At 45.1% G+C, this 57,671-nt stretch carries 52 protein-coding genes and 1 tRNA gene (1 of these 53 running past the window's edge); 18 read left to right on the forward strand and 35 right to left on the reverse strand.

Translation table 11 applies throughout. From position 1 onward, the window contains the following. Positions 1–125: 125 nt before the first annotated feature. The 4 genes from ACTRXH_RS08540 to cshA form a co-directional block, all read right to left on the reverse strand. Positions 126–680 carry a 3-dehydroquinate synthase II gene (locus ACTRXH_RS08540; protein ID WP_474281665.1) on the reverse strand — a complete coding sequence of 185 codons (555 nt, stop codon included), beginning with the start codon at positions 678–680 and terminating at the stop codon, positions 126–128. Further along, positions 680–1,033 carry a winged helix-turn-helix transcriptional regulator gene (locus ACTRXH_RS08545; RefSeq protein WP_022794628.1) on the reverse strand — a complete coding sequence of 118 codons (354 nt, stop codon included), beginning with the start codon at positions 1,031–1,033 and terminating at the stop codon, positions 680–682. The genes ACTRXH_RS08540 and ACTRXH_RS08545 overlap by 1 nt, the downstream gene beginning before the upstream one ends. A 163-nt stretch (positions 1,034–1,196) precedes the next feature. Then, positions 1,197–3,086 carry an ABC-F family ATP-binding cassette domain-containing protein gene (locus ACTRXH_RS08550; RefSeq protein ID WP_474281667.1) on the reverse strand — a complete coding sequence of 630 codons (1,890 nt, stop codon included), beginning with the start codon at positions 3,084–3,086 and terminating at the stop codon, positions 1,197–1,199. A gap of 142 nt (positions 3,087–3,228) precedes the next feature. Then, a complete protein-coding gene (gene cshA, locus ACTRXH_RS08555; RefSeq protein WP_474263666.1) occupies positions 3,229–4,674 on the reverse strand; it encodes a degradosome RNA helicase CshA in 1,446 nt (481 codons plus the stop codon). Positions 4,675–4,920: 246 nt separating this feature from the next. On the opposite strand from cshA, the gene ACTRXH_RS08560 reads away from it, so the two are divergent. Then, the gene (locus tag ACTRXH_RS08560; protein WP_322526021.1) at positions 4,921–5,145 is read left to right on the forward strand and encodes a hypothetical protein; all 225 of its coding nucleotides are present in this window, start codon (positions 4,921–4,923) and stop codon (positions 5,143–5,145) included. Between the two features lie 76 nt (positions 5,146–5,221). On the opposite strand, the gene ACTRXH_RS08565 is transcribed toward ACTRXH_RS08560, so the two are convergent. Next, complete coding sequence (locus ACTRXH_RS08565) at positions 5,222–5,641, reverse strand: organic hydroperoxide resistance protein (RefSeq protein WP_474263670.1); 420 nt, start codon at positions 5,639–5,641, stop codon at positions 5,222–5,224. A gap of 252 nt (positions 5,642–5,893) precedes the next feature. Here ACTRXH_RS08565 and ytvA point away from each other — a divergent pair, with 252 nt between their 5' ends. From ytvA to ACTRXH_RS08580, 3 genes are all read left to right on the forward strand, one after another. Next, positions 5,894–6,685 (forward strand): YtvA family blue-light photoreceptor, encoded by a 792-nt coding sequence (gene ytvA / locus ACTRXH_RS08570; RefSeq protein WP_474263672.1) that lies wholly within the window; start codon positions 5,894–5,896, stop codon positions 6,683–6,685. Between the two features lie 185 nt (positions 6,686–6,870). After that, the gene (locus tag ACTRXH_RS08575; protein ID WP_027847408.1) at positions 6,871–7,071 is read left to right on the forward strand and encodes a cold-shock protein; all 201 of its coding nucleotides are present in this window, start codon (positions 6,871–6,873) and stop codon (positions 7,069–7,071) included. A 241-nt stretch (positions 7,072–7,312) separates the two neighbouring features. After that, positions 7,313–7,513, forward strand: a complete 201-nt coding sequence (locus ACTRXH_RS08580; protein ID WP_027847408.1) for a cold-shock protein — start codon at positions 7,313–7,315, stop codon at positions 7,511–7,513. A gap of 389 nt (positions 7,514–7,902) precedes the next feature. Here the strand turns inward: ACTRXH_RS08580 and ACTRXH_RS08585 are convergent, their stop codons facing one another. After that, entirely contained in the window at positions 7,903–8,541 is a 639-nt protein-coding gene (locus tag ACTRXH_RS08585; protein WP_474263674.1) for a hypothetical protein, read from the reverse strand. 124 nt (positions 8,542–8,665) lie between these two features. Between ACTRXH_RS08585 and ACTRXH_RS08590 the strand changes: the two genes are divergently transcribed. From ACTRXH_RS08590 to ACTRXH_RS08600, 3 genes are all read left to right on the forward strand, one after another. Beyond that, positions 8,666–8,752: transfer RNA gene (locus ACTRXH_RS08590), tRNA-Leu, on the forward strand. A gap of 178 nt (positions 8,753–8,930) precedes the next feature. Continuing rightward, positions 8,931–9,650, forward strand: a complete 720-nt coding sequence (locus ACTRXH_RS08595) for an NAD-dependent deacylase (protein ID WP_474281669.1) — start codon at positions 8,931–8,933, stop codon at positions 9,648–9,650. A 325-nt stretch (positions 9,651–9,975) separates the two neighbouring features. After that, positions 9,976–10,536, forward strand: a complete 561-nt coding sequence (locus tag ACTRXH_RS08600) for a nitroreductase family protein (protein ID WP_474281671.1) — start codon at positions 9,976–9,978, stop codon at positions 10,534–10,536. A gap of 54 nt (positions 10,537–10,590) precedes the next feature. On the opposite strand, the gene ACTRXH_RS08605 is transcribed toward ACTRXH_RS08600, so the two are convergent. After that, a complete protein-coding gene (locus tag ACTRXH_RS08605) occupies positions 10,591–11,841 on the reverse strand; it encodes a YeeE/YedE family protein (protein ID WP_474281673.1) in 1,251 nt (416 codons plus the stop codon). 166 nt (positions 11,842–12,007) lie between these two features. On the opposite strand from ACTRXH_RS08605, the gene ACTRXH_RS08610 reads away from it, so the two are divergent. The 4 genes from ACTRXH_RS08610 to ACTRXH_RS08625 all read left to right on the forward strand — a co-directional run bounded on the left by ACTRXH_RS08610 (position 12,008) and on the right by ACTRXH_RS08625 (position 17,556). Continuing rightward, entirely contained in the window at positions 12,008–12,883 is an 876-nt protein-coding gene (locus tag ACTRXH_RS08610; RefSeq protein ID WP_474281675.1) for a TetR/AcrR family transcriptional regulator, read from the forward strand. 247 nt (positions 12,884–13,130) lie between these two features. Next, positions 13,131–14,603, forward strand: coding sequence for an MDR family MFS transporter (locus tag ACTRXH_RS08615; RefSeq protein ID WP_474263685.1), 1,473 nt, complete (start codon positions 13,131–13,133; stop codon positions 14,601–14,603). A 190-nt stretch (positions 14,604–14,793) separates the two neighbouring features. Further along, positions 14,794–17,070 carry a 5-methyltetrahydropteroyltriglutamate--homocysteine S-methyltransferase gene (gene metE / locus ACTRXH_RS08620; protein WP_474281677.1) on the forward strand — a complete coding sequence of 759 codons (2,277 nt, stop codon included), beginning with the start codon at positions 14,794–14,796 and terminating at the stop codon, positions 17,068–17,070. A 66-nt stretch (positions 17,071–17,136) separates the two neighbouring features. Next, positions 17,137–17,556, forward strand: coding sequence for a GNAT family N-acetyltransferase (locus tag ACTRXH_RS08625; protein WP_474263689.1), 420 nt, complete (start codon positions 17,137–17,139; stop codon positions 17,554–17,556). A 42-nt stretch (positions 17,557–17,598) separates the two neighbouring features. Here ACTRXH_RS08625 and ACTRXH_RS08630 read toward each other — a convergent pair whose 3' ends face one another. The 3 genes from ACTRXH_RS08630 to ACTRXH_RS08640 form a co-directional block, all read right to left on the reverse strand. Continuing rightward, entirely contained in the window at positions 17,599–20,262 is a 2,664-nt protein-coding gene (locus ACTRXH_RS08630) for an MMPL family transporter (protein ID WP_474281679.1), read from the reverse strand. Beyond that, entirely contained in the window at positions 20,259–20,711 is a 453-nt protein-coding gene (locus ACTRXH_RS08635; protein WP_474281681.1) for a MarR family winged helix-turn-helix transcriptional regulator, read from the reverse strand. Before ACTRXH_RS08635 ends, ACTRXH_RS08630 begins: the two co-directional genes overlap by 4 nt. 110 nt (positions 20,712–20,821) lie before the next feature. Further along, entirely contained in the window at positions 20,822–21,547 is a 726-nt protein-coding gene (locus tag ACTRXH_RS08640) for a FadR/GntR family transcriptional regulator (protein ID WP_474281683.1), read from the reverse strand. 244 nt (positions 21,548–21,791) lie between these two features. On the opposite strand from ACTRXH_RS08640, the gene ACTRXH_RS08645 reads away from it, so the two are divergent. Next, a complete protein-coding gene (locus ACTRXH_RS08645) occupies positions 21,792–23,228 on the forward strand; it encodes a carbon starvation CstA family protein (RefSeq protein ID WP_474281685.1) in 1,437 nt (478 codons plus the stop codon). A gap of 123 nt (positions 23,229–23,351) precedes the next feature. Then, positions 23,352–24,425: an FUSC family protein gene (locus ACTRXH_RS08650; protein WP_474281687.1), complete on the forward strand. Its 1,074-nt coding sequence runs from the start codon at positions 23,352–23,354 to the stop codon at positions 24,423–24,425. Between the two features lie 33 nt (positions 24,426–24,458). Here the strand turns inward: ACTRXH_RS08650 and ACTRXH_RS08655 are convergent, their stop codons facing one another. The 17 genes from ACTRXH_RS08655 to ACTRXH_RS08735 all read right to left on the reverse strand — a co-directional run bounded on the left by ACTRXH_RS08655 (position 24,459) and on the right by ACTRXH_RS08735 (position 44,601). Next, positions 24,459–26,099 (reverse strand): thiamine pyrophosphate-binding protein, encoded by a 1,641-nt coding sequence (locus ACTRXH_RS08655; RefSeq protein WP_474281689.1) that lies wholly within the window; start codon positions 26,097–26,099, stop codon positions 24,459–24,461. Between the two features lie 26 nt (positions 26,100–26,125). Further along, a complete protein-coding gene (locus ACTRXH_RS08660) occupies positions 26,126–28,930 on the reverse strand; it encodes a bifunctional diguanylate cyclase/phosphodiesterase (RefSeq protein ID WP_474281691.1) in 2,805 nt (934 codons plus the stop codon). Between the two features lie 173 nt (positions 28,931–29,103). Further along, positions 29,104–30,039 carry an NADP-dependent oxidoreductase gene (locus ACTRXH_RS08665; protein WP_474263705.1) on the reverse strand — a complete coding sequence of 312 codons (936 nt, stop codon included), beginning with the start codon at positions 30,037–30,039 and terminating at the stop codon, positions 29,104–29,106. A 117-nt stretch (positions 30,040–30,156) separates the two neighbouring features. Then, a complete protein-coding gene (locus tag ACTRXH_RS08670; RefSeq protein WP_474281693.1) occupies positions 30,157–30,666 on the reverse strand; it encodes an excalibur calcium-binding domain-containing protein in 510 nt (169 codons plus the stop codon). Between the two features lie 170 nt (positions 30,667–30,836). Next, positions 30,837–31,772, reverse strand: coding sequence for an alpha/beta hydrolase (locus ACTRXH_RS08675; RefSeq protein ID WP_474263709.1), 936 nt, complete (start codon positions 31,770–31,772; stop codon positions 30,837–30,839). A gap of 14 nt (positions 31,773–31,786) precedes the next feature. Continuing rightward, positions 31,787–32,218: a UPF0158 family protein gene (locus ACTRXH_RS08680; RefSeq protein WP_022793658.1), complete on the reverse strand. Its 432-nt coding sequence runs from the start codon at positions 32,216–32,218 to the stop codon at positions 31,787–31,789. A gap of 1 nt (position 32,219) precedes the next feature. Further along, complete coding sequence (locus tag ACTRXH_RS08685) at positions 32,220–32,807, reverse strand: GNAT family N-acetyltransferase (RefSeq protein WP_474281695.1); 588 nt, start codon at positions 32,805–32,807, stop codon at positions 32,220–32,222. 93 nt (positions 32,808–32,900) lie between these two features. Further along, the gene (tagH, locus tag ACTRXH_RS08690; protein WP_474281697.1) at positions 32,901–33,707 is read right to left on the reverse strand and encodes a teichoic acids export ABC transporter ATP-binding subunit TagH; all 807 of its coding nucleotides are present in this window, start codon (positions 33,705–33,707) and stop codon (positions 32,901–32,903) included. 59 nt (positions 33,708–33,766) lie between these two features. Next, the gene (locus ACTRXH_RS08695) at positions 33,767–34,576 is read right to left on the reverse strand and encodes an ABC transporter permease (RefSeq protein ID WP_462864959.1); all 810 of its coding nucleotides are present in this window, start codon (positions 34,574–34,576) and stop codon (positions 33,767–33,769) included. Between the two features lie 33 nt (positions 34,577–34,609). Beyond that, positions 34,610–35,872 (reverse strand): CDP-glycerol glycerophosphotransferase family protein, encoded by a 1,263-nt coding sequence (locus ACTRXH_RS08700; protein ID WP_474281699.1) that lies wholly within the window; start codon positions 35,870–35,872, stop codon positions 34,610–34,612. Positions 35,873–36,100: 228 nt separating this feature from the next. Continuing rightward, positions 36,101–36,496, reverse strand: coding sequence for a glycerol-3-phosphate cytidylyltransferase (tagD, locus tag ACTRXH_RS08705; protein WP_022793663.1), 396 nt, complete (start codon positions 36,494–36,496; stop codon positions 36,101–36,103). Positions 36,497–36,789: 293 nt separating this feature from the next. Further along, positions 36,790–39,744 carry a CDP-glycerol glycerophosphotransferase family protein gene (locus tag ACTRXH_RS08710; RefSeq protein WP_474281701.1) on the reverse strand — a complete coding sequence of 985 codons (2,955 nt, stop codon included), beginning with the start codon at positions 39,742–39,744 and terminating at the stop codon, positions 36,790–36,792. A gap of 99 nt (positions 39,745–39,843) precedes the next feature. Next, on the reverse strand, positions 39,844–41,391 hold the full coding sequence (locus ACTRXH_RS08715) for a carboxylesterase/lipase family protein (protein ID WP_474281703.1): 1,548 nt from the start codon (positions 41,389–41,391) through the stop codon (positions 39,844–39,846). 236 nt (positions 41,392–41,627) lie between these two features. Next, positions 41,628–42,449: an MIP/aquaporin family protein gene (locus tag ACTRXH_RS08720; protein ID WP_474281705.1), complete on the reverse strand. Its 822-nt coding sequence runs from the start codon at positions 42,447–42,449 to the stop codon at positions 41,628–41,630. Positions 42,450–42,741: 292 nt separating this feature from the next. Continuing rightward, a complete protein-coding gene (locus ACTRXH_RS08725) occupies positions 42,742–43,452 on the reverse strand; it encodes a TraR/DksA C4-type zinc finger protein (RefSeq protein ID WP_474281707.1) in 711 nt (236 codons plus the stop codon). A 158-nt stretch (positions 43,453–43,610) separates the two neighbouring features. After that, complete coding sequence (locus ACTRXH_RS08730; protein ID WP_474281709.1) at positions 43,611–44,156, reverse strand: GNAT family N-acetyltransferase; 546 nt, start codon at positions 44,154–44,156, stop codon at positions 43,611–43,613. Between the two features lie 13 nt (positions 44,157–44,169). Then, on the reverse strand, positions 44,170–44,601 hold the full coding sequence (locus tag ACTRXH_RS08735) for a VOC family protein (protein ID WP_474278741.1): 432 nt from the start codon (positions 44,599–44,601) through the stop codon (positions 44,170–44,172). Positions 44,602–44,795: 194 nt separating this feature from the next. On the opposite strand from ACTRXH_RS08735, the gene ACTRXH_RS08740 reads away from it, so the two are divergent. Then, positions 44,796–45,581 carry an SDR family oxidoreductase gene (locus ACTRXH_RS08740; protein WP_474281711.1) on the forward strand — a complete coding sequence of 262 codons (786 nt, stop codon included), beginning with the start codon at positions 44,796–44,798 and terminating at the stop codon, positions 45,579–45,581. A 24-nt stretch (positions 45,582–45,605) separates the two neighbouring features. Here the strand turns inward: ACTRXH_RS08740 and ACTRXH_RS08745 are convergent, their stop codons facing one another. The 3 genes from ACTRXH_RS08745 to ACTRXH_RS08755 all read right to left on the reverse strand — a co-directional run bounded on the left by ACTRXH_RS08745 (position 45,606) and on the right by ACTRXH_RS08755 (position 48,762). Then, positions 45,606–46,658 (reverse strand): C45 family autoproteolytic acyltransferase/hydolase, encoded by a 1,053-nt coding sequence (locus tag ACTRXH_RS08745; protein ID WP_474281713.1) that lies wholly within the window; start codon positions 46,656–46,658, stop codon positions 45,606–45,608. A 69-nt stretch (positions 46,659–46,727) separates the two neighbouring features. Continuing rightward, the gene (locus ACTRXH_RS08750) at positions 46,728–47,513 is read right to left on the reverse strand and encodes a carbon-nitrogen hydrolase family protein (protein WP_474281715.1); all 786 of its coding nucleotides are present in this window, start codon (positions 47,511–47,513) and stop codon (positions 46,728–46,730) included. 22 nt (positions 47,514–47,535) lie between these two features. Beyond that, complete coding sequence (locus ACTRXH_RS08755) at positions 47,536–48,762, reverse strand: sigma-54 interaction domain-containing protein (RefSeq protein ID WP_474281717.1); 1,227 nt, start codon at positions 48,760–48,762, stop codon at positions 47,536–47,538. Between the two features lie 179 nt (positions 48,763–48,941). On the opposite strand from ACTRXH_RS08755, the gene ACTRXH_RS08760 reads away from it, so the two are divergent. Together ACTRXH_RS08760 and ACTRXH_RS08765 are read left to right on the forward strand one after the other, a co-directional pair. Beyond that, entirely contained in the window at positions 48,942–49,733 is a 792-nt protein-coding gene (locus ACTRXH_RS08760; protein ID WP_474281719.1) for a carbon-nitrogen hydrolase family protein, read from the forward strand. Positions 49,734–49,748: 15 nt separating this feature from the next. Further along, positions 49,749–51,077, forward strand: coding sequence for an APC family permease (locus ACTRXH_RS08765; protein WP_474281721.1), 1,329 nt, complete (start codon positions 49,749–49,751; stop codon positions 51,075–51,077). Between the two features lie 56 nt (positions 51,078–51,133). Here the strand turns inward: ACTRXH_RS08765 and ACTRXH_RS08770 are convergent, their stop codons facing one another. Then, a complete protein-coding gene (locus ACTRXH_RS08770) occupies positions 51,134–51,685 on the reverse strand; it encodes a GNAT family N-acetyltransferase (RefSeq protein WP_474263739.1) in 552 nt (183 codons plus the stop codon). Between the two features lie 13 nt (positions 51,686–51,698). Then, positions 51,699–51,857 carry a hypothetical protein gene (locus tag ACTRXH_RS08775; protein ID WP_474263741.1) on the reverse strand — a complete coding sequence of 53 codons (159 nt, stop codon included), beginning with the start codon at positions 51,855–51,857 and terminating at the stop codon, positions 51,699–51,701. A gap of 77 nt (positions 51,858–51,934) precedes the next feature. On the opposite strand from ACTRXH_RS08775, the gene ACTRXH_RS08780 reads away from it, so the two are divergent. Next, the gene (locus ACTRXH_RS08780) at positions 51,935–52,732 is read left to right on the forward strand and encodes an alpha/beta hydrolase family protein (protein WP_474263743.1); all 798 of its coding nucleotides are present in this window, start codon (positions 51,935–51,937) and stop codon (positions 52,730–52,732) included. Positions 52,733–52,883: 151 nt separating this feature from the next. Then, the gene (locus ACTRXH_RS08785; RefSeq protein WP_474281723.1) at positions 52,884–54,404 is read left to right on the forward strand and encodes an SAP domain-containing protein; all 1,521 of its coding nucleotides are present in this window, start codon (positions 52,884–52,886) and stop codon (positions 54,402–54,404) included. 60 nt (positions 54,405–54,464) lie between these two features. Here the strand turns inward: ACTRXH_RS08785 and ACTRXH_RS08790 are convergent, their stop codons facing one another. The 3 genes from ACTRXH_RS08790 to ACTRXH_RS08800 all read right to left on the reverse strand — a co-directional run. Continuing rightward, positions 54,465–54,890, reverse strand: a complete 426-nt coding sequence (locus tag ACTRXH_RS08790) for an SRPBCC family protein (RefSeq protein WP_474262431.1) — start codon at positions 54,888–54,890, stop codon at positions 54,465–54,467. A gap of 53 nt (positions 54,891–54,943) precedes the next feature. Further along, complete coding sequence (locus tag ACTRXH_RS08795) at positions 54,944–55,798, reverse strand: STAS domain-containing protein (protein WP_474262432.1); 855 nt, start codon at positions 55,796–55,798, stop codon at positions 54,944–54,946. Between the two features lie 178 nt (positions 55,799–55,976). Then, a protein-coding gene (locus tag ACTRXH_RS08800; protein WP_474281725.1) for an IucA/IucC family protein crosses the window boundary here: on the reverse strand, positions 55,977–57,671 show its 3' portion. 105 nt of this gene lie beyond the right edge of the window; the window shows 1,695 of its 1,800 coding nt (coding positions 106–1,800); its start codon lies beyond the right edge, outside the window; it ends in the stop codon at positions 55,977–55,979.

The following is a 57,671-nucleotide window of genomic DNA, read 5'->3' on the forward strand; positions in this document are numbered from 1 at the left end:
ATGCGCCATAACCCCTTTCCAGGCTATTTCTTTTTATCATAGCACAAAAAAACTGCCGACAAACTCTAAAATTAGAGCCATTGTCGACAGTCTGAAGCACGCTTTTACACAAAGCATGCTTTTCGTTACCGCTCCTCTATTTCTTCTTGAATGGACTGACCGAGATGGCGTCCCGGCTCATCGATTCTGCAGTAGATCCGATCTCCCGGCCGGCAGTCTTTTAAAGCCATCGGCTCATATTGATCCGTCATTAAATAAACGCTGTCTGCCCAATGCAGAGTAGCTGATAAATTTACGTCCCCTGCGCGGACCTTTATTCTCACGAGTTCGCGTTTTTCAATTTTCACCCTGCCTACCGGCACCTGGCGTGAAGCTGTACCTTCGTACACAGTTACCGGCTCATCATGTTCTATTTCTGCGAGATACCTTGTCTTCTCTTCTTCGAAAATATACTGATGTACAGCGCCGGCGTTGATACGAAACACGCGGGCTGGATACGTACTCGTTGTACGGTTTTCCGAAAGCGTATAAACGTACCCGTGCCCTGTGTCTCCGACAAGCAGACCTTCAGCTGGAGATAAGATATCTGCTGCGTCTATGCATACCCGCGATCCTTCTCCCATCGGCTCTATGGCTTCCACGATACCAAGTTTCCATACATCATTTTCCATCATACTCATCAGCACCCACTGCTTCCGGAGGAGCTTTTGCCTTCTTCCTCCATTTTCATTTTGTGTTCTCTTCCCCATTTTTCCAGTTCCCGAAGGAGAGATTCGAGTGACTCCCCGTAGCTTGTCAGGGAGTATTCCACTTTTGGCGGTACTACCGCGTAAGCGTGGCGCAATACTAAGCCGTCATGCTCAAGCTCTTTGAGCTGCTTGATTAATGTCTGATGATTAATCTGCTGCAGCTGCTGTTTAATCTCACTGAAACGGAGCGTTTTCCCGACGAGCTCCATTAGAATGACTGCTTTCCATTTCCCGCATACTTTGTCGAGCGTTATTTTTATATTTTCTCTTTCTTCTATGGTCATTCTTTCACTCCTTTAATCTAAAAAAAGACACTACTATATATTCCAATATAAGTATGTGCAAATATATTATATGTAGGTATTATAGCCTTAAAGTCAAGTGAATAAACGTTTAGAACCTGTTTCGTCAAAAAAGCAGCAGCCTCATTTAAGAGACTGCTGGCTTTTACTGTTCCTCTGCTATTTCTGAGAGCTCGGCCCAGCGTGTCATCGCCTGGTCCAGCTTTTCATTGGTTTCTTTCTGGATGCTGGACCACTTTTCGATGGCCGCGAGGTCACTGCCGCTCTGCTCCATCTGCTGCTCTGCTTCCGCCAGTTCATCTTCAAGGCGGGCAATACGCTCTTCGATCTGATCCCATTCCTGCTTTTCTTTATAGGACATTTTTTTCTTCTCCCCAACTGCGCTCCTAACAGCTGATGGCTCCGGCTTCTTCTCTTTACTTAGCGCCGGCCGGGAAGCATCCTTTTCTGAACTCATAAATTCTGAGTAATTTCCCTCGAATAAGGTAACCTGGGATGATTCATTAAAAACAAACAGCTTTTCAGCTACCCGGTCAAGAAAATAGCGGTCGTGGGAAACGGTGACGACTACGCCGGGGAACTGCTGCAGGTATTCTTCGAGTACGCTGAGTGTCTGCACGTCCAGATCATTTGTCGGCTCATCCATAAACAATACGTTCGGCTCGGTCATTAAAATACTGAGCAGGTACACCCTCTTTTTTTCTCCGCCGGACAACCGGGAAATATACGTCCACTGGTCCTCCCGTTCGAATAGAAAGCGTTCAAGCATCTGTTCGGCCGAAATACTTTCACCGTTAACAGTATAAATAACTTCAGCAATATTACGAATGTATTCGAGCACACGCTTTGATTCATCCAATTCTTCCTGCTGCTGCGAGTAGTAGCCAAGCTTTACAGTTGGGCCGTACACTACATTCCCCGCATCGGGGTCGATACGGTTGGCAAGAATGTTTAAAAGCGTCGTTTTCCCAGTTCCGTTTGGACCGACAATCCCTATTTTTTCTCCAGGGGTAAACATATAGTTAAACTGCGAAAACATATTCTTGTCTCCGTAGGACTTTTCCAGGTCCTCCGCCTCTATTACTTTCTTTCCAAGTCTCGTAGAACCTACCGGAACCTGCAGCTCTTCTTTTTTCGGCGGTCCCTCCTGCTGTTTCAAAGACTCCGCCCGCTCTTTCCGGGCTTTTTGTTTTGTACCGCGAGCTTTCGGCTGCTTCTGAAGCCAGGCCAGCTCCCGCTTTAATGTGTTCTGCCGTTTTGCTTCGGCGTGCGCTTCATTTGCTTCGCGCTCGGCCCGCTTTTCCAGAAACAGTTCATAGTTGCCGTCATATTCATACAGACGGCCGCGTTCCAATTCAAAGATTTTATTCGTTACTCTGTTTAAGAAATAACGGTCGTGTGTAACTAATATTAAAGCTCCATTATAGTTGGATAAATATTTTTCAAGCCAGTTAATGGACTCGTCGTCGAGATGGTTCGTCGGTTCGTCAAGAATAAGAATGTCACAGTCCTGAATGAGAGCCCGGGCAATAGAAGCTCTTTTACGCTGGCCACCGGAGAGTTCATTAATTTTCTGGTTATAGACCGTCAGCCCCAGTCTGTTTAACACCTGCTGGGCTACAGTACCTGCTTCCCATGCTCCGAGCTGGTCCATTTTCTGCTGGGCCTTCATCCACTGTTCCTGTGCAGCTTCACTTTCAGGCTCCTGCTCCAGACGGGCCTGAGCTTTTTCGTAATCTTTCACTGCTTTCATGATATCGGAAGAGCCTTCATACAAATAATCAATCAAATTTTCTTCCTCCGGCAGCTCAGGATCCTGTGGAAGGTATTCAATTCTCAGCTGTTTGGAGTGCTGAAGCTTTCCTTTTTCCGAAGAATCAATTTCAGAAATCACGCGGAGAAGCGAAGATTTCCCTGTGCCGTTAACGCCGATAAGTCCGATACGGTCTCCGGGCTCGATCGTAAATGAAATATGGTCAAACAGCACCTTGGTGCCGGTTGTCTGGTATAGATTTTCTGCTACAAGCAGACTCATGTTCTCACCGTTCCTTTCTCGTCCTTTCCTATCTTAGCATACTTGCTCGTGCTCCTGAAAAACACAGGGCTGTTTAAAGTCCAAAAAACAAAAAAGCACTTCCCATCAGGCTGGGAAAGTGCTCTTATACGAAAAATTAGATTTAGGAAAGATCCATTTTTTTCTTTTTGTTTCTTGGCGGACGGCTGTTTTTATTGGAGCCGTGGCCCTGCGGGCGCTTTTGCTTATATTTCGAGGAAGGCTTGCCCTGGCCTTTGGAACCCTTATTACGAAGCGGTGCTTCCGAAGTAAGTTTTACCGGCTCTTCTTTCAGCTCGCGTGAGTTCATTTTCAGCGCTGCTGCTACGATTTCTTTTGCCTCGTATTCGTTAAGCAGTTCTTCTGCTGTACGCTCCCAGTACTCATTATCATCGTCCTGCATTGATCCGACCAGTTTCTGTACAGCCTGTTGGGCACGCCCTTCAACTGCATCATTTCTCGTCGGCTTAGGCGCTTTTTTCAACTTAGCCTGTACGGTTTTTTCAATAAGACGCAGGTGCGTCATTTCTCTCGACGGTACGAAGCTGTAAGCTACGCCTTCGTTTCCTGCTCTTCCTGTACGTCCGATCCGGTGCACATAGCTTTCCGGGTCCTGTGGAAGATCAAAGTTGTAGACGTGTGTAACGCCGCTCACATCAATGCCGCGGGCAGCTACGTCTGTCGCGATCAACAGCTCAATCGTGCCTTTTTTAAATTTCTGAAGCACTTTGTCTCTTTGAGCCTGCTTCATGTCGCCATGAATGCCTTCTGCTGCATAACCGCGTCTTGATAAAGCTTCAGCGAGTTCATCCACGCGGCGCTTCGTACGTCCGAAGACAATCGCAAGCTCCGGCGGGGTATAATCGAGCATATTACAAAGAGTTTCGAACTTTTCCTGTTCGTTCACTTCAATATAATACTGATCGATTTTCGCCACTGTCATGCTTTTGTTTTTCACTTGAACCTGTTCAGGGTTAGTCATGAATTTATCTGCTACGCGCTTCAGCTTTGGAGGCATTGTAGCCGAGAATAAAAGCATCTGTCTAGGCTCTGGGATATCCTTTAGGATTTCTTCAATGTCATCCACAAATCCCATACTGAGCATTTCATCAGCTTCATCAAGCACAACCGTATTCATTTTTCCGAGATCAATCGTTTTTCTGCGCACATGATCCATTAAACGGCCCGGTGTTGCTACAATAATTTGCGGTTTTCTTTTCAGCGCTTTGATCTGACGCTGAATATCCTGGCCGCCGTAAACGGCTACTGCTGTAACACGTTTGTGCTTTCCGAGGCGGTTTAATTCTTCGGATACCTGCACAGCAAGCTCTCTTGTAGGTGCAAGTACAATTCCCTGCGGAGCATTAGCTGTTTGATCGGCTGCTTCAAGAAGCGGGATGCCGAAAGCCGCAGTTTTTCCTGTGCCAGTCTGTGCCTGACCAATAATATCCGTTCCGTTCTTCGCTTTTGGAATAACTTCCGATTGTATGGGTGTTGCTTCTTCAAATCCCATCTCTTCAATAGCTTGAAGAATAGGTGATTCCAATCTTAGTTCTGAAAATAAAGTCAAGTATATATTCCCCTTTTATGCTTATTCGATCATTTCGTATGAACTAATTAACATTACCATATTCATGAAAAAAAATCTATCTAATTTTCATTTTTCACAGCAATTAACTATAAATTCACACTGGTTGTTTAATTGTAATGAAAATGTAACATAAACTACATTGAACAGTTTATGTAAATGACGATATAATTAAATTACAAAATTTTCATTTAATTACGCGTATAATTATGTAAGGAGGACGGGCAAATGGCTGTGGGGAACAAATTTGCATATTTTGTTGACCGTTCCGGAAGACAAGTCACGGTGGGCACACTTAAAGATATCGAACAAATGGACTTAGGCCGTGGGCAGATTTATTATTGCGATTCTGAACAGGAGCTCCTCCAGGGCGTTAAAGAGTACTACCATAAAGAGTGTATCATCACCCTCCGTTCTCCAATGAATGATTTTAAAGAAAACCTTTCACGTTAATCTCTGCCCTGCTTTCTCTGAAAGCAGCGGTATACATATAAAGAGGGCCCGTTTTTTGCGGGCCCTCTTTACGTCTTTACTTAACTTCGGATTGAACTTTTACTTCAATGTTGTTTCGTGTAGCTTTGGAATAAGGGCAGTACTGGTGGGCAAGATCCACTAATTCGTCTGCTTCCTCTTTTGATACACCGCTGATTTCTACTGTAAGTTCAGCTGCCAACTGGAACATACCATCGGAGTCGTCCTTCTGCAGACTTACAGCTGCAGTTGTCTTAGAAGAAACGTCTTTATTTTTCTTGCTTGCCTGAAGGTTCAGCATGCCGTCAAAGCAGGCTGCATAACCCGATGCAAAGAGCTGTTCCGGATTGGATCCTGATTTGGAAGAACCTGAGCCCGGCTGTTCCAGATTCACATCAATCATTCCATCTTCAGAACGGACATGTCCTTCACGGCCACCTTCTACAGTAGCTTTCGAAGTAAATATTGTTTCTGCCATACATAACTCCTCCATTCAACTTAATAACGATTGATTCCAATAGTACCTATACACTTTTAATCTATTTTTTAAACATCCAGCGTTACAAAGTTATTTATTCGAACGCTTTTCACATAAGCTGAAGAAATAGTAAATACGGCAGTTGCCCATGGCAGGAAGCTGTTATAGAATCATTGAAGATTAATTAAAAATAACTGTCAGAAGGCTTTCCATTTCGAATAACAAATCCACAATAAAGGAGTCGGCGAAATCATGAATCAGGACTTCCCATTAAAAACCCCTACTAATTCTTTACTGCTCACAGCAGTTGACCATACCCGTGTTGGAGTTATCATTACTGATCCAGCTATAGAAGACAACCCTATTATCTATACAAACAGTGGTTTCTGCAATTTAACCGGTTATTCCGCCGGAGAAATTCTTGGAAGCAACTGCCGTTTTCTTCAGGGGCCGGAAAGCGACATTCATACTATTGAGCGTATGAGACAAGCCCTGAAAACATACGAACCCATTTCCATCGAAATTATTAACTACCGGAAAGATGGCACTAAATTTTGGAACGAACTCCACATTGACCCTGTTTATGAACCGGAAGAGGATAAATATTACTTTATCGGAGTACAAAAAGATATTACGAAACAAAAAAATGCAGAAAAAGATGCTTCAGAGTATTTCAATGAAATTAACCTTCTTTCTACCCCCATAGTTCCAATCATTAACAGCGTTTACGCCATGCCACTAATCGGCAACGTCGACGAGCAGCGACTGAAGATTATTTTCACCAACATTACTGACGTGATTCACAACTCAAAAGTAGAAACACTCATCGTCGACCTTTCCGGCCTTTCTACATTAAATGATGATATTATGAAAGGGATCTTCACTTTAAATGATCTTCTAAAATTGCTTGGCACTGAACTGATTGTCACCGGTATTTCACCAAGTCTTGCGGTACGATCCAAAGATATGGACTTCGATTTCTCCACTTTCCAGACCTTCGGCACAGTAAAGGATGCTATTCGTTTCAAACAGCGGAACAGCTGATATTAATATCATTAAAATTGATTCGCAAAATGTATTGCTATTGTTTGGAGGGCATGATACGATGAATATACTATTTTGATCCGTTAGTCAGAACAAGGTTAGGGTTTTAGCTTCTGAACTTGGTACTATGCGGTTTGCAAGATAAGTAACATTTGTGCCATGAGGCACGCAGGAGGATTATTTTTATGGAACAAGGTACAGTTAAGTGGTTTAACGCAGAAAAAGGTTTTGGCTTCATCGAACGCGAAGGTGCAGACGATGTTTTCGTTCACTTCTCCGCTATCCAGGAAGAAGGCTTTAAAACCTTAGAAGAAGGACAAACGGTAGAATTCGAAATAGTAGAAGGCGACCGCGGCCCACAAGCTGCAAACGTCACTAAAAACTAATTAAACCATACAAAGCCGCTCTCTCTCGGGAGAATGGCTTTTTCTTTTCAAAAAATTACCCATTCTTTAATATTTAAATATTAAAGTCTGTTGCTATAATTTGGGTGACATGATACAATGAAATTACTATTTTGATCCGTTAGTTTGAACAAGGTTAGGGTTTTAGCTTCTGAACTTGGAACTATGCGGTTTGCAAGATAAGTATTATTTGTGCCACAGGGCACGCAGGAGGATTATTTTTATGGAACAAGGTACAGTTAAGTGGTTTAACGCAGAAAAAGGTTTTGGCTTCATCGAACGCGAAGGTGCAGACGATGTTTTCGTTCACTTCTCCGCTATCCAGGAAGAAGGCTTTAAAACCTTAGAAGAAGGACAAACGGTAGAATTCGAAATAGTAGAAGGCGACCGCGGCCCACAAGCTGCGAACGTTACTAAAAACTAATTAAGCCATATATGAACCTCTCTCCTTTTTGGAGGGAGGTTTTTTCTTGTTGATTCCAACATGCGGATACATAAAAAGGAATACCCGAAAGCCGGGTATTCCTGCATGGTGCTCTTTTTAAGCGTTAGCGGCGTCTAAACGTTTCAAGAAATGCATGTACAATCTCTACTGATTGAAAAGCAAAAATACTGAGTGCCGAAAGGGATAAGAGCCCCATTATGACAAAGCGCATATTCTGAACCAGATGCAAAGCCCACATGATTATCCCTCCTTTGATATATATCTATCATACTCCCCTGTCACATGTTTGCAACAATTTTATGTTATTTTCTAACATATCTTCTGCCTTACTGTGGTTCAATGAATCTCCATTGTTTTAATGGCTGGTTTTAATTAAAAGGAAACCATTTTTTCACTTTATTCTTCCAATACCTTACGGAAATATATTCAAACACATAGGTTAAAATTAAGCCATATAAAATGACCCCAAATAAACTCAGCACTACCATTGTCCCCTGACCGACTGCAGTAACCGGCTCAATGTTAGAGCGCCCAAACATAACCAGTGCCATAAGCACGCTCAAAGCAGAGGTCCACAATGAATCTGCAGGAGGTTCAATGCCCCAAACCCAGAGCACAAAACAAACGTACAATATTAAAATACCGCCCCAAACGTAATATTGCCGCTGACGGCTTAAATAACGAATAAGCGGCATCGTATAAAATTTGGTGATCGTCTTGAGGCGAAAAAGGTGAATAATTCGTGCCAGGCGTGCGAATTGAAAAATCGCATCTGCCGGTATAATTGCTATTAATAAAAAAGGGTGGGATTTTACAAATTCCCATTTCTTTTCTGCACGAAAAAAACGGAAAGCATAATCAAGCGTAAATAACGCCCAGGTAGTCCAAATAATATAACCGGATACTTCTGTCTCGTACCAGATCGTCCCTACAGAGAGAATGGCAAGTATAACCATAATCGCCTCGTATAATCGCTGTCCGAACCCCTGGTCTTTTTTTTCGCTCATTATCGACGACTCACTTTCCTGCCCGTTATCTTCTCAGCTTTATTTAATCGTACTATTCTATGAAAAAAACAGCAAATTTTCTATTGCACAATTCGCTGTTACTGGTTATAATAGAATTTGTCTTGCGGATGTGGCGGAACTGGCAGACGCGCACGGTTCAGGTCCGTGTGAGCTTACGCTCTTGGAGGTTCGAATCCTCTCATCCGCACCATTTCTTATATAACGAACACACCAGGCTTTCCAGGCTGGTGTTTTTTTATGCTCTTTTTCACTTTATTTTAGCACGTCGCCCCCCTCAGAGCATCTTTTTGTTATTAGTGTAAGCAGTGGGCGAAGACGGGTATTGGAAATACAGCACTAATCAATAACTATATGTCAGGAGGATCAAGGTGAGCAGACAATTGGCAGAATGGCTTAAAGCCTCCAATTACAGTATTGTAATGACCGGTGCCGGAATGTCTACGGATAGTGGGCTCCCTGATTTCCGGTCTGCGTCAGGCCTTTGGAACAATTATGACCCAAAACAGCTTGCCACAGTTGAAGCACTCGAGCATCAAAACGAAGCATTCACAAAATTTTATCAATGGCGACTGCAGTCTCTGCTCGATGCATCACCTAATAAAGGGCATGAGATCTTAGCTCAATGGGAACAACAAGACCTCCTCCAGCACGTAATCACCCAAAACGTAGACGGCTTTCATCAAGCCGCCGGCCAGCAGCACGTTTCTGCTTTGCATGGCAGTCTGCGGGAAATTAATTGCCATATTTGCGGTCGGCAGGCATCGCAGGAGGATTTTTTAAACGGGTCTTCCCATTGCCCAAATTGTGGTGGCAAACTCAGACCGGGTATTGTCCTATTTGGTGAAATGCTTCCGGAGCAGGCTATCCAGCAGGCTCAGGAGGCAACCGCAGCCTGTGATTTATTTATCGTTCTCGGCTCAAGCCTGCAGGTAGCCCCTGCTTCCCTGTTTCCAATGGAAGCAAAAGAAAGCGGAGCCAGGCTTGTTATTGTAAACCAGGAAGAAACAGAACTCGATTCATGGGCGGATTTAACATTTCCCGGAGCTTCTATTCAAAACGTGCTCACCAACACAAACAGTCATTTATAGCTAAAAGGAGCTTCCAGAATCGACTGGAAGCTCCTTTTTACGAAACAGTATTCGTTTTTACTTCTAAATACTGTATTAATATATGCGCCAGTTTTTAAGCCGCCCGGGCATCTTGTGCTTCCGGATCAGGCTCTACTTTAAGCGGCACACCACTATCTCCACCCCTTGCTTGCGACACGGATCTCTCATTATGTCGAGCGCCTCCCCGTATTTCGGGTACATGGAAGCGCACGATCCAAACACCCCTGTCTGTAAACCTTCCAATAAGCTGTCTATATGTTAAAATAGTAAATGATAATCATTTTCAATATAGGAGGCATTTCTTATGACTGATATAGCCAGCACTCCACTCGCCCAGACAATCCAATCCCGTCGAAGTATTAAGAAATTTACAGACCAGCCGGTAGATAAACAAACCATCCTTGAACTGCTCGAAATATCCAAATGGGCGCCCGATCATGGCGTGCGTGAGCCGTGGCGCTTTCTGCTGTTTCTTGGCAGCGGGACGGAAAAACTAGCAGAAGCTCTCGCCGATTATCAGGAGCACGAAGGCTCGAAAAAACCCGAAAAAGTACGGGCCCAAATTTCTGAGCTTCCCGGCGCCCTGCTTGTCGTTAATCAGGCCGAGCCAAAAGTGAAAAAATGGGAAGAAGATTTTGGCGCAGCCTCTACCCTTATCCAAAACTTTCAGCTGTTAAGCTGGGAACAAAATATCGGCATGATTTGGAAAACTGGTGATTATATCTATTCAGACCGCTTCAAGCAATCGCTCGGCATCGATCCGGATGAAACTATTGTCGGCATGCTGCAGCTCGGCTATTTTGAAAAAACACCAAAAGCCAAACCGAGAACGCCCATTGAAGAAAAGATTAATATTTTTGAGTAAAACACTCATTTTTCATCAAAAAACCTCCCTGAACGCAGGAAGGTTTTTTTCGTATTAACAGAACGTATCCTTTGGCTTTGGTACAGAAAGACCAAACAACGGCCGTAAAAACAGAGCCAGAAATGTGCCGGCTAAGGCAAATACTGCCCATACATAGCCATGTACACTAAAGGAAGCAATGCCGCCAAAGTAAGCACCAATGTTACACCCGAAAGCGAGCCTCGCTCCGTACCCCATCAAAAGACCGCCGATAATGGAAGCAGAAGCATTACCAATCGTCACTTTCGTAAACTTAAACAGTCCACCTGCGGCTGAAGCAATAAATGCGCCTAAAATAACACCAAAATTCAGTACAGTAGTGGAATCAGCAAAAATTGTAGTCTGCAGTGCCTGCGCGCTTTCCCCGCTCCAGTAATCCCAGCTCGAAGCGTTGATACCTACAGCCTCGGCAGCTTTGGAGCCCCAAAGTGCAAACGCCGAAGTAATGCCCCACGGCTCGCCGCGCGTAAGCAGGGTTAAAGCGTTTAATACAGCAAGTACTACTGCTGCAATCATCATAGGCCAGGAACCGCGGAAAATCCGTTTCCAGCCGCTAGCCGTCGGCAACGTAGCCATTGCCGGAGGATTTTTCTTTTTATCGATAATTAATGTTACTGCGATGACAGCAGTGAAAATGAGTAAAGATACTATCCAGGCCCCTGTGTATCCGAGACCGGTCGACGTAGCCAGCGAAATTGAGCCAAAGGAAGGCGTATCATCTGTCCAGAACGAAAGATGATATGCCCCAACGGTGGAGCCAACGATGAAAAAGAGCAGCGTAATAAACATGTTCGTCCGGCCGCCTCCTACTGCATACAGCGTTCCGGAAGCGCAGCCCCCTCCAAGCTGCATCCCAATACCGAACATAAACGAGCCAACGACTACGCTCACGCCGACAGGACTGACGTACCCGGACACGTCACCGCCAAAAAAGGTGGAGCCAAGAGCAAGAATCGGGGCAAACAAGGTTACCGCTGCTGCAAGCATCACCATATGGGCCCGCAGCGCCTGGCCATTACCTACAGACATTAAGCGGCGAAACGCCGAGGTAAATCCAAATCTGGCGTGAAAAAGTGTATATCCCAGAAGAAGGCCGATCGTAAGCAGAAGCGGCTGTACGATTGACTGGGTTAATGCAAGATATAACGTTAAAATAGCAAATACGATTAACCCCCCGGTAACCAGCTTGTTCTGCGGTGCTCCTAGTTTCTTGGAAGCTTTTTCGGCAGTCTCCTGCTGGGACACGGGCTGTACTGTTACTGCCATTATAATCCCCCATTCCTATCTTTTTAGTCAGTTTTACGTTCTTTATCTTAAATATTTTTTTAAAGATAGTCAAAGATGTTGCTTTTCTCAATAAAAGCTAATATTATTAATAAGTCGAAACTTAAAGGTACTTAAAAAACTTGATCGTTTTAAGGTGGTGAGAATAATGGATGAGAAGAAAATATACATTCAGCAAACCGCGATGCAGCTTTTTTCCAGCCAGGGCTTCTTTCACACTTCAGTACAGGATATTGCTGAAGCATGCCGGATGTCTAAAGCTTCAATTTATAAAATATTTCATTCCAAAGAAGATATTCTCGCCCAAATTGTAAGAGATAATTTAAACCACATTATTCACCGTGCCAATTACGCCCGCAATGAGGAGTCCAAGCAGCCAAGGGATCAGCTTATTGCTAAGCTGTCGAGAGAAATCGAAGGCCTCGTTGAGCACCGCGAATACGTCTGGATGCTTTATCAGTCTGCTTCCATTAACAAACAATCTGATAAAATTAAGGCCCTTTTAAAACAGGGGCAGCTCATTATGGTGAACTGGCATAAAGATACACTTCTTGAGACGTTTGGATCCGATATAGAGCCTTTCGTATGGGACCTTGCGATATGCATGCAGGGTATGAGCAAAGAAATGATCGCCTTTGCTGAAAAAGTTGACCGGTACCATTTTGATTTCGGACAGCTCGCTGAAGTATTAGTTACCAGTATTGAAAGTATTATCAAACACAAAACCTCCTCTACTTCTATGTTTTCGAGAGAAAATATGGAGCCATTTAACCTTCAGGGGCATTACGGAGAGATTGACCAGGTGGAGCTCTGGGACCGGACCATCCAGCAGGTACGGGCCTTTATCAATTACCGCTTCCCTTCCTATGAAAAAAAGCAATGGGTCGAAGCAGTAGACCGTTTAAATCAGGAGTTCTACGAGTCTGAGCCTGAAACGATTGTTATGGAGTCCCTGTTTTGTTTTCTCGAGAAAAAGGAAGATCTACAAGTTAATATTAATATTCTGCGGGAGATTATTCAGTAACTTCAAGGCCCGGTATCGTTCATTTGTTTCGGTTTTCTTGCTATACCGGCTCTCAAAATCGCACAGTCAAGCTTCAAACCGTCAGCACAAAAAATCAGATGTTTGTTTTCTTTAAAACAAGTTTCTTGATTTTTCCTGTAGCTGGCGTTATTATATGCTGATGAAAACTAATAAGTACTTTAAAAACTAACTCGTTTTATAAATGATTGATAATCGTGAAATGCATTACATCGAAGGAGGGCTTTTCATGCCTGAAGAAGCAGCTACACAAATACCTGCGAAAACAAGAAATTTAATCATCGCGGTATTTCTTACCGGAGCGTTTATCGCTATTTTAAACCAGACCCTGCTTGCTGTGGCCATTCCGAGCATTATGGCTGATTTGAACGTGAGCGCCAATACAGCCCAGTGGGTAACGACCGTTTTTATGCTCGTTAACGGGATTATGATTCCGATTACCGCCTTTCTTATTGAAAAATTCACCACACGGGGACTGTTTTTATTTGCTATGTGTTCCTTTGCACTTGGGACACTGTTTGCAGCCTTGTCTCCAACTTTTGGACTGCTCATGGCCGGCCGGGTTATTCAGGGCGTTGGCGCCGGTATAATGATTCCATTAATGCAGACGTCCATTATGACCATGTTTCCTATTTCCCAACGCGGTCAGGCCATGGGCCTCGCCGGACTAGCTATCGCTTTTGCTCCAGCATTCGGTCCTACCCTTTCCGGCTGGGTTGTGGATTCGTATTCCTGGAATACGTTATTTTACATTATTCTCCCGATCGCTATTGTAGACATTATTTTAGCTTACTTTTTGCTGAAAAATGTAACCGAGCTTAAACATCCAAAGCTCGACTTATTATCTATTATGCTGTCAACAGCCGGATTCGGAGGCTTATTGTATGGATTCAGCGCTGCCGGAAACAGCGGCTGGGGAAGCTCCACTGTATTAACTACCCTTGCCGTAGGCGCTGTTGCCCTGTTCCTGTTTATATGGAGACAGCTTCATGTGGAAAGACCAATACTCGAGTTCCGGGTCTTAAAAAATCCTATCTTTACGTTGACTGTCGTTGTTGCCATGGCCTGTTTTGTTTCTATGGTTGGCTCCCAGACCCTTATTCCGCTTTATGTTCAAAACGCACGCGGCTTTTCCGCCCTGGACTCCGGGCTGATGCTTTTACCGGGCGCTCTTTTAATGGGAATGATGAGCCCTATTACCGGAAGAATTTTCGACAAAGTCGGTGGAAGGGGTCTCGCGATTACCGGGCTTTCTCTGTTAACGGTCGGCACCATTCCTTATATGTTTTTAACAGAAAACTCCTCTATCGCCTTTTTAACAGCTATGTTTGCGCTTCGTATGTTAGGTGTCGCCATGGTTATGATGCCAATGACGACTGCCGGACTGAACCAGCTTCCTAATTCATTAATTGCTCACGGAACGGCGATGACGAATACGCTTCGTCAGGTAGCAGGCTCGATTGGCACAGCTGTTCTGATTACCGTCATGTCGCAGAGCGCTTCGGGAGCGGCACAGGCAGGCGAGGTGTCAAGTCAGACCGAAGCCTTGATCCACGGTATCAATGTGGCTTTCTTTGTAGCTTTAATCGCTGCTATTGTAGGTCTGGTGCTTTCATTCTTTCTTAAAAACACCAGACCGGATACAATGGAAAAACGTGATATACGCGGAAGCAAAAGCAGCACGAGGGAAAGCAAAGCGTAAGATCGTTATTTTCAGCAAAAGCACTCTCAGCCTTGCCTGGGGGTGCTTTTTACTGTATTAACCGTGAAAATATTCTGTAAAATGCCTTGACACTTTAACGCAGAAAAAGATATAGTTTGGCTACATGAATACCTCTAACGAAAAGATTAAGAGGTCATTCGATAGCTACTGGAAGGGAGTAAATAATTTAATGACGACATGGACCAGCAGCAACCTGGGCTACCCACGGTTAGGTGAAAAACGCGAATGGAAAAAAGCATTGGAATCCTACTGGAAAGGAAAGCTTGACGAGGGTTCTTTTCAACAACAAATCCGAGAACTCCGATTGGAATTCTTGAAAAAGCAAAAGAAACGCGGCGTGGACTCCATCCCTGTCGGCGATTTCTCTTTGTACGATCACGTGCTCGATACGTCCGTGATGTTTGGGCTTGTGCCAGAGCGCTTTGACGCTTCCGAAGGCTACTCCTCCCTATCTACATATTTCGCTGTAGCCCGGGGCACGAAGGCATCGCCGGCGAGCGAAATGACAAAATGGTTTAATACCAACTATCACTACATCGTGCCAGAGCTTCAAAACGCAAAGCCGCGCCTTGTAGATAACTATCCACTAAAAGCCTATCAGGAAGCGGTAGCTGAATTAGGTATTGAAGGGCGTCCATACCTAATCGGCCCATATACTTTCCTGAAGCTTTCCAAAGGCTACGAAGAGCATCAGTTTGAACAGCTGTTCAACGATCTTCTGCCATTGTATCAAAAGGTGCTCCAACAGCTGCAGGATGCAGGAGCAAAAAGTGTTCAAATTGATGAACCGGCTTTTGTACAGTCTTTTCCGGAAACAGATATTCCGTTAATCCGGAAGGCGTATGAATTATTCAACCGCGAAGTACCTGAACTGGATCTGTTTGTGCAAACGTATTTCGACAGCGTTTCTCATTATAAAGACATTATCTCTCTTCCAATTGCAGGGCTCGGTCTTGACTTTGTTCATGGCGGGGATGGCAACTGGGCGAATGTGCAAAACCACGGCTTCCCTTCAGACAAAATACTGGGTGCGGGTGTTATTGACGGACGCAACATCTGGAAAGCAGACGTTGATGCCACTGTCGCTTTTGCCAAAGATATTCAGGCAGAAACAGGTAGTGAAAATATTGAAATTCAGCCGTCCTGCAGCCTTCTGCATACACCGGTTACAACCAAACACGAAACGCAGCTTGATCCGCTTTTGCTTGATGCACTTTCTTTTGCTGACCAAAAGCTTGAAGAAATCGACCTCATAACACGCACACTAAACGGAGAGGACACGAAGGCAGAGCTCGAGCAAAACTCTGCCCAGCTTGATCGTGTTAAAAACGCTCCGTGGCGACAGGAAGCGGCCGGTAACGCTGCAGCAGACATTCCTTCCTCCCGCCCGCTTTCGTTCGAGGAAAGAAGTCCGCTTCAGCAGGAAAAGTTTCAGCTGCCAAAGCTTCCGACCACGACAATCGGAAGCTTCCCGCAGACACGTGAAGTCCGCGTGGAACGCCGGCGGGTGAGGAAAGGTGAAATTTCCGCAGAAGAATATGAAACGTACATTCAAAATAAAATGCAGGAATGGGTCGACATCCAGGAAGAAATAGGACTCGATGTTCTCGTGCACGGAGAGTTTGAACGTACCGATATGGTAGAATTCTTCGGAGAAAAACTGGGCGGATTTGCATTCACCTCCAACGGCTGGGTGCAGTCCTATGGTTCCCGCTGCGTCAAACCACCGGTTATTTACGGAAATGTGGAGTTCAAAGAGCCGATGACCGTAAAGGAAACCAAATATGCACAGACGCTAACCGAAAAACCGATGAAAGGAATGCTTACCGGGCCGGTAACAATTTTGAACTGGAGCTTTGAACGTAATGACATTCCGAAAAAAGAAGTAGCCTTCCAGATCGCCCGGGCACTTAACGATGAAGTACTTGCGCTCGAAAACGAAGGTATTGAGATGATCCAGGTCGACGAGCCCGCAATTCGTGAAGGCCTGCCTCTAAAGAGAGCAGAATGGGATGAATACCTGGAATGGACCGTCCACGCCTTCCGCCTTTCCACTTCTTCTGTTAAAGATACTACCCAGATTCACACGCACATGTGCTACAGTGAATTTCAGGATATGATTGAATCGATTCGCGCGCTGGACGCCGACGTTATTTCAATTGAGACCTCCCGAAGCCATGGGGAGCTTATTGAAACGTTTGAAACAGCTGTTTATGACAAAGGCATCGGACTTGGCGTCTATGATATTCACAGCCCGCGTGTCCCAGATGTTCAAGAAATGACTCAAATGATCGACCGGGCCCTGCGCGTGCTTCCGAGCAACCTGTTCTGGGTTAACCCAGACTGCGGACTCAAAACACGTGACGTGCCGGAAACGATTGAAGCCCTTAAAAATATGGTCCGGGCTGCGGAAGAAGCCAGAAAAAACTTAGAGCAGCACGCATAATTAACACTACGAAAATAAGGCCCGGCCTTCCGGGCCTTATTTTCGTACGGAAAGGATATCTCATTTATGACTGTTACTACTGCATTTTTAAATAAACGATCCGATTACAAAAAAGCATATGAAGTTATCAAATCCCTGCGCCCTTCTCTCAGCTGGGAAGCCTTCAACGATTACCTCTCCCGTCACCCCTCCTACCAGCTGATTGCTTTAAAAGAAGAAGGGGTGGTTGTCTCAGTAGCCGGAATTGAGCTTTTGGAAAGCCTCGCCTGGGGTAAACACGCATGGGTTCATGAGCTTGTGACTTCAGAGAGTGCGAGATCCAAAGGTCATGGCGAAACTCTGCTCCGTGCCGTTCACCAGCATGCAGAAAAACACGGATGCACAGAAGTGATTCTAGCCTCCGGCCTGCAGCGCACTGACGCCCATCGTTTTTATGAACGGCTTGATTATCAAGCATCGAGCTACGTTTTCCGTCACACTTTATAGCGCAAAAGAGAAACTCTGCCCCGTAAAAGGCAGAGTTTCTTTTTATCGCTGCTGCTTTTGTTTTTTCTTTGGATTCTTTTCTTCCGAATTGAAGCTGATCAATGCTGGTATTAACAACGGCAGTACAATCAGTCCAAAAAGCAGAAGTCCGGTAATGACGACCGTAGCTACTTCCAGAAGCGTAAGCACTCCTGACGGAAGCATTGCTGCAAACGTTCCTGACAAAATGATCGCTGCTGTAATAATTACCGTCCCCATTTTAATCATCGCCGTCTGCATGCCTGTACGCACGCCGGCTTTTGCTTCTTCATTATACCTGCTTAACAGGAAGATGGAATAATCCACCCCGAGTGCTACAAGCATAACAAATCCGAAGAATGGTACCGGCCAGGCGATACCCGGATATCCAAGCCCGTTTACAAAAATCAATTCTGTCACAGCCATTGCTGTAAAATACGCGAGTACAAGCCCGCCGATAATGTACAACGGCTGGATAATATTACGGAGCAGAATAATCAGTATCGCAAAAATGCCGATAAGAACGATTAATACGGTCCGGTCAAAATCACTGGAGCTGACCGACTGCAGATCGCTGTTCACGCTCGGTACGCCTCCGTATTCGATCGTCGTGTCTTCAAGCGGCGTGCCCTGCGTGTTCATTTCTACAACCTCTTTAACTTCTTCTGCACTTTGGATTGCTTTTTTGGAATAAGGGTCTGCGTTCAATCCAACTTCAATGGTCATGCCATTTTCATTGTCGAATACATAATTGGATGCGCCGTCCTGGAAATCTTCATTCTCAATGGTATCCTCAGGAAGGTAGACGCCGGTGCCTTCAACATAATTTGCTTCAGACACGTCTCCGGTAAAGGTTTCCGCGCTTTCGAGGCCGTCACTGATTTCAGTCAGCCCATCGCGGGAATCGGCCACTCCGTTTTCAAGTTCACCGAGCGTTTCAGAGAGCTGTGCCAGCTCTTCTGTCTGCTGATCAAGCTCCTGCTGCCCTTCTTCGAGACCGCTTTGAATTTCTGTAATCTGCTGACTGATCCCGGTCAGCTGTTCCGAAGCTGCTGCTGCTTCCTGCGGGGAAGAAGCATTTTCCAGCTGAGAGCTTACCTGCTCGAGCGCCGTGTTAACCTCTCCGAGACCGTCAGCGGCTTCCTGCAGAGAGGAGTTTTCCGTGTCACTGTTTCCAAGCTGATCCTGAATGGAGCCCAGACCATCTTCGACCTCCTGCAGTCCGCTTTCGGTTTCTTCAATCCCGTCACGGGCATCACTAATACCCGTGCTTACATCTTCGAGCTGATTGTTTATATAAAAATCGTCAATAACGTCTCCGGCAGGCCGCGTAGCGCTGCGTACCGCCTCTACTTCATCTAAATTGGCAACAGAGCGGCTCAAGTCCTCTACATGCGCCAGTGTACCCGGCTCCATAACCGATTCATCTGATTCAATGACAATCTGCATTGGAAGTGCCTGCCCGGAGCCGAGACCTTCCTCAATTAGGTTAAGACCGGTAACTTCTTCCGTGTCCTGGTCTATTTCATCAATCGTATCGTAAGACCGCGAGTTATCGAATGTTAATAATAGCGGTACTGTGACGACAGCGACCAGGAGAATGGCAAGCAGCGGACGGAATACCGAAACACGGCTCAGCCATTTCCATATTTTACTGTCAGCATGGCCGTTATGAAGCTTCGATGGCCAAAACAAAGCCCTTTTTAATGTCAGCATAAAGAACGGCAGAATTGTCCAAAGAATGCCCGTTAATACGACAATGCCGACCGCCACCCCGACGCCGGACTGAAAGACGGAGAAGTTGGCGAAGCCTATCGCCGTAAAGCCGACAAGCACGGCGAGGGCACTGTAAACCATCGTTTTACCGGCTGTTTTGTACGTCCGTATGATCGCTTTTTTGTAATCAAGGCCTGCAGCCAGCTCCTCACGGTATCTGCTCAAAAGAAGTATACAATAATCTGTACCGATCCCAAACAGCACTGCGACAAGGAAAATCTGAGTATAGTTTGACACCGGAAAATTAAACCAGTCTACTAAATAAGCGATAATCGACTGGCTGATCAGATACGTAAGGCCGACCGCCACAAGCGGCACGAAGGGAGTAATAACCGCACGGAAAACGACAAACAACAGTGCAAGAATTAACACTACGGTAATCACTTCTGTACGTTCCAGTCCTTCCTGGCTCGCTTCATTTACCTGCTGGTTTAAAAGCGATTCTCCAGTGACATACATTTCCAGGTCCGAAGCTTCGTTGAGGTCCCGAATCTCTTCAGCGGCATTAACCGCCGTATCATTGTCTCCTTCTATGGAGACCGGAATGACGACGACATTTTCGTCAGAGGCAACAAGCTGTTCCTCTGTTTCTTCACTCTCAAATGGATTTGTAATCCCGGAAATCCCTTCAATGTTTTCATCTTCGATGGAAGTAATCAGCGATTGAATATTGTCCTGTTCCTCTTCATCCACCTGATCTTCTGTTTGAATTACCGCACTGATGGTGTTACCGCCCTCACCGTTGTCATCGAGTATTTCCTGAGCCTGGGAGGACGTTTCTTCCTCCGGTATTTGCAGCGTCTCTTTGTCGGCTGCCAAATTGGATAGACTAGGAGAGACGACCGTAAGCACTACGGTAAAAATAAGTATTAATGAAGCTATCCACCAGCGAAACTGTAGTATTGTTTTCATCTTTGCTGTCCACCTTTTTGTAGTATGCTCCGTATTTTATGAAAAGTCTGGATAAACTGCTCCACTTCCTCTTCGTTTATGTCCTGAAGCAGATCGGACACATATTCATTTACAAGACGCGTATGCCGCTCATGAGATTTTTTTCCTTCATCGGTAATTTCTACGTACTTCACCCGCTGGTCCTCACTGCTGGGTACAAATTTCACATAGCCGTTGTTTTCCATTTTTTTCAGACGGTTGGACAATGCGCTCTTTCCGACAAGCATTCTGTTTTGTATTTCTGTCGACGTCATCGCTCCGTATTTCATTAAAAAATCAAGCAGTTCCACCTGCTCCGGAGAAATTTGATTTAATAAATTATCAGGTATTTCATTAGTTATACGATTTCTGCCGAGAATCATCACTTCGGCAAACAGCTCCACCGCTTTTTCCATTTTTTGATCCTTCATTAGTACACCCCCTGAACTATATAGTAGTTTACCCCCTGAACTTTTATTCGTCAAGTATTAAAGGTTTAAACTATCCCTTTTGAAGCAAAAAACGCCCGGAGCCGGACGTTTCAGTCGTTCATATGTTCAATACCTTTGGAAAGGACCTTTTCTACGTTCGTTAAATGAGCGCTCATTGCTTCTGCAGCTGCTTCTGGATCCTGCTCGTTTATCGCGGTATAAATCCGCTGGTGTTCGTCAAGGAGTCGCCGGAAGGAACGTTTTTCCGAAAAGAGCCATGCTTTTCTCGTTTCATACATTGTTTTCTGCATCGTGTCGGAGAGGCGGCCCATCATCTGTTTTAATAACGTATTTCCAGAAGCTTCGACGATCGCAAGGTGGAAACGGACATCTGCCTGTTCCCCGAGATCATCGGTCCCGCCTGCTGCCTGCGTCATTTGCTCCAGAGCAGTACGCATCTGCACGAGATTCTCCTCCGACCGCCGGACTGCCGCAAGCTCGGAAGCTCCCTTTTCAAGCACATGCCGGACTTCGAACAGCTCCTTCATCTCCTGTTTCGAGATGAGAGTGCGGCTGTTCATCATTTCTGTGATAGTGGAAAAGTCATACTGATTCACAAATGTTCCTTCACCCTGTCTTATGGTTACAATTCCCACAGCACGCAGAGCGCTTAATGCTTCCCGGACGGCCGAACGGCTGACGTCAAATTTTTCCGAGAGAGCGACGACAGAGTCCAGCTTCTCTCCAGGTTTTACTTCGCCGCGTTTGATCATGTCCTCGATTTTTTCCCGGATTACTTCGGCTATTTTTTTCGTTTCAATACGATCCATGGTCATCGCCGCTCTTCCTTCCGTTCACTATTTACCGCTATTGTACCACCCATAGAGTGCACATACTACGTTTTGCATCTATTATAGATAAGGTCATCACATGAGTGGACTTTGCTTAATTTTATATATTCATTACTATGTGAAAAAAGTTTTGTTTTTTCCACGTAGACGATTGTCATTTCGGAAGGAACAAGTTAGAATTTATAACAATGGTTTTCTCTAGTACTTTGCAGCAAAGGTGGAACGTTTTATGTTATCTTTCTTTATCGCTATTATCCTGTTAATTGCCGGCTACATCGTTTACGGATCCTTTGTGGAGAAAACGTTTGGCATCAATGACCGCAACAAAACGCCTGCTTACCGTAACGAGGGGCATATCGACTACTCTCCTCTCAGCTGGTGGCGCGGCAGCCTTATCCAGCTGTTGAATATTGCTGGTCTCGGGCCAATTTTCGGTGCACTGCTCGGTGCGCTGTACGGCCCCATCGTATTTTTCTGGATCGTACTCGGCACCATTTTCGCCGGTGCCGTACACGACTATTTTTCCGGAATGCTTTCTCTCCGTCATAACGGTGCACAGTTTCCGGGACTTGTAGGCAAATATCTCGGGCGTCCGATGCAGAGCTTCATCAATATCGTCAGCATTTGTTTGATGATCCTTGTAGCCGCCGCCTTTATCGCGGGGCCGGCTGAATTGATTGCAAGCCTCACACCGCTAAGCTTTCTTACCGCCATTTTTGCTATTTTTGCATATTTTTTACTGGCTGCCCTGCTTCCGATTCAACGGGTCATTGGAAAGATTTATCCTCTTTTCGGGGCAGTGCTTATTTTTATGGCGGTCAGTATTGCCGGTGCGCTGGTATTTTCAGATGTAACGATTCCAAACGTTACGCTTGCCAATCTTCACCCCGATGAACTCCCGGTATGGCCGATGGTGATGGTAACAATTTCGTGCGGGGCTATTTCCGGTTTTCACAGCACCCAAAGCCCAATTATCGCCCGCACGCTGAAAAAAGAATCAGAAGGACGCAGGGTGTTTTACGGGGCCATGATTGCCGAAGGTATCATCACCCTTATATGGGCAGCAGCCGGCATGGCCTTCTTTGGAGGCACCGGCGGGCTTCAGGCAGCCATAGCGGCCGGAGGCCCTGCAGGCGCTGTCAACGAAATTTCTACGAGCCTTCTTGGTACACTGGGCGGGGTACTTGCTGTTCTTGGCGTCATTTTGCTTCCTATTACGACAGGCGACACTGCTCTTCGTTCTTCAAGAATGATGCTTGCAGAGCTAGTGGCAAACGCTGTTTCCCTAAAAGGAAAGCCGCTTTTAATTCTCACCGTTATTCCAGTTGTTATCCCAGCCCTGTTTTTATCTATGATCGATTACTCATTCTTGTGGAGATATGTAGGATGGACCAATCAGCTCGTCGCTACCGTGATGCTGTGGACCGGCTGCATGTACCTGCTTTACGCTGGCAAAAATCATTTCATTTGCGGCGTACCGGCGATGTTTATGACAGCCGTCGTCTGTTCCTACATTTTTTACGCGCCGGAGGGACTCGGTCTTCCGTACGGCCTTTCTATGACGATCGGGGCCGTACTGACAGTGTTCGTGCTTGCATGGTACATCTGGAAAGTGATCTCCGTTAAAAGGCAGACCGCATACGACCAGGTCGAAAAATCTATATAAATGCTTTTGGCTGCCTGCTATTGCGGGCAGCCTTTTTCACTGAAGGAGAGGCTGATGAAAACGCTGCACGTTCATGCTAAACTGAATACAGACGTGAAATTTTTATAAAGAAGGCGGCTTACCATGCACTACTGGAGAAAAATTAAACGGCGACTGATCGGCGGCAGATTGATCAAGACCGGTATAGCCGTTCTGCTCACTGCCTATATATGCGGCATTTTCGATCTCCCGCAGGCTTTTGCCGTTATTACAGCCATTGTAACCCTTGAACCGACAGCTGCTGCTTCTATACGTAAAGGCGCCCAGCGGCTTCCTGCCACCGTCATTGGGGCGGCTCTGGCAATGATTACCGTTTATTTATTCGGACCAACCCCGGCAACGTATATGATTGCTTCTGTGCTGACACTTTATTTCTGTAATATGCTGCGGCTTCGGGACGGGATGCTCGTCGCAACGATTACCGCAGTGGCAATGATCCCCACAGCGAGCGATCATTATTTTTTAACTTTTGTAGAACGTGTCGGCACAACGTTTATCGGCCTTGCGATTTCTACAGTAATTAATTTAACGATTCTGCCCCCAAAATTTTCTTCTTTGCTCGCAGAACAGAATCGTAAAATGTTCGTGGAGACCGCTGAAATTTTTGAGATGCGGCTCGAGGAAGTAATGAATGGCCGGTCTCCTTCTGCACAGGTAATGGAAAAATACCATCAGCTGGAAAGTGACCTGGAGCGGGCAATCCAGCTTTCTTATTACCAGCAGGAAGAATGGAAATATCATAAAAAAAAGGATACTGAGGCAAGAAGGTTCACACGGGAGCAGCGCCAGCTCCATTTTTTAGAGCGCATAAGCTATCATATTAATCGTTTATTTAATTTCGAAACAGATGACGGCACGTTTACGAAAGAAGAAGTCCAGCTGATTGGCGACATTATTCCGGCGATGTCACAAACGATTCATCACTTCGGGGAACGCATATCTGATGAACAGTTCCGGCTCATTGAACGTCTGGACCGGTGCTTTTGGAAAAAACGCCAGCACGCATCACGGCCGAACATAAAAAAATATCACCATCATTTTTCTACCGACGTTATTATTATCTTCGCCCTCCTCTCTATTCATGATGTCCTCGAAGAGCTTGAAGAACTTCATTTTCCCGAACAGTCCGAGCAACAGCAAGCGCCCCGGCCTTCGTAAGGCACGGGGCGCTTCATTTATTATTGTTTCTTTTTAGGATTTACTGAAGGAGGATAAAAATTTCACTCTGTCCCCCATTGGAGGCGTCTGTTCATCAACAAGCTGGATTTCCAGCACAGCCGGACAATTATCTGAACAGAGACTTTCGTAAAGCCCGGGAGTAATATCATCCATGGAACGGACGGTGGCATACTTTACTCCCATCTGTTCGGCGATAGCTGCAACCGGCACCATCGATTGTTCAAAACGGTCGTGCATTCTTCCGTATTGAAGCCGGTGTCCGTGATACACCATCCCGAGCCTTGCATTATTCATAACGATAAAAAGAATAGGCAGCTGATATTCTTTGGCCGTCAGCACCTCCATGCCATGCATAAAAAAGCATCCATCTCCCGTAATACTTGTAATAGGACGATGTGGTTCGGCAAGCTTTGCTCCAAGCGCATTGGAAATTCCCGAACCCATGGCACCAAAATGAACGTTGATGTCAAAAGTATCCGGTTTTTTCACTTCCATGTAGTGAATCACATAGCTCATAAACTCTCCAATATCCACTGTAAAAAGCGTATCCTCCGGCATATGGGACTGGAGCTGCTGAAGCACGTTCTGGGTTTCATATTTTTCGTTTACTGATTTTTTCTGAACGCCTGGCCGCTGACGCCCGGCTTTCCCTGCTTCCGGAAGGCGAAGACGCCTGTTAATTTCCCCAATAGTCGTGCGCACATCTCCGAGCAGGGAAATATCCACTTTATATTTGCGGTCGAATACCGTTGGATCGTGGTCGAGCTGGATTACAAAGCGCTCAGCAGCCAAAGCCGGATTCCAGTTGTTCGTAGCCGTTTCCCCGAGACTGGAGCCGATAACGAATATAATGGAATTATCGCTGTTTTCCATTACTTCCGTAGCTGTTTCATGTCCGGCAAACCCGTAAACACCATATGCGTTCGGATGATCGGATGGTACAAGCCCTTTAGCCTGCGGCGTAGTAACGACCGGCCAGTCCAGGTAATCCACAAGATTCATAACATCAGGCAGGGCATCCTTTGCTCCCTGGCCCAGGAAAATGATCCCCTGACGGTTACTGGAAAGTACCCGGGTGGTTTCCGATACATTGCTTTCCACCGGAGACAGCCGGCGCTTCTCCGGGTATTCGAGCAGCTCAGTGCTCCCTTCGAGCATGGATAATTGAATATTGATCGGGATCGCTACGTGCACTGGCCCTGGTATGCCGGCGAATGCTTTACATACCGCTTCTTTAAACACTTCACGCACTTCGTGAATACTTTCCACCCGCCGGCTGTATTTGGTCACCGGAGTAAACATCGGGACAACATCGAGCTCCTGTGAAGCGTTCAAGCCAACGGTCGATGTCGGTACAGAACCGGTAATAAAAAGTACGGGAGTCTGCTCTCTCATTGCATTTGCTGCCCCGGAGAGAAGATTCGTCGCCCCGGGCCCGCTGCTTGCTATACACACCCCAAGCTTTTCCGAACGCTTCGCGTAGGCGGAGGCCATATATCCGGCCGCCCCTTCATGCTTTGTAATAACCGGCGTAATATTGTCATGCTCATACATTTTATCAAAAAGAGCGTTCACCGATCCCGCCGGAATACCAAATACATAGTCCAGTCCATCCTGCCGCAAATAATCAATTATCCACTGAGCTGCTTTCATTCTGTTTATCCCCCCACTAATTTTTACTATTTATTACAAAATTCAGGAATTTTACTTGCCTGTATTGGTTTACTATACAGGAAACCTTGAACTAAATCACATTTATTTGCCTGCAAAAACTTCTGTTGTTCAAGCGTTTCCACCCCTTCGGCGATCACGTGAAGGTTCAGACTGTGAGCAAGAGCAATAATTGTAGTTGTAATAGGGGCGGAGCTGTTTTCTGTTTCAATATCATCAATGAATACTTTATCAATTTTCAGCGTATCAATCGGAAATTCCCTGAGATACTGCAGCGAACAGTAGCCCGTGCCAAAATCATCTATTGAAATACGGACACCAATGTTTTTCAGCCTTTTCATGGTTGTGACCGTCTCTTCAGTATTCAACAGCAGTGTGTTTTCCGTAATCTCAATTTCTAAAAATTCGGGTGCAAGTCCCGTTCTGGCTAGTACCTCTTTTACGTTATCCACCAGGCATTCCCTTTGAAACTGCTGCGCGGAAATGTTTACCGCTACACGCAGACTGCAGAGCCCCTGCTCCTGCCAGCTTTTCGCCTGAGAGCAGGCCTCTTCCAAAATCCATTCACCGATCGACGTGATTAAACCGGTATGTTCAGCCATAGGAATAAATTCTGAAGGAGATATTTTTCCGTGGAGCGGGTGGTTCCAACGTACAAGTGCTTCCACTCCGGTAACCAGGTTTTTACTCAAACTCACCTGCGGCTGGTAAAACAGTTCAAGTTCATTGTTTTCGAGCGCCCGGTATAAATCATTTTCAAGCCGGATTTTTTTCATGTCCGGCCCCATCTGCTCGGACGAAAACGCCCGGTACGTATTGCCGTTCATTTCTTTCGCTTTATGCATAGCCGAGTTGGCATTCTGGATCAAGTCGTCTGCCAGGTGACCGTCCAGCGGGAAGAAGCTGATACCGATACTTGGTTTTACATACACTTCTTCCCCTTCAAGATAAAACGGGTTGCGGAATACGCGCAGAATCTGTTCTGCGGTCGTTGTAGCCTGCGCCATATTATCAAGCCGCGGAAGGATTAAAATAAATTCATCTCCTCCCTGGCGGGCCACTGTCGCTGCACCGCTCACCATTTCCTGCAGGCGGTAAGCAACTTCCGTTAGTAATTCGTCTCCTCCGGCATGGCCGAAGCGGTCATTGATTTGTTTAAAACGGTCCAGGTCGAGAAATAATACAGCCATTTCCTGATCATGCTCTTTGGCTTCCCGGAGTGTCTGACTCAGACGGTCATGGACAAGCATCCGGTTCGGAAGGCCGGTCGTTCCATCATAGTAAGCGTAGTATTCAATACGCTGCTCCATTTCTTTCCGGACTGTAACGTCTCTGACTGTTAATACATACCCCACTACTATACCTTCTTCAATCTGGCTCGAGAGAGTATATTCAAGCGTTACGAGTCCTTTTTCAGGATGGCTCATATACGCTTCCCCGCTCACTGGCTGCATGGAATCAGACGCCAGGTAAGAGGCAAAAATATCGGAAAGAGCGCCTTCCTCATTTTCTATATGCTCAAGAATTTCATCGTAGGACTGGATGCTGTGAAATAGCTGGGTGTCCGTTTCAAGCATATGTTCAGCTGCTTCATTGGAAAACATAACGGTGCCTTCCAGCGAAAAGCCGATAATACCTTCATCCACCGTATTCATGATCAGCTCTTTTTCCGTATTGATTTTGCGCATCTCCAAAATCAGCCGCTGGAGCTCTTCGTTTTTGCTTTGTATTTCTTCGGTCCTGCGCGCAATGATGCTTTCCTGGCTTTCAAGATTGTATAAATGGATCAGTACAGGCGCAGTAGCATTAACGATGGATTCCACCCGGCGCTGCTGAGCTTTTGTATACCCGGCCGGCTGTTCGCCGAGATGGGCGACTACAATTACGCCGAGAACGCGGCCAACAGAAATCATCGGCACCATGAAAATACTCTTAATATTAAACACATCACAAATTTCCTGAAATATTCTGTTTTCTCGTGCAACATCCTCAACAAACAACGGCTGCTTTGTTTGAACGACCTGCTGAAACAGCTTGTCGTTTGTCTGGTCCATCTGCATCCGCTCATGAATGCTTAACCACTCACTCTGTTCAAAATCGCTTTTGCGGCTGAGCTTTGAAGGCATGACTGTTTCTTTGGAAACAGGATCAATAATATGAAGACTCACATTATGATTGTTTAGTTCGTCGCCGATATGACTAAAGCAGACATCAATCGCCGAATCGGACGTCTGTGAATGGGCAAGCTGCTCCATCACCTCGATAAGGGTCTGCTTTTCATGCAAAAGCTCCTCAATGTTGTGCATCGCCTGGCTGTTTCGAATAGCAACAGCAGCCATGTGGACATAGGCTTCCACTGTTTCAATTTCAGATTCTGTTAAATTCATCGGTACCCCGTAGTCAAACAAATATACGAGTCCGAATAATTCGTCCCCGTGGGAAATTGGAACTGTAAGCACCGATCGGATCTGAAAGAAATCAATTGTTCTGGCATCGGGCCTGTCGTCTTTAGACGTATCAGCAATATAAATGGACTGCCGTGACTCAATCACCTCACGGGCCAGATGATCCACCTGTGGATCAACGACGTGCTGGTCTATAGTCATCCCACTCAGCACTTCCGGCTTGCTGACGTAGCCTCTGTAACGCTCCCTGTCTTCCGGGAGATAAATACCAACCGCATCGCATTGGATAATCTCTTCTGATATAGCTGTTACGACGTGTTCAAGAAGTGTTTTAATGTCTAAATTGGCATTGATCAGTCGTGTAATCCTAGCAAGACGCGTATAACGATTGTGTTGTCCGTTTGACATCGAATCGCCCCTGTCTGTCGATGATTCCTAAGCTCTTATCTATATTATGAACTAATATTTCAATAGCAGGAAAATTTTTTTCTTTATTAAAGTCCTATTTTTTCTCTGCTATCCCCCTGTTATGTAGAGGACACCCTGTTTCCCGCAGGATACAGAAGCGCCTCATTAAATCTCTAGCGGACCTTAATAACTATTTTACCACGGGCACGCCCTTCTTCGCTCTCTCTATGTGCTGCCCGCAGACCTTTTTCTGAAAATTTATGCTTACTGTTAATTTCCACACGCAAAGCACCTTTATTATACAGCGATGTTAAGCGCCGGAGCTTTGCGCCTTCTTCCTGCAGCCATACAAACCCGGCAGTAATACCGGCTTCTTCAGCTTTTTCCTGGGAAGGCGGGGCAGCAACCGAGGCAAATCTGCCCCCGGTGCGGAGCACGCGGAAGCTTTCCTCATGGACACTTTCTCCCACTGTATCTAATACCATATCGTAGTCCGAAAGTATATCCACTACATTTTCTTCTTCATAATTGATCGTCACATCCGCACCCATCTGCTTTAAAAACTCCTGGTTTTTGCCGCTTGCTGTGGCTGCTACATAGGCTCCCATGTCTTTAGCCACCTGTATCGCAAAATGGCCGACACCGCCGGAACCGCCCTGAATAAGCACTTTACTGCCTTCTTTGATTTCTCCAAATTCGAGCAGACACTGCTGGGCGGTCATTCCGGCAAGCGGAATCCCGGCTGCCTCTTCATAGGACATAGGCTCAGGAATGGCTACTAATAGATCTTCATCCACTAATGTCTGTTCTGCATAAGTACCGCGTTCCGTTAATTTTGGCCGCGCAAACACTCTGTCGCCTGGTCCGAAGGCAGTGACATCTTTCCCTGCTGTGCGGACGACACCTGCTACGTCCCACCCTAAAATGATAGGAAATTCGAAAGGGATATCATCTTTCATGTATCCTTCCCGCAGCTTCCAGTCAATTGGGTTGATGGAGGTGGCATACACATCCACGAGCACCTGTCTGTCCCCGGGTGTTTGCGTTTCCATTTCTTTTTCCACAAGTTGATCAGCACTTCCGTATTGTTCAATGACAATTGCTTTCATTATGAGCCTCCTCTCCTACATTCCTCATACCTTTTACTCCTTTAAATGAAACACGTAATAAAATGACCGCTGCATCTAAGAGCGCAGCGGTCAGGGAACAGGATATGTGAATATTTATTAGTGGGACGATACCCGTCTGCGTACAAGTAAAAGTGCTCCCAGTCCGGCTACTGCTGTTCCCGCTAAAGCCCAGGCTGGCTGATTTGTAGCTGTTTCCGGCATTTCGCCGCCTTCTTCTGCAGATTCTTCAGTCATATTTTCATCAGAAGCTTCTGTGGAAGCAGCCTCTTCTTCAGTAGTCGTTTCTTCTGTAGTGCCTTCGTCGGAGGAAGAGGATTCTTCTTCAGTAGTAGAAGTCGTATCTTCTGACGTGTTGTCATCGTTGGAGGTAGCTGTATTATCGTCGCCTTCCGGTAATGATTCACATGCTAGTCCATCCTCGTCATAACCATCCAGACGCTCTGGATCATTTTCTGCCGTATAGCCCTGCTCCTCAAAATACCGTTGCGCTTCTTCATGCGTTTCGAAATCATCACAATCTTTATCTACGTCTGCTGATACGGGTGCAGTGATGCCCAATGAAATTACTCCTGCGCTGAATAGACTCACCAACCATTTTTTCGACACACAAATTCCTCCTTGTTTAAGTACATATACCTATTCCCCTACTATTATCTTAGGCAATAATTTATAAAATAACAATGCTTTTTTGTATTATATGTAAATTTAATTTACATATAATACAAAAATCCCCCTATATACTTTTTATACAGGAGGAATTTCTTTTTATTATTCAGTTATTCCGCGAGAACGTCCTTCACTGGCTCCAGTGCGGCGAGAAGCTCTTCATCAACCTCCGGAAACGCTCTGGTCCAGTGCAGAAAACCGTGGATCATACCTTCTGCCCGGCGCAGGCTTACCTGCCCGCCAGCCTGGTCAATAGCTTTGGCGAATGCCTCTCCTTCGTCACGAAGCACATCGTTTTCGGCAGTAACGATATGAGTAGGCGGAAGCTCCCCAAGTCGTTCAAAAACGAGCGGAGCGAGGTATGGATCCTCTTCATCTTCTCCGTCAGCATACTGTTCCATAAACCATTCCAGGTCCCGGAGCGGCAGACCATATCCTCCGGCAAACATATCCACCGAAGGAAAATCATGCTCCCCGCTGACGCTTGGGTAAAAAAGAAGCAGTGAAGCCACCTTCGGGCCGTTTTCTTCCAGCGCGCGTATAGCAGTCACAGCTGCCAGGTTGCCACCCGCGCTGTCGCCGGCCAGAGCTGTCCTTTCCGCGTCCAGCTGGTGCGGCTCCGCATTTTCCATCAGCCATAGCAGCGCATTGTATGCATCCTCCGGCGCTGCCGGAAAAGGATGCTCAGGCGCAAGCCGGTAATCCACGCTCACGACTGCACAATCCGATTCTTTGGCTATGGCACGGCAGATGTGGTCGTGTGTCCCAATATTCCCAATCACAAATCCGCCGCCGTGATAGTAAACAATGGTCGGGTAGCGGTCCATCTCGGTATCAGGGTAATAAATCCGGAGCGGTATTTCCCCGTATTCTCCGGTAGTCATTATATCCCGGATACCTCCGGCTTCATCGACGTTAACGTGGGACGTAATAACGTCGATGCTGTCATTGAACTGGCCCCGGGCTTCTACCGGCGTCAGCTCATGCATCTGCATCATGCTTTCCTGCTCTTCTAAAATTGCCTGCAGTTCTTCGTGCACAGCCATATTATCTGCCCCGCTTACTCGTCTGCTGCATGGATCGCATGCTTTTCATTCAGTTCGTTGTAATCGAGCTGAAGCAGCTGCAGCCAATCCTGCACATATTTTTTGGCATTGTCGCGTTCGAACTGCTCCCATTCATTTTCGAGCCCGAATTCTTCCACCTGTTTTTCGAAAGATAAAAAACGGTCCTCTTGTTCCAGTGCTTTTTTCAGAGATTCCTCTTTATCATCCGGCTGCTTCGAGGCAAAGTCCTGCATCAGCCGTGTACTTTCTGCTTTCGTAATCGTCGGGATAGCTACAAGATTCGCGCTTTCCTCCGAACTCCAGGACAGCGGCGTATCCTCTGATACTGTTTCGACAAATACCAGTCCGAGCTTTTTATCCAAAACGAACATAAACTCATCAAACTGCTGCAGGTATGCTTCTACTAAATCATCCATCAATGCCATATTATTCGTGCCCCTTTTTCTTGATTTCAATTCTTTTCGTTAATTTCGCTTTTACCTCCGGCCATTCCTCTTTTATAATGCTGTAAACAGCCGCATTGCGCACGCGTCCATCCGGGAGCTTGCGCTCATTACGCAGAATGCCTTCTTCAAAAGCTCCCAGCTTCTGAATTGCTTTCCTGGCAGCTTTGTTCTGTTCATCTGTTTTAAACTGTACACGAACAACCCCCAGGGTTTCAAACGCATATGTGAGAAGTAAATATTTGCACTCCGTATTTACACCGGTGGAACGGACCCTTTCACTGTAATACGTAGATCCAATCTCTGCTGTTTTCCGCTGCGGGGAAATGTCGTAAAGCCTGGTCGATCCCACAATGGCGCCGTCTTTTTTCCGCTTCACAACAAACGGCACCGTATCTCCCTGCTGATACAGCTTCAAAGCTTCCTCGACGATCATTTTCATATCGTGTTTATTATGCATCTTTCTCGTCATGTATGTCCAATTGGAAGGCTCTGAGGCGATTTCAAACAATGAGTCTGCATGTTTTTCCTCCAGCAATTCCAAATCAAACTGCTCTCCTGTTAACCGCAATGTATTAGCTCCATTTCCTTTAATCGGATGTATTTATCATATCACTCCAGGCCTTAAGCCAAAAGTAAAAAGCAGCACCTCCCGGGATGCTGCTTACTGTGTTAATGCCCGGACAGCACTCTGCTTTTCAAAGCCCCGGTTCCGGAATGCTTTTTTCTCTTTCGGGGTAAAAGCATTGTATTCTTTAAGGAAAGCTTCATATTGTTTTAAAATTTCGGAGGCTTCTCCTTCAGCTTTCACTTCTCCAAATTCAAGCCATAGTATTTTGTTGCAGAATTCTTTCATCTGCGTCAGCGAATGGCTGACAAAAAACATCGTTTTCCCCCGCTGCTTAAATTCGTGCATTTTATCCAGACATTTTTGCGCAAAGGCTTTGTCCCCTACAGATAAAGCTTCATCTACAATAAAAATATCCGGATTTACAGTGATCGATATGGCAAAGCCAAGCCTTGACTTCATACCGCTCGAATACGACTTTACCGGCTGGTCAATGAACTGCTCAAGCTCGGAAAACTCGATAATATCCGGCTCCATTTCCCGGATTTTCCGTTTGGAAAACCCGAGCATCAAGCATTTCAGCTCGATATTTTCCCGTCCGGAGAGCTTTCCGTTCAGCCCCGTGGAAACAGAGATCATCGCAGCTTCCCCATTCGTCTTTACCGAGCCCTTCGTTGGCGGAATGGTGCCGGAAATAATATTGGAAAGAGTTGATTTCCCGGAACCATTGACTCCTACGAGTCCAATGATATCCCCTTTGTCTGCTTTAAACGAAACATTGTGCAGAGCGTAAAACTCTTCCCCGTAGCTTTTTGGCAGAAGCAGATCCTTCAGCCGTTCAGCATGCGTATCATACAGCTTATATTTTTTTGAAACATTTTTGACTACGACGGATTTTTTCATTTGTTCTCCCCCGTCTCTATCCTCATTGTGTGATTTATAAAACTATCCGCACTGCCGGTTTACAGAAAATCCACAAAGTGCCGGCGGAAGCGCACATGCAATACAGCTCCAATACTGAAAAGCACAAAAACCAACGCCCAGAAATAAAGGGTGTAGCTGGCATTTGTAATGAAGTACCATTCCCCGTAAAAAAAGCTTGCCCGGTACCCTTCCACCAGGTAGTACATCGGATTGATTTTCATTACAGGAATCAGCCAGTCAGGCAGCCGGTTGTCCATCGGCCACAGTATCGGAGTTAAATACAAAAACACCCGGATGGAAGATTGAATAAATACTTGAAAATCCCGGACAATTACCGTAAGCGTAGAGGTGATCATGACCACGCTGAGCACAAGCAGAATAGCTGCCAGCAGAAAATACGGAATTTGAAGATAATACACGCTGATCGGATGTCCGGCAAACTGCATGTAAACAATCGTAATCGCAAGCAGCGCCAAATGTGGAAAGAGCCTTGAGATCACCACGTAGGCTGGAATAATGCTCGTCGGAAAATTCATTTTGGAAATCATTTTTATCTTTGAAAAAATAGCTTTTGACCCGTTGGTTACCCCGGGCTGGATAAAAAACCACAGGATAATGCCCGCAAGCATCCAGGTCAGAAAAGAAATGCCATCTACGTCGCTCCGCTGGCGGATCCCATAACCAAAAGCAAACCAATAAATGGCAATAAACAGAAGCGGACTGATGATTTCCCAGAAGGAGCCAAGGTAATTGCTTTTGTTTTTAATTTTTGTTTCATATACCGCCAGCCGGTTGATCAGCGGAATGCTCGTCCATAATTCTTTCGCTACGGTTCGTACTGCATTCATATTGTTTCCCTCTTTTATCCTCTGCCCAACTAATTAATTTGCGTTGAACACTTTTTCCACCACACGCTTGGCCGCATAGCCGTCTTCCCACTGATTGAACTGTTCTTCGAAATCGGCAACCTCTTTATGGTAACGTTCCCGAATCGTGTCGCTGTTTTTCACTTCTTCGATGATTTCTTCAGTGTTCATCACAAGCGGCCCCGGGGCTTCCTGCTCAAAGTCAAAATAGAACCCGCGCAGCTTATCCCGGTAGCTGTCGATGTCATACGTATAAAATATCATCGGGCGCTTTAAAATGCCATAATCAAACATCACAGAAGAATAATCTGTAATCAGCACATCGCTGACCACGTAAAGATCCCGGATGTCCTCATACGCAGAAGCATCAATCGCAAAATCCTCGTACCCGGTAACATCCAGATGATCAGACACCAGGTAGTGCAGACGCAGAAGCAGTACGTATTCATCTCCGAGTTGCCTGCGCATTTCATCCAGATCCATCGAAAGGGTAAATTTGTATTTCCCAATAAAATAGTATTCATTGTCCCGCCACGTTGGAGCATAAAGGATAACCTTTTTGTCTTCCGGAATACCAAGATTTTCTTTGACCTGCTCGACGTCTGAATGTGAATAATGATGAAGGTAGTCGTTTCTGGGATAACCAGTTTCAAGCAGATTATGTCTGAATTCAAACGCCCTCCGGAAAATCTGGGCGGAATAAGGATTCGGGGCTACAAGATAGTCCCAGCGCCCGGCTTCATACAGGAAATTCCTTTTGTATTTTTCCGTCGTCGTGCCCGGCATCGTCACTTCATTCATATCTTTGGCGAGTTTTTTGAGAGGTGTGCCGTGCCACGTTTGAATGTACACCGTTTTGTCCGGCTTCGGAATCCATTTTGGCAGCCGGCTGTTAAATACCCAGTACCTGGCGCGCATTAAAACAATAAACCAGCGGAAAGAGAAGCGTTTGATTGTCTTCAGGCCCCGTTCATCAAAAAGCTCCTTATACCGGTGGTCAATGCTCCAGTAAAACCTCAGCTTGGGGTAATCCTGCTGCATTTGTTCATAAATCGCACGCGGGTTACAGCTGTACTGTTTGCCGAAAAAGCTTTCAAAAACAATAATGTTTTCATTTTTTGGAAGCTTCCCGAGCACCGATAGGACCGCTTTGTAGAAGTTTTTGCCGTTACGCAGCCTTTTAATTTTTTTCCATCGTTTCGTTACCCGTTTTTTCACATTTTTCCATGAGCGTTTAAATTTCTTTTTGTATTTTTTCGTCCATTTCTTTTTTGCCATTATCGTCCCTCAATTTTTTTAAAAGTTCGTATTTTGGATGCTTTGCAGCGCATCTTGTTCCATTCTATCAAAAAAGAGCTTAACAAAAACGACAAACTTACAAAACAGGTTTAAGTTTTTGTAAATCATTGTTAATTTTGATGGCAACAAAAAAAGGGAGAGAACATCTCTCCCTCCCCGGCTGCTCAGGTTCTCCGCTTAGGCAGGCGAAGCCTCTTTGAGTGAAGATTAATAATTTACGAGCAGTAATTCTTTTTTGATTTTCGTCGTCGAGATGTCAGCAGTGCGCGGCAGATAAACTACTTCACAGTATGGGCGGAGGAAATCGAATTTTCCGTGCCAGTCATCACCCATCACAAAGGTCGTAATATCGTGATCGAGTACGTCGTCGATTTTCTGCTCCCAGTTTTCTTCCGGGATGACTTCATCTACATAGCGAACCGCTTCCAAAATCAGCTTACGCTGCTCATACGTGTAATATGCTTTTTTGGATTTCAAGTCATTGAATTCGTCTGTCGATATTGCTACCACCAAATAATCTCCAAGCTCTTTAGCTCTGCGAAGAAGATTAATGTGCCCCCAATGCAGCAAGTCGAACGTGCCGTAAGTCAATACTTTTTTCATAGTAATGCCCCCCTATATTCCGTTAATTTTACTCTGTATTTTATTCTTCTACACAAATAATTTTCTCAACAAATTCTTCATTAAAAATTTACATTTATCAACTTGACGCGTTAATTGTAACACATATACCCTGTCAAATATGTCGTCTAATCGTGGGAAGTGGGATGAACTTTCTATAAAACTATGTGACAACCGTGACAACCTTCACATCTTTTCACATATTTAAAGATATTTTAATATAGTTTATGGGCTGCTGCACGCCACAAAAAACGGAGCAGAATGGTTCTGCCCCGTCATCTGTTTTCTTCTTCAAGCTCTGCTGCAGCCTGGAAAATGCGCGCAGCATTCTGCTTATCTGAATGACTGAAAATCATTTCCCTGTTCTCGCTTACTGCTTTCTTTTCGATCCAGCCGCGCTTCAAATGACGCCGCAGGCTTTTCAGCAGTTCTTCCTCCGAATGCACAACATCCCCTAGAAAAGTCTCTTCAAGCGGCCGGAGACTGCCTCCCTGGAAAAACCGTTTCGTATCGAAATGATAATAGATAACCGGCTTCTGCATATACGTAAAATCAAATGAGACGCTTGAGTAGTCTGTGATCATCAGCATACTTTCCTTTAACAGCTGCTGGACCGTTTTTTTACCCAGTTTGACTACTTCGATTTTATCACTGTTAATTTTATCGAAAGCGTCTGTGTACTGCTGCATCCGGTAGTGCGGATAAAACTGCAACACCACGTCATTTTTCTCTAAAAACCGGTGCAGCCTCGGATTTTCCAGAAAGCTTTTGTACCGGCGGTAATATTCCGATTCCAAAAAGGTTTCCTTGGAATGCAGCCACTCCCGCCAGGTCGGGATAAAAATAATTTTCCGCTCCGCCGCCGGGCCCTCCAGGAGATTATCAAACCGTGAAAGTCCCGTCACCTGAACGGTCTCTTCATCATAGTGCATCTTTTTCATAACCATTTTCTTTTCACTTTTCGAGCTGACGCAAAACAAATGAAACGGATATTTATAGTATTCCCGGTTATATTCCACACGCTTTCGCCCAAGCACGCCGTGCTGCAGAAAGACCCGCAGGCCGTTCCGGTAGGATTCCATTAACGAGCCTTTAAACGGAAGAAAATATTCAATGTCATGCGAACCGAAAAAGGCTGTCGCCCGCAGACAAATGTCCACGTGCTCATCGCTTCCGATAATCAGAACGTTCCCAAGCTTTTCGACAGCTTCACGGTCCATGGAGTCTTTCTCAATCGCATAGTACACGTCCATTTCCGGGTGTACGGTCCGGCAGTACTTGAAAAAATGATACCCTGTATCCTGCGCCGTATCCGGACGTTCCCCGACAACCCACACTGCAGGCTTTTTCCCAGCCCTCTGCATTCTGGCATTTTCTTCCCGGAGCTTCAGGAAATGCTTACGTGGATACGTTGTCGTCTCTATTTTCACATTCCCGCGCGGCGTATAGGTTACATACCAGGAAACCGCCTGATCCCCCTCTTCAAGCACCCAGGAATGCAGGATTTCATCTTTATAATAGATAAAATCCTTTTTCCCAAGCTTTCGTTCGTGCATGAATTCTCCGGCATGCAGACGGATATGCATATCCAGCACAGCCCTATCACCGTGAAGCGAGCGGAAATCCTCGAAGGCCGCTTCTGCTTCAAATTGCACCCAGTTATCTTTCAGGTACTGGTTTTTGATGGCAAAGTGATGCTCGTCTTCCGTTTCCCGGTTTTTTATCACTACAGTAACCCGCTGCCTGGGCCGAAGGTTGCGTGTCAGTGTTGTAAAACGGGCCTGCCCTTCAATAATAAATTTCCCGTTTTTCACCTTCATTGATGTAATATCCTTGGCAATGTCGATTTCATCTATGGAGAAGGCTACACGTTTACTTGTCGTCCGGTAAAACTGGTGGCGGTAAATTTTGTCCTGGTGGTACCATTCAAGCTTTGTATTTTTCACGAGGTTGCCGCTGTTGGAACGCAGCCGGTAATCAATCTCCTCTTCGTTTCTGGTAACACGCAGATAAAGATCCGACCGCCCGAGCCGGTAGGGATGCTTTCCTCTCCCGGCTTCATTTTTAAATAAATCCGTTACTTCTCCGTGAAAAACGTATTGCGCCTGTTTGGAATGCAGCTTATACACATGCACCGGCACAGATGCTTCTTCATTAGTGTCTCTGTTTTTCCATACGAGCTTCCAGGCGTCCGGAGTGTAGCGGTTCCAGTAAATCGTGCCCCGGAAATGAATAGTTCCCTGTTCATAGCTTGCCCGGACCGTATACAGTTTGACGTTTTCTGTCTGAATCATAACCGAAGCCGAATAATTCTGGGTGCGGTACAGCCGGAAGCTGACCGCCCCTTTTTCATAATGAGGAGCATACCACTTGGATGCTTTCACCATATCCTTGGCCGGCATATGAAGACGATGCCGCCATAACGGCTTCTCACTGGCATCTGCGATATAAAAATCCCATACTCCTGTAAAATGACTTGAAGCCTCAAGCTTTACAGTCGACGACCACCATTTATCATTCTTCCATTCCACAGGATAATAATATTTTTTCGGTTCTCCGCGCTTTTTCAGAATCAGTTGAAGCTTTGACGGCCAGCCGTTTGCTTCAAGCAGATGCTTTGAAGCTGTGCCGAGCAATACCCATCCTTGATCTAATGCTTCTACATCCATCAAATATGCAGGGAAGAGCTTCACTTTTTTTCCCGACGGCCTAGTAACTTTTAGTTCCAGGTTGTTAAATTTATTGATTACCGGTCTGAATAAACATCCTTTTTCGTTTACACTAATTGTCCCCTTCTGCAGCCAGGTCGTCCCGCTCCTTCCAGTTTTCAAACGATAACGAATTCCTTCCCGCCGGTTCGAAAGCACCGCATAGCCGACCGCTTTAAAAGGAATATCAGCCGCCAGTTTTTCAAGCAGTACGTAGGGCACATAGCCTTCAAACGTTGAAAAGCTTCGTCCGTTTCTCGTGTCAGACGCAAAAAAACGGAGCGGCACCCTGATCCGGTTTTCCCATTCCGCTCCTCCTGCCCATTCGATAAAAGAATATTCCTCTTCAATTCGCTTTGGCAGCCGGTCATCTCCAATTTCAATGCGGATTGTTATACCATGGTCGTCTCCAAGCCATTCCTTCGTCCGGCAGCTGTACTGTTTTTCCTTCCACGGGGACTCTCTTTTCTTCAGCTGCTGCACCGGTGTCCGGTAATGCGTTTTTATTGCTGGTGCCTTCATCTCGACGCTCTCCTCTGTTGTCAAACTCTTTTCACTATGTAAAATGCGGACGCTCTGAAGGGTCCGCATTACGTTTCATATTAGTATAGCATATGCGTATTAGTAGCTTCTATACGCGAATGGGCGCGTGTACGTTTCGGTCAGACGGGCTCTCCAGGCAAAATCATCCTCCGCATGATCATGGCGCCTTGGGATCCATTTTTTCCCGATAATCATCGTTTCCGGCCGGTCCTTTGTATACTGCTTCCATTCCGGTATATCTTCATGCCCGGGATCTCCTTCCCTGGCGAACCGAACCCAGGCGTCCTGCATCCTGCGGGTGAGCCCCGGGCTTTCATTTATGCCCAAAAGCATCCGGTTCCGGAGAGAAAACGCTGTTTTAACCGTATTAAACAAATACCCGAGCTCGAGTCCATGGCAGGCTTTCAGCCAGCGTGCTTCCATATTGAATCGGTATTGATACACTTTCCCTCCTGCCCGGGAATAAAGCTCGCTGAGTTCTGTGTGATATAAACGAAACGCCCGGTCTGTAAACATTTGCATAAAAATCTGCGAGCGGCTCCATTTAGGATATCTTTTCTTATAGTCATGATAAACAGCCATCGTTGTCTCTTCCGACATATGTTCGTATTTCCGAAGATAAAATAATACATACGTATCCACTGATTTTTTCTGGCGCAGCTCTGGAATCAGCAGCTTGAAAAAATGCATCTCATTGGCAGTGGAGCCGTGAAGGAGCTGCACCTTTCCTGCATTTTCCTGAATTGCCCGTTCTACATCAAATGGAATAATTTCTCCATCTGGTGTGGGGGCAAATATTCTGGAGCCATTATACGGTCCGTTGGAGGTGAAGTTTTTGTTCACGAACGACACCGTAGTTTTTACAAGGCTTTCTGCCGGGATCGTGCAGATGTCATTCATGGAATGCAGGCCGAGCTTGTAAATAAGCTGATCCGAAATGTTCACCGCATCCTCCACCGAACGCGCAAGTCCGGTAATCACTCCGCTCTGGGCGATGACCTTCTGAAAAAGCCCACGGGCAGCAGGAGCAGCTAGCAGGGCCGTTACACTGATGCTGCCGGCTGACTCTCCAAAGATGGTGACGTTCTTCGGGTCTCCGCCAAAGCTTTCAATATTTTCCCGGACCCAGCGGAGTGCTTCCATTTGGTCGAGCAGGCCGAGGTTTTTCATATAGGCCTGTTCCGGTCCGCAAATGTTCTCTGCATCCAAAAAACCAAACATCCCCAGCCGGTAATTAATACTCACCACCACCACTTCTCCCCGGGAAGCCAACGATTTCCCGTCATATAACGCCTCCCGGTTCGATCCGCTGTTAAAGCCGCCGCCGTGAATAAACACCATCACCGGCCGGTGGTGCATCGGTTCTTCGTCCGGTCTCCAGATGTTTACATTCAGGCAGTCCTCCGATTCGGTACCCTTTCGGAGGCCTTCCACAGTCTGCGGGCAGGAGGGGCCATAATCCAGAGCACTGTACACTTCTGTGGATTCGCCCAAACGCTGCGGCTTTTTAAACCGCTCCGCCTCTGCGTATTTTATTCCGAGATACTCCTGAACACATTTGTATAAACGGCCTTCGTATATTCCTCCGGGTGCATGCAGCCGGACAGTGCCTTTTGATTTTTTCATTTTATCCTCCATATATACAAAGCGTTATATTTATTTTTTAGTAAGAAAATATGTATATTTTAATTCTTCGTGATATTAGTCGACGGAACAATGGCCAGGTTACGTATAAGCAGCTACATATTTTTACAAATTTTTACTTATCGTTATGATATTCGTATTTGCAGCTGCTCTTTTTACTATACAAATAATAAAAAAAACTGCAATACCCCAAAGTCGGGGGCTGCAGTTTTCATTTATCAGTTTTTAACATCGGGATTGCTAACTTTTGTATCACGTTTATTCATTACGTAAAGAACGCCCAAGACGATGAGGACCACAACACTGAATAACGCAAGCACACCGTAGCCTTCCCCTAAAAATCCGGCCCTGTATACAAGAGAGCCAAAAACGCCGCCGAGCGCCGGTGCCGCTACCGGGATCCAGGCATACGGCCAGTTCGAATCCCTTTTACCTGCAATAGGCAGCAGGGCGTGGGCAATACGCGGTCCCAGGTCCCTGGCCGGGTTGATGGCGTAGCCTGTGGTACCGCCGAGCGACAGCCCGATCGCCCCAACAAGAAAACCGACAATAAGCGGGTTCAAACCTTCCGTGAACTCATTTGCGCCTATACTGTTTAATACGAGTAAAAATACAGCGGTCGCGATAAACTCACTCAAAAAGTTCGCAAACCGGTTCGGAATCGCCGGATCAGTTGAAAACGCCGCCAGCTTTACATCAGCATTCTCCGTTTCCTTCCAGTGCCCAAGAAAGTGCCAGTATACAACAGCTCCGCCGAGCCCTGCTCCTATAATTTGAGAAACAATATAGCCTGGCACCTGCGCCCATTCGAACGCCCCAATAGAAGCGAAGCCGAGAGTAACGGCTGGGTTTAAATGCGCACCGGAAAACTGCCCGACGGCGTAGACCCCCATCGCCACGGCAAACGCCCACCCGAGCGCTATAACAATCCATCCTCCTCCCTCTGCTTTCGATTTGTTTAAGTTGACGTTTGCGACCACACCGCCGCCAAAAATAATAAGTATCATCGTGCCAATGATTTCCGCTAAATATATCGACATTTTTCCAGCTCCCTTGTAAGCGTTTGTAATTGCAGACATAAGTATCGACAGCCGTTTCGTTTCCTTAAAACGACTAAAAAACCGCACACTCCGCTCCCTCTTGAGCATTTAGTGTGCGGCTTTCATTCGACTCAGCCCGATATATTAACTTGGAAAAACTGTAGCATGAAAAGAAAACGCTGTCAATTTGATTTGGAATACAGAGTTTCATTTAGCCTCTTTTTACTGGCTGGTTTCTTCCATAAACAAAGCGGCCAACCGAGCAATTAACGGTCAGCCGAATACGCCTTATTTATTTTTTATCCTTCGAATTATTTTTTCCGCCATTTGCCTGTTCGGCAGAATTTCTGCTTCCCCGCCATTGTTCCTTCTGATCGGCTGTATTTCCGGTATCTTCACCTTCCATATCAGCGACGGAGGCGTCTTCTACTTTTTCCACCCGTCCTTCCTCTTCTTCCTCTTCTTCCTGATCACTTGTGTAGCCGGTCATTTCCGGATCATCGGATGGCGTCTGGGAAGTACTGTGTTCACTTACCGCTTCCCACGTATCCTCTTTATCAAAAGCGACATTTTCTTCCGTTTTTTCCTGCTCCGGTCCGGGGTTAACCACGTCTTCTTCCACGGGATGGTCCTGGGAAGGCTTATCGCTGCCGGCATGGTCTACACAGCGTGTCGTTTCCGGCACAATTTCAAGGCGTTCATATGGAATTTCTCTGCCGCAGACTTCGCACTTACCGTAATTTCCGTTTTCCATTGCCTCAAGGGCATGATCGATGTTTTCAAGCTGTTCCCGGGCCTGATTATTTAATGCTGCGTCTTTTTCCATTTCATGCAGCTCCGTACCCTGGTCGCCCGGGTGATTGCTGTATTCGGAAAGTTCACCGATGGTTTCTGTATTGTTATTAGCATTTCCTGTTTCTTCTGCTTCAATTTTTTCTTTATTTTCTTCTTTCATTTCCAAAAGCTGATTTTTTAATGTTTTTTCCTGTTCTGCCGTAATCATTTGTATCCCTCCAGTTTTGTCTACTACCTCTTTACCCATTTATCCTCTATATTGAAAATGCTTTTTTTCAAAAACGTTCATAATAAAATAAACCGTGATTGCTTAGCTTCTTTTCCCACGGTTCACTGATATATAAACACGGGGCCCCAGAAAATATGTCAGCTGCTCCCATCTTCTGTTTTGACCATTCCGTAGACTGCCTGATTGACATAACCACCGGCAAGGCGCTCTGACTCCTTTAATGTCCCTTCCAGTTGAAATCCCAGCTTCTCCGGCACCGCCCTGCTTTTTATATTTCCTTCAGCGCAGCGGATTTCCACCCGGTGCAAATCCATTTCATCGAAGGCATAGTTCGTAAAAGCTTCTACTGCCTGAGTCATGATGCCTTTTCCTTCGTATTCCTTCCCAAGCCAGTACCCGAGGCTCGTTTTTTTATTTCCCCAGTCCACTTCGTGGTAGTTAATAACGCCGGCAAGGCTCCCCTCAACCCTTATACCTGCGCGAAAACCGCCTCCGGCTGCCGCCTGCTGGAGCATCCTGTCAATGTTTTCAGCAGTATCCTGAACCGATTCGACATTGTCCACCCAGTTCATCCATTCTTTTAAGTGTTCACGATTTTTATCAATGAGGGCAAACAGTTCCCCTGCGTGCTCTTTTTGAAGCAGCAGCAGCTCCAGGCGCTCGTTAATTTTATACGCAAACATAGAATGTCTCCTTTTATTTCATTATCAGCATGTCCTGCTCGTCGAATTCCCAAAATTCTGCGTATGCCGCTTCCCAGAGGTGACCATCCGGATCTTTAAAATACCCGCTGTAGCCTCCCCAAAAAACCCATTCCGGTGCTTTTACGATCCTGCCCCCGGCACCGGCTGCCTGTTTCATGACGCTATCCACTTCTTCGGCAGACTTCGCATTGTACGCAAGTGTGATCCCCGAAAAACCCTGGGCCGCTCCCTCCATTTCTTCTCCGGTTTCTTTTGCCAGTTCCTTTAATGAATACAGAGCGAGTTTAGTGCCTTTGTTATTAAAAAATACAATACCCGGGCCGTCTTCAGTCGAAGCAGCCTCAAAACCGAGTCCCTCCCGGTAAAATTTCCTGGAAACAGCAATGTCCCTGACACCAAGTGTAATAAGGTTAATTCTATTCATAGCTTCGTCCTCCCTTATTGAGGTTCCACATTCAAAACTTCTTTAATTGTTATTTCGCCGGGGCTCCTCATTTTCCTTTTTCATTTCCCTCGAACCGCTGGGCAGGTCATTCCGGCGATGCGGCGCGTTTCGCCCTTCATTCAAAGGGGAACGGTCCATTACAACCAGACCTACTATAAGGAGGAAGAAAAATTATGAGTAAGACAATATTTATTACCGGTGCTGGCACCGGCCTTGGAAAAGGAACAGCGATTGGCCTGGCGAAAAAAGGCCACCGCGTGATTGCTGCAGTTGAGATAATGGCGCAGATTACAAGTCTCCGGGAGGAAGCAGAGGCAGCGGGTGCGGACCTCGAAGTGATTAAGCTCGACATTACCAATAAACGGGATCAGCAGCTGATTGCGGACTATGACTATGATATTTTCGTCGCAAACGCAGCCATCGGTGAAGGCGGCCCAATAGCTGAAATACCGGTCGACCGCGTTCGCGAAATTTATGAAACCAATGTGTTCAGCACGCTTGAGAATGCTCAGATTGCTGCTAAAAAATTCGTAGAGAAAGGCGGCGGCAAAATAATCTTTCTCAGCTCTATCGTCGGTGTGGTGGCTATGCCATATTTGTCCCCATACGGCTCCACTAAACACGCCATCGAGTCCATCGCTAAATCTATGAAGGCAGAGCTTGAAGAATTCAATGTCCAGGTGGCCACCATTAACCCCGGCCCGTACGAAACTGGCTTTAATGACCGGATGTTTGAAGAAAAGTGGAAATGGTATGATCCGGAAAAAAACTTCACACCGGAAAAATCAATCAGCAGCATGGAGCAGATGCTCGACAGCCAGTTTAACCCTGACGATATGATTAACAAAATGGTAGAAGTCATCGAAGCAGACCATCACGCCTTCCGTACGGCTCATCCGCAGGATACGGAGGATCAGATGAAGCAGGAGGAAAAGCAGAACTGGGATGCACGTATATAAAAAATAAACCGGCCGCGTGCCGGTTTATTTTACGTTCTGATCCATATGAAGAAATTTCATATCGGTGTCTATCTGCCCATACAAATACTGTTCGGAAAGGTCTTCCCCTTTCAGCCAGCAGGAGAAGTCAATTTCGTAGGGATCGCGGCTGCCTCCAAGCGCGAACCACGCTTTTTGCTCCTGCAGGAGGTAGCCGGCGGTATGAATCGTGCCAGCCCAGCTGTGATAATTATCCGAAAACACTCCGCCGCCGGTATTATTTAACAGCCGGTACGCCTCTTCTGCCGAAGGGCGTACCTGTTTTTTCTTTTCCATAACCTCCTGACGGGCTTTCGAATCCACTAAATAATGACGGTTTTCTTCCGGCATTTTTTCAAAGTGATTCGTACACGTCTGATCCTCCCTGGCGATAACTCCGCGCGGTGACGCCTCCACTACTTTGGAAACACCTTTCGTGTCCTGAATCACGTAGCTGAACGAGTGGCGGTGCGGAATTTCTTTCAGCATATCGACCGCCTCCTCTACCGATGCACACACCTCCAGGATTAAGCGGCCAATCATGGAGCAGATAAATCCGTCTCCCGGCTTTTTCCGGTGCATAAAATTATAGCCCATCGCAAGCTGTTTTTCGTTCATTCCGTCCATCCGGCCGGTCACCCGCTGCGAGGGGCCAATCATCGCATAGCCCTGATCCGCCGGCTGAAACAATGTGTACCTGCCCTCGTAGGTTTTTGGGTGATAGTCGTAATTGCGCACCAGGTAATCGTCTCCGGTCATAATAGAGCAGCCCGATTTAGGTATCTCAAGACGATAGCCGGAAAAATGCATAATGATTTTTCCCATGCTCCATTTCAAACCGTCCTGCAGCCCTTCAAGCTCCTCCCAGATACCCGGGGCCACTTTCATAAGAGCCTCTTTCGTTTCCGCTATATCCACCTGAAACCGCGGCTTTCGTATTTTCCATTGCTTATCCCGGTTTTCAACGGATAATGACCCGGCAAGAAGTTTTCCCTGGTATTTGCCAAATTCGTAATGAGTGCCGCGAAACTGCACCACGCTGCTGTATATCTCTTTCACATTGTCACCTTCATTAAAAGAAGCAGATTTATTCTTACAGTTGAAAACTTACATTTAAATATTCTTTAGTCAATAAAGATCTTCGCGTTTATTTTGCAAATAATTCAGTTCTCCCCGGGCTGTTTTCGTTTCATTTAAATTAATTTCTATAATCCCTAACTCTTCATTATGACCTGCCTTATACAATGATATTCCTTCCGGGCTTACGACCTGACTTTCGCCGAAAAAAATATTATCCACGTGCAGGCCTACTTTATTAGCTGCTGCCATAAATACATGGTTTTCCATCGCCCGAGCATGCAGATATGTATGCTGATACCGCTGATAAGGTGACATATTTGCTGCCAGTACAAATATGACCTCTGCGCCTTGTGAAGCTAAGAGCCTCGGCATTTCAGGGAACTCCATATCAAAGGTAATCAGCACTCCCGCTTTCCCTTCCGGCAATTTTATGATATCTGCTTTACTTCCTGGAGAAAAATAGACAGCTTCGTTCCGAAATAGATGTGTTTTTCTATAAACGTCCTCTATGGAACCTTCTTTATTTATAAAAACTGCCGAATTATACAATTTGTCATTCTTTTTTTCTGGAAAACCAGCCAATATTCCTATGGATGAGGAAAAAGCAGCTTCTCGTAGTTTCTTTATGCTTTCACCATCGGTCGTCTCAGCGAGGTCAAAAAGCTGGTCATCCATTACATAACCACTGAGAAATAATTCAGGAAAAATGAGATAGTCTACTGCCTTTTCTTCTGCTTCTTTAACCGTACTTAACATTCTTTTAAGGTTTATTTCTTTATTTAATAATTCGCATTTCAGTTGAGCCAGCCCTATGGTAATTGAACTTTTTTCCAACACCACACCTCCACCATCGCTTTTATTCTTTTTTGTATTTTTTGATTTTCTTCGAGACAGTAGACTGGTCTACTCCCAGAACTTCTGCTGTCTGGTATGTATTTTGAAATGTTTCATATACTTCCATAATTAATTTCTTTTCCGCCTTCTCTCTCACTTCTTTCAACGTCGGATACTTCTTTTTGGTCCTGTCTTCTGTTTTTGTTTCAAATTCATTACTGGAGGGCTTCCCCCATTCTCCCGTATACATATCATTTGTAACAACAATACGTTCTATATAATTAGAAAGTTCTCTAATATTCCCCTGCCACTTATTTGAATATAAATCAGCCTGCATTTCTTCTGAAAAAATTACTTCGCGACCGTATTTATGGTTAAACTTTGCTAAAAGCTGCACGGCTAAATCAAATATGTCTTCCTGCCTTTCCCTTAAAGGAGGAATGGTTATAGGCACCACATTAAGCCTGTAATATAAATCCTCACGAAACTCTTTACGCTCTACTAATTCTGCCAAAAGCTTATTCGTTGCTGCCATTACTCTCACATTAATTTTCTGTTCGCTTCTTCCGCCTAATCTTCTTATTTTATTTTCTTGAATAACTTCCAGTAATTTAGACTGCATACTATATGGAAGTTCAGCAATTTCATCCAAGAAAATAGTTCCATTATGAGCAGCTTCAAACAAACCTATTTTTCCATTTTTATCTCCACCTGTAAAAGCTCCTGCTTCATATCCAAATAATTCCGCTTCAATTAAACTCTCCGGAAGCGCTCCACAGTTAATTGTAACGAAGGGCTGGTCTTCCCTTTTGCTTTTCTCATGTATCAATTTAGCGACCGCACTTTTTCCAACACCTGACTCTCCCAGCAAAAGCACCGTAGAATCCACTTCCGATATATTATTAATAATGGTTAATATCCTTTTCATTGGCAGTGAATTAAAAATTAAAGATGAATCTTCTTCTCCTGCCGGAGAGGAGAAATTAGTGAAAATATATATATAATTTTTTTCAAATAACGTGCATTTGCGCACATATATTATTTCATTATTCACAGATTCCATCGTTTGATAAAGCTTTTTTCTCTGTAAGGATTGTCTGAAAAAGCTCCGCCACTCCAGAGAAAATAAATCACTGCCTTCTTTAAAATGGATAGGCAGTGAAGAATAAAGCATCGTTTCTTTTCCATGTATTTCAATAATGTTTTCATTTTCATCTGTCACTATAACTAACTGCTGGGGAAAGTTCACCGCCGGCCTCCTTTTGATGATTTTTTTCATCAAGATGATACAAATCATCGATTTTACAGTTCGTTGATGATTTTTAGCATCAATGAACTTATATTTTATTTTAAATTATCTGAATTATCAACCCTTTTAATGTTGGCATGGTTTTTGCATTGATATTTAAGTAGAAAGGATGGTGACTTATGCATATAGCATTAGCTCAAATAAAGCCTGTATTAACCAAAACAGAAAAAAATTTAAATTTATTAATATCTTCGCTGGAGGAAGCTAAACAAAAAGGGGCGGAGGTAGTTCTCTTTCCAGAAATGTCTCTAACCGGCTATTTACAAAATAAGAAAGACATCGAAAGCCTCTCTCTCTCTATGGATTCCCCTGCGATCCAAAAGCTTTGTCAGGCTTGTCGGAGGTTAGCCGTGGATGCAGTGTTTTCTTTTCCTGAAAAGGATTCAGAAAAGTATTTTATTACGGCAATATACGTTGATGGATCCGGTCAAATTCTTTCCAAGTACCGGAAAACTCATTTATTCGATGAAGAGAAAACTGCTTTCTCCCATGGTTCCGACTACCACGTTTTCCTTACAACTTACGGCAAAGTCGGAATGATGATATGCTACGATCTCGAATTCCCTGAAACGGCCAGATTATTGCGTGCTAAAGGTGCTGAAATCATCTTAATACCAACAGCTAATATGAGTCCCTATGAAAAGCACCAGGATGTGTATTTGATGAGTCGGGCGATGGAAAACGAAATTCCTTTAGCAATATGCAATCAAATAGGAACAGATGATGATTTACACTTTTTCGGTCACAGCAAAGCCGTGGACCTAAATGGCGAAACTCTTGTGGAAGGCGGGGAAACAAGTGGAATATCAATTGGCAATATACCAATTAAAGCTGAACGGGACCCCAAACTTAACTACCTTAATAATATTAATAAAAATATCTATCAAAGCCTTGAAAAATATTTAAAATAAGGAAGGTGAACGTTAATGGCGGCAGGAGAATTAAAAAGAACACTTACTCTTTATCAAGTTGTTTTATTCGGCCTCGCATACATGACCCCAATGATAGTGTTCGGCACGTACGGGGTTTTAGCAGATACGACCAACGGTTTTGTACCTTCCGCCTACCTGTTTGCTATGATCGCTATGCTCTTCACTGCTTACAGCTATGGTCGGATGGTAAAAGCTTTTCCTATTTCTGGTTCAGCTTACACTTATACAAGAAAGTCGATCAGCGCCCCCGTAGGTTTTATGGTCGGTTGGTCGGTTTTATTGGATTATTTATTTCTTCCTATGGTCATATGGCTGATTGGCGGCGTTTATTTAAATACTGCTTTCCCCTTCATTCCTGCCTGGGTATGGATTGTAGCTTTCATCGTAATTACAACTATTATTAATATAATTGGAATAACTACCACTACGAAGGTCAACTTACTTATGATGATCTTTCAGCTCTCAGTGGTTACCTTATTCGTTGTTCTTTGTATTGTGAATTTAGTCCAGGGTATGGGGACGGGCACAATATTTGCTTTAGAACCGTTATTTAACAGCGACGCTGAATTTCCTTTAATATTAGCAGGGGCCTCAATAGCCTGTTATTCATTTTTGGGATTTGATGCTGTTACTACACTTTCTGAAGAAACCATTAAACCTGAAAAAACTCTTCCTAAAGCTATCATATTAATTACATTAATTGGCGGCGGCATTTTTATCGCAGCTTCCTATTTCTTATATCTCGTGTATCCTGATTTCAGCCAAATCAACAATGCAGATTCAGCTGCTTTAGAAATTGCCTATCAAATTGGAGGTAACCTTTTCAGCGCTATTTTCTTGGCAGGGTTAATTTTAGCCCAATTTGCATCCGGGCTTTCCGCTCAGGCCAGTGGTTCCCGGCTGCTTTATGCGATGGGAAGAGACGGAGTACTGCCTAAAAAAATATTTGGCTTTATTAACCAACGCTCCCGCACACCAGTTTTAAACATAGTCATTGTGGGGATTGTAGGTCTCCTGGCGTTAGTGCTTGATATTACCACCTCTACTTCCTTTATAAATTTTGGAGCTTTCATTACGTTTACTTTTGTAAACGTATCGGTCATCGCTCATTACTTTATAAAAGAACAACGTCGAAGAGGCAAAGATCTTCTGTTGTTTCTTGTTATTCCACTAATCGGTGCTGCTTTTGATATTGCGTTATTTATAAACTTAGATCAAAATGCACTATTGTTAGGTACAATCTGGGCCACTGCAGGATTTATCTATTTAGTTTATTTAACTAGATTTTTCTCCAGGAAAACTCCTGACTTAACGATCGAATAGTATTTCACTTTTCAAAAAATCAGCAGCAGCCGATCGGCTGCTGCTGATTTTTTAGCTTAGCGATGCTTTTCCCGGTATTCCTGTTCGAGTATGCTCATCATTACAGCATGATAATACTGGTGGTCGTAGTAACGACACTCGCGCTTCATTCCTTCGTGCACGAATCCAAGCTTTTCATATACGTGAATCGCCCGGGTGTTAAACGAAAAAACTTCCAGTTCAATCCTGTGGAAATTCAGCTTCCCGAACCCGTATTCAAGCATCAGCTTTGTTGCTTCAGTGCCGAAGCGCTGCCCGATATAGTCGTCAAATATAATCATTTGAAACCTCGCCTGCCGGCTCGCCGGTGTGTCGATATCAATAAACGAAGTATCCCCGATTAATTGATCATTTCCCTGCATGAAAATGCCGAGCCGGACGTCTGCATGGGCATCGGTACCTTCGATATAGCGCTCCACATCTTCCAGCGTGTAAATATGGCTGGCGCCGGTAAACTGGCGGGCAATGTGATTATTATTAAACGCTTCGTACAACGCCGGTATTTCTTCCTTCGTGTAAGGACGCAGGTACAGCTGCTCTCCTTCAATTGCTTTAACTAATGGCTGCATATCTATCCCCCATTTATTCTCTATTATCCTGGTATACGATCATCGCGCTGAAATAAAAGAAGTTCATTGCAAACTGAATATCTGTTACTTCGATGTCTGCATCGTCCAGAAAGGCATTCACTTTCTTGTCGAGTCCTTTATCGCTTATGGCGTAAAACGTTTTTATCCTCACGTCTCTCCTCCTCAGCATTTCCTATTATCTATTGTACCAAAAGCAGGTATGATAAAAGGAGAACAGGAGGGAAAAATATGGAACGAATTTATTACGGTGAGCACTCTGAACAGTTCGGAGAACTTCGCCTGCCTGAAGGAGAAGGTCCTTTTCCTTTAGCAATAGTTATTCACGGAGGATTTTGGCGAACACCTTTTGGTCTCGATATTATTCAGGATGTGGCTGAGGATTTGACCCGGGAAGGCATTGCCACATGGAACATTGAATACCGGCGCGTTGGTCACGCGGGCGGTGGTTGGCCCGGAACGTTCAATGACGTCGGCAGGGCCGCTGATTACGTGCGTGAGCTCGCAGCCACCCGCCCCATTGACGTTCGACGAGTGTTTACCATTGGACATTCCGCAGGGGGACAGCTCGCCTTATGGCTCGCTGCCAGGCCATCCCTGCCCGCTACCAGCGAATTGTCCCACTTCGCTGACCCGCTATCCATATATGGAGCGGTAAGTCTCGCCGGGGTGCTTGATTTACATCTAATGCACGAGATACATGACTACCGCAACAAAATCACAAACGCCCAGGAACCATCGGACCCTGTCGCCGATCTGCTTGGCGGCTCCCCGGACGAATTTCCTGAACGCTATACTGAAACCTCGCCGTTTGACCTGATCCCTATCGATGTCCCACAGATACTCGTGCACGGAGCGCTCGACGTGAACGTGCCGGTAGGCATCAGCGCGCAGTACCATCAGGCAGCCAAAATCGGCTACCGGTCCATCCGGTATCTCGAACTCCCGGATGCAGAGCATTTTATGCTTACCGATATCCAGACCGATGCCTGGAGCCTGATCAAAGAAGAAATCCATGAGATGCTTTAAAATTTAAATAAAAACTAAAACTAGCCCAAAGTAATACTATTTTGGGTTATTTCTTTCATCTAATCATACTTTAGTTTAGGATAATAGTTACATTTAAAAAAATTATTGTCATTCTTAATGCTTATTGTAAATTTAAATCGAGGTGAGAAAAGTGCAATTAGAAGACGTACTACCTAAAATGTCTAAACTTTATCTTTCGAGAACTGTAGATAGTTTCTTAAAAGATATTCGTTTAAAAAATGAAGAAGAGATGCGCGATATTATTCTAAGAAATATTGAGGAGTTCCAGGACAGTGAAAGAGTGAAAAGAAACTTGAACTTTCTAGAAGTGGACAGAGACATTGCATTAGTTAATGAAATGATTTTAATGTCTTTGATGGAACAAGAGGGTTATTTATTACCTGAAAGTGAAATTTTTTCTTCCGTAGAATCAATCGAAAAACAAATTATAGAAGAAAGCAAAGAAGATGAATTTATCAAAAATTCTATTTCTGAAGAAACACTAAGAATTTATAATGCCGTGCTGGCAGCTGCATGGAAGAAGGACGAATCACTCAATTCACACGAAATTAATATGCTTAATGTGCTTCGGGATGAGCTTGGATTGACTACTAAAGATCATTATCTGATCGAAAGCCGTACTGGAAGGTTCCCTCAAAAAGGAAACAAGTTACATTCTACAAAGCAAATAGAAAAATCGTTAAAGCATCTTCAAACGAGAGGACTTATTTTGCGATTCAAAAGCGATGAAGGTTATTATGTTATTCCTTATGAAATAGCCAGGGTCGTAAGATACGAAATGGGAAGTGAACTTCGCAAAGATACATATTTGAAACTCCTGAATGACTTAAATATGAATCAACTTAAGACTATCCTTTCTGCATTGAACTTAAATTTAAGCGGTAACAAGGACATTCTGATTGAACGAATTATAAAGCATAACGCTAGACCTACCAGTGTATTGAACACTTTAAGTTTATCTGAATTGAAAGAAGTGCTTCAATCTTTAGACGGAGCCAGGTTAAGCGGTACTAAAGTACAAAAAATAAAAAACATTATTGATTACTATGAAAATCTAACTTCAGTGGTTGATTCCGATCCTACAGATCATAGATCCAGGTATTACGATTTTTTTGAAGATTTGGCTTCGAGAAATTATAAGCTGTTAAGAACAAATAAAGTAATCGATAAAGATTTAGATATTGAAAATAATTTTGAACAAGCTACTCAGTTTCTTTTTGAAAAACAGTTGAAATTGGATCTCGTAAAAATGAATGGTTCAAAACATGCAGATGGTAAACTTCATTATTCATCAAAAGAAGTAATCCTTTGGGATAATAAAAGTGTTGAAGAAATATATAATTTCCCTGAAGCTCATTATGAGCAATTTTTGGGGTATATTCGTTCAGACACCATGAGGGTGACTCTGTTTTTGATTATTACTGCTGATTACAGTACCGAAGCCATTTCTAAAGCCCAAAAGCTCAAAGCATTTTCAGAGCAGGACACTGACGTAGCTTTAATCAGTGCTTCCGATTTAAAATATGTCGCCGAACATTGGCAGGAATATTCCAACTCAAAAGATCCAAAGTTTAATTTGCAGGTTTTTAACTTAACTGGAGAACTAAATCGAAATACATTAAAAAGTAGAATGGAATGGGCTATACAATAAAAAGGAAGGCAGCTTCACTATAATAAGTGGCTGCCTTCTTTTTTATTAAGATAATAAGATTTATAATGCTTCACTGCATCTTTTAAGTCCTTTCAGTATATCCTTAGCAAGCTTATTCGTCAGCGGACGTACGAGCGCCCCAAGCACCCGGCCAAAACGGTGGTTTTGACGGGATTCGTACGTCTGGACGACTTCGGTCCATGCCGATCGCTCTTTTAATTCATAGGTAATGACTATATGCATTTGCTGGAGAGTCAATTCATAGCTGAATAACTCCGGCTCCTTCACACTTAGATTTCTCCCTTCAGATACGTAGACGGAGCGTCCAGCTTTCTGGGTCTGAGTGAATAACGCACCTTCCTTTTCAGGTGAATGCTCATATGTAATGTCGATAATTTCCGGACTCCACTCTGCCCGCTTCTCTGGATCCGTTAAACAATCATATACTGTCTTCCTGGATGCTTTTATCATGATTTCATGCTTCATCTTATCCCTCCCTGTGCTTTGGCTACTAAAAAAAACCGGCAGAAGGGCCGGTTTTATTGAGACTGCAGATGAAAACCAATATGTTCAAGCGCAGATTCCAGATTTCTTGAGATGTGGATGTTCATTTTTAAAATTTCATTGTTGCTTAATTCATGCTGGGCGATCGCCGGAGATATTCCGGTCAGTAAAATGTTAACTCCCATTAGCTTCAGGGCATGAATGACATTAATAAACACGTGCGGAAACTCACCATCCACGATCACAAGCCCTGACAAATCAATCACAAGGTGCTCAATTTTTTGGTCTGCCGCGTACTCCAGAACGGTACTGGTAATAATTTCAGCCCGTTTTTCATCAATAATTCCCTGAACCGGAAGAATCGAAATACCTTTTCTGACCGGAATAATCGGCACGTTTAAAAATCCGAGGTTGTACTGGGTGTGGTCGAGCTCGATAATATGTGCAAGCACCTCTCCCATGGCTTTTAAGTAGTCCACATCCTCCTGGCTGAATATTTTTTCCTCGGGATCCATAACACACAGCGTGCCGAATACATTGCCGTTCAGATCGGTCAGCGTGACACCGAGGAATCCTTTCATCTGCAGCTGGGAGGTCACCTCCAATTCTCTTGTCATCACATCTTTTGTCAGGTCTTCTGTACAGAGTGCGTCTTCCTCGTTCATAATAATTTTCCTGCAGTACGTATCACTATATTCTACCGAATAGCCTTCGGGAATAATTTCTTCTTTTTTATTAAACGTGCTGATGACAGTCATTTCATTGTTGCCGCGCTTTGTAATATACGCTGTATTCACATCAAGCTGGTCGGCTATTAAATCAAACATTTTCTGCGAAACAGATTTGAGTGACGGGAATTCAGTCGAATCCAGACTATATTCTTTTTGCAATTTATGTTCCTCCACATTTAGATTGATTGAGGGGATGATTTGTACATTAGAATTATTATAATACGTTTCCCCTTTCTAAACAATACATGTGTCTTTAGTACGATATATTTATGTACTAATTATGTAATTCATCACAAAGATAAATTATCAAACAAAAAAGCCAGGGAAGATCCCTGACTTATTCATTATACGCACGAACCATATAGAGGGCGTTGCCCACATACCCATGCTCTGAAGCGTGCGGGCGGTCATCACCGTCACCGTAGCCGTAATCAAGCATCCGGTTCCGATTCAGGCACAGCTTCACCATGGTCGGCTGAAAAAGATTAAAAAGCTCAAAGCGTCCATTCAGCTCCGGAAAGCATTTTTCGTACGCTTCCATTGTTTCCACAGCCATTTTCCAGAATATACTTTCTGTAAGTAAGTTCTTCCGGTCGAGCAGATCCGCCAGATAGCGGAAGTGGCAGATGAACAACCCGGTGAAAATGAACTGCACTAGTCCTTCCGGCGGCTCGCACCGAAGAACCTGCTTTAACTCCTCTGGAAGCTCCTCGAGCTCCGGCAGCTGCTGATCGCTCACATTCACATCATCCACAAAGTCTTTCATGATCAGCCGCTGCGGGGCATAGTTCTTTAATACAACAATTGTATTCTGCCCGTGAGGAGAAAAAACGGTGCCGTATTTATACATGTAGTGCAACAGCGGAGGGAGCAGGGAATCAAACAGCTGCTTTATCCACGCTTTCGTACTTAACCCTGAACGTTCCACATACTCCTGAACCAACAGCTTTCCATTCGCATCTTCGTGCAAAAGAGCCGCCAGCGTTACTGGCTTTTCTTCATCCTCCACTGCCGTATAAATACTTTCTCTCCAGACAGCACCCAGCATCTCTGTATACTGGTACGGCACTCCCTGCAGATGATGAAACCCGGGATGCGGCACATCGATTGTTTCTGTTTCCCCGAGCAGCCCCACCTCACACGTCTCCCGCAGAAAAGGGTCTTCGTCCTTGATGGCTTGAATCCATTTGGTCACCTCTGGTGCCACTTTTGTCCGCTCGCTTGGCAGCCCCCGGTAAACGAGTGTATTTAAAATACTTAGCGGAAGCTTCACATGTTTTTTTGTTTTATGCTCTGTGTTGACGAACGTACGAATCGATTGCTGCGGAAGGTACGCATCTCCTGAATACGCCAGAGGAATAATCCACCCTCTGGCAATATACTCAGCGTAGAGCGTTACGATGTAATTGTCCCACTGCCAGTCATGCACCGGCATGTAATAATAGTCATTCGGGTCTTCCCCGGCACGGCTTATTAGACTGCTAAAATAATTGCGCTCGGTTTCATTCAGCTCCTGCTCTATTAACTGGCGGTAACCATCAGCATGCAGGGTCTGAAACGAAGCAGCTTCCCTGTGGACCGCTATCCAGAATAAATAGACTTTCTGCTTATGTTCAGGGGCATAAGAAAGATAATCCTGAAAGCTGAATCCAATTCGGCCTTTATTATATGTGATCCACGGATGGCCGTTCATTTCTCCTTCAAGCAGCAGATAATCCATGTCTGCAAGCTCGGCAGCCGTCGTCCTTTTGTCCAGCAAATAGCAGTCTGCTGTCAGGGTATGATAATATTCTTTCAGCAAATGCCCCGCTGTTTCACTCGAAATTGGAGCTGTTTGCTGTAGTTCAAGCAGAAAAGCGTCCGCCCGGACCGGCGCTTCTGATTTCCCTTCTTTTTTCACTATGCTTTCCGGATACACGTGGACACTGTCAAAAAACCGCTTGCGCGCCGAAAATGCATAAACTGCCTGAGCTGTTTTCACTTGAAGCTTCTGCAGCTCTCCCTCTTCGGTAACCTCTGCTTCAATAATACC

This window comes from Marinococcus sp. LNHM5E3-2.1 (genome assembly GCF_056034365.1).

Coding starts and splice junctions, on each gene's coding strand:
- ACTRXH_RS08540 (WP_474281665.1), bottom strand. CDS start 680: ATGAGTATGATGGAAAATGATGTATGGAAACTTGGTATCGTGGAAGCC.
- ACTRXH_RS08545 (WP_022794628.1), bottom strand. CDS start 1,033: ATGACCATAGAAGAAAGAGAAAATATAAAAATAACGCTCGACAAAGTA.
- ACTRXH_RS08550 (WP_474281667.1), bottom strand. CDS start 3,086: ATGAGTCTGCTTGTAGCAGAAAATCTATACCAGACAACCGGCACCAAG.
- ACTRXH_RS08560 (WP_322526021.1), top strand. CDS start 4,921: ATGGCTGTGGGGAACAAATTTGCATATTTTGTTGACCGTTCCGGAAGA.
- ACTRXH_RS08565 (WP_474263670.1), bottom strand. CDS start 5,641: ATGGCAGAAACAATATTTACTTCGAAAGCTACTGTAGAAGGTGGCCGT.
- ytvA (WP_474263672.1), top strand. CDS start 5,894: ATGAATCAGGACTTCCCATTAAAAACCCCTACTAATTCTTTACTGCTC.
- ACTRXH_RS08575 (WP_027847408.1), top strand. CDS start 6,871: ATGGAACAAGGTACAGTTAAGTGGTTTAACGCAGAAAAAGGTTTTGGC.
- ACTRXH_RS08580 (WP_027847408.1), top strand. CDS start 7,313: ATGGAACAAGGTACAGTTAAGTGGTTTAACGCAGAAAAAGGTTTTGGC.
- ACTRXH_RS08585 (WP_474263674.1), bottom strand. CDS start 8,541: ATGAGCGAAAAAAAAGACCAGGGGTTCGGACAGCGATTATACGAGGCG.
- ACTRXH_RS08600 (WP_474281671.1), top strand. CDS start 9,976: ATGACTGATATAGCCAGCACTCCACTCGCCCAGACAATCCAATCCCGT.
- ACTRXH_RS08605 (WP_474281673.1), bottom strand. CDS start 11,841: ATGGCAGTAACAGTACAGCCCGTGTCCCAGCAGGAGACTGCCGAAAAA.
- ACTRXH_RS08610 (WP_474281675.1), top strand. CDS start 12,008: ATGGATGAGAAGAAAATATACATTCAGCAAACCGCGATGCAGCTTTTT.
- ACTRXH_RS08615 (WP_474263685.1), top strand. CDS start 13,131: ATGCCTGAAGAAGCAGCTACACAAATACCTGCGAAAACAAGAAATTTA.
- metE (WP_474281677.1), top strand. CDS start 14,794: ATGACGACATGGACCAGCAGCAACCTGGGCTACCCACGGTTAGGTGAA.
- ACTRXH_RS08625 (WP_474263689.1), top strand. CDS start 17,137: ATGACTGTTACTACTGCATTTTTAAATAAACGATCCGATTACAAAAAA.
- ACTRXH_RS08630 (WP_474281679.1), bottom strand. CDS start 20,262: ATGAAAACAATACTACAGTTTCGCTGGTGGATAGCTTCATTAATACTT.
- ACTRXH_RS08635 (WP_474281681.1), bottom strand. CDS start 20,711: ATGAAGGATCAAAAAATGGAAAAAGCGGTGGAGCTGTTTGCCGAAGTG.
- ACTRXH_RS08640 (WP_474281683.1), bottom strand. CDS start 21,547: ATGACCATGGATCGTATTGAAACGAAAAAAATAGCCGAAGTAATCCGG.
- ACTRXH_RS08645 (WP_474281685.1), top strand. CDS start 21,792: ATGTTATCTTTCTTTATCGCTATTATCCTGTTAATTGCCGGCTACATC.
- ACTRXH_RS08650 (WP_474281687.1), top strand. CDS start 23,352: ATGCACTACTGGAGAAAAATTAAACGGCGACTGATCGGCGGCAGATTG.
- ACTRXH_RS08655 (WP_474281689.1), bottom strand. CDS start 26,099: ATGAAAGCAGCTCAGTGGATAATTGATTATTTGCGGCAGGATGGACTG.
- ACTRXH_RS08660 (WP_474281691.1), bottom strand. CDS start 28,930: ATGTCAAACGGACAACACAATCGTTATACGCGTCTTGCTAGGATTACA.
- ACTRXH_RS08665 (WP_474263705.1), bottom strand. CDS start 30,039: ATGAAAGCAATTGTCATTGAACAATACGGAAGTGCTGATCAACTTGTG.
- ACTRXH_RS08675 (WP_474263709.1), bottom strand. CDS start 31,772: ATGGCTGTGCACGAAGAACTGCAGGCAATTTTAGAAGAGCAGGAAAGC.
- ACTRXH_RS08680 (WP_022793658.1), bottom strand. CDS start 32,218: ATGGCATTGATGGATGATTTAGTAGAAGCATACCTGCAGCAGTTTGAT.
- tagH (WP_474281697.1), bottom strand. CDS start 33,707: ATGAAAAAATCCGTCGTAGTCAAAAATGTTTCAAAAAAATATAAGCTG.
- ACTRXH_RS08695 (WP_462864959.1), bottom strand. CDS start 34,576: ATGAATGCAGTACGAACCGTAGCGAAAGAATTATGGACGAGCATTCCG.
- ACTRXH_RS08700 (WP_474281699.1), bottom strand. CDS start 35,872: ATGGCAAAAAAGAAATGGACGAAAAAATACAAAAAGAAATTTAAACGC.
- tagD (WP_022793663.1), bottom strand. CDS start 36,496: ATGAAAAAAGTATTGACTTACGGCACGTTCGACTTGCTGCATTGGGGG.
- ACTRXH_RS08710 (WP_474281701.1), bottom strand. CDS start 39,744: ATGAAGGCACCAGCAATAAAAACGCATTACCGGACACCGGTGCAGCAG.
- ACTRXH_RS08715 (WP_474281703.1), bottom strand. CDS start 41,391: ATGAAAAAATCAAAAGGCACTGTCCGGCTGCATGCACCCGGAGGAATA.
- ACTRXH_RS08720 (WP_474281705.1), bottom strand. CDS start 42,449: ATGTCGATATATTTAGCGGAAATCATTGGCACGATGATACTTATTATT.
- ACTRXH_RS08725 (WP_474281707.1), bottom strand. CDS start 43,452: ATGATTACGGCAGAACAGGAAAAAACATTAAAAAATCAGCTTTTGGAA.
- ACTRXH_RS08730 (WP_474281709.1), bottom strand. CDS start 44,156: ATGTTTGCGTATAAAATTAACGAGCGCCTGGAGCTGCTGCTGCTTCAA.
- ACTRXH_RS08735 (WP_474278741.1), bottom strand. CDS start 44,601: ATGAATAGAATTAACCTTATTACACTTGGTGTCAGGGACATTGCTGTT.
- ACTRXH_RS08740 (WP_474281711.1), top strand. CDS start 44,796: ATGAGTAAGACAATATTTATTACCGGTGCTGGCACCGGCCTTGGAAAA.
- ACTRXH_RS08760 (WP_474281719.1), top strand. CDS start 48,942: ATGCATATAGCATTAGCTCAAATAAAGCCTGTATTAACCAAAACAGAA.
- ACTRXH_RS08765 (WP_474281721.1), top strand. CDS start 49,749: ATGGCGGCAGGAGAATTAAAAAGAACACTTACTCTTTATCAAGTTGTT.
- ACTRXH_RS08770 (WP_474263739.1), bottom strand. CDS start 51,685: ATGCAGCCATTAGTTAAAGCAATTGAAGGAGAGCAGCTGTACCTGCGT.
- ACTRXH_RS08780 (WP_474263743.1), top strand. CDS start 51,935: ATGGAACGAATTTATTACGGTGAGCACTCTGAACAGTTCGGAGAACTT.
- ACTRXH_RS08790 (WP_474262431.1), bottom strand. CDS start 54,890: ATGAAGCATGAAATCATGATAAAAGCATCCAGGAAGACAGTATATGAT.